At 65.5% G+C, this 57,671-nt stretch carries 45 protein-coding genes and 2 tRNA genes (1 of these 47 running past the window's edge); 36 read left to right on the forward strand and 11 right to left on the reverse strand.

The genetic code is table 11. The annotated features are described in order from the left end of the window. Positions 1–117: 117 nt before the first annotated feature. The 16 genes from AC1DN2_RS01265 to AC1DN2_RS01340 all read left to right on the forward strand — a co-directional run bounded on the left by AC1DN2_RS01265 (position 118) and on the right by AC1DN2_RS01340 (position 21,019). Positions 118–1,056, forward strand: coding sequence for a LysR family transcriptional regulator (locus tag AC1DN2_RS01265; RefSeq protein ID WP_476848903.1), 939 nt, complete (start codon positions 118–120; stop codon positions 1,054–1,056). 129 nt (positions 1,057–1,185) lie between these two features. Continuing rightward, complete coding sequence (gene ilvD / locus AC1DN2_RS01270) at positions 1,186–2,907, forward strand: dihydroxy-acid dehydratase (protein ID WP_476848904.1); 1,722 nt, start codon at positions 1,186–1,188, stop codon at positions 2,905–2,907. 488 nt (positions 2,908–3,395) lie between these two features. Further along, a complete protein-coding gene (locus tag AC1DN2_RS01275; protein WP_028277928.1) occupies positions 3,396–5,294 on the forward strand; it encodes an acetolactate synthase large subunit in 1,899 nt (632 codons plus the stop codon). Positions 5,295–5,296: 2 nt separating this feature from the next. Continuing rightward, positions 5,297–5,809 carry an acetolactate synthase small subunit gene (gene ilvN, locus AC1DN2_RS01280; RefSeq protein WP_018773531.1) on the forward strand — a complete coding sequence of 171 codons (513 nt, stop codon included), beginning with the start codon at positions 5,297–5,299 and terminating at the stop codon, positions 5,807–5,809. A gap of 78 nt (positions 5,810–5,887) precedes the next feature. Next, positions 5,888–6,913, forward strand: a complete 1,026-nt coding sequence (ilvC, locus tag AC1DN2_RS01285; RefSeq protein ID WP_026538933.1) for a ketol-acid reductoisomerase — start codon at positions 5,888–5,890, stop codon at positions 6,911–6,913. Between the two features lie 127 nt (positions 6,914–7,040). Beyond that, the gene (gene serA / locus AC1DN2_RS01290) at positions 7,041–8,636 is read left to right on the forward strand and encodes a phosphoglycerate dehydrogenase (RefSeq protein WP_028277927.1); all 1,596 of its coding nucleotides are present in this window, start codon (positions 7,041–7,043) and stop codon (positions 8,634–8,636) included. A gap of 205 nt (positions 8,637–8,841) precedes the next feature. Then, positions 8,842–11,628, forward strand: coding sequence for an ABC transporter permease (locus tag AC1DN2_RS01295; protein WP_476848905.1), 2,787 nt, complete (start codon positions 8,842–8,844; stop codon positions 11,626–11,628). Further along, entirely contained in the window at positions 11,625–12,392 is a 768-nt protein-coding gene (locus tag AC1DN2_RS01300; protein WP_018773527.1) for an ABC transporter ATP-binding protein, read from the forward strand. Before AC1DN2_RS01295 ends, AC1DN2_RS01300 begins: the two co-directional genes overlap by 4 nt. Before the next feature lie 9 nt (positions 12,393–12,401). Continuing rightward, positions 12,402–13,961: a methionine--tRNA ligase gene (metG, locus tag AC1DN2_RS01305; RefSeq protein ID WP_476848906.1), complete on the forward strand. Its 1,560-nt coding sequence runs from the start codon at positions 12,402–12,404 to the stop codon at positions 13,959–13,961. Between the two features lie 213 nt (positions 13,962–14,174). Then, entirely contained in the window at positions 14,175–15,227 is a 1,053-nt protein-coding gene (locus tag AC1DN2_RS01310; RefSeq protein WP_476848907.1) for a 3-isopropylmalate dehydrogenase, read from the forward strand. A 151-nt stretch (positions 15,228–15,378) separates the two neighbouring features. Beyond that, positions 15,379–16,491: a branched-chain amino acid aminotransferase gene (locus AC1DN2_RS01315; RefSeq protein ID WP_230009430.1), complete on the forward strand. Its 1,113-nt coding sequence runs from the start codon at positions 15,379–15,381 to the stop codon at positions 16,489–16,491. A 126-nt stretch (positions 16,492–16,617) separates the two neighbouring features. Next, a complete protein-coding gene (locus AC1DN2_RS01320) occupies positions 16,618–16,989 on the forward strand; it encodes a DUF1304 family protein (RefSeq protein ID WP_476848908.1) in 372 nt (123 codons plus the stop codon). A gap of 88 nt (positions 16,990–17,077) precedes the next feature. Continuing rightward, the gene (locus tag AC1DN2_RS01325) at positions 17,078–17,875 is read left to right on the forward strand and encodes an MBL fold metallo-hydrolase (protein ID WP_476848909.1); all 798 of its coding nucleotides are present in this window, start codon (positions 17,078–17,080) and stop codon (positions 17,873–17,875) included. A 5-nt stretch (positions 17,876–17,880) separates the two neighbouring features. Then, positions 17,881–18,657, forward strand: a complete 777-nt coding sequence (locus AC1DN2_RS01330) for a fumarylacetoacetate hydrolase family protein (protein WP_026538927.1) — start codon at positions 17,881–17,883, stop codon at positions 18,655–18,657. Positions 18,658–18,774: 117 nt separating this feature from the next. After that, entirely contained in the window at positions 18,775–20,292 is a 1,518-nt protein-coding gene (gltX, locus tag AC1DN2_RS01335) for a glutamate--tRNA ligase (protein ID WP_476848910.1), read from the forward strand. Position 20,293: 1 nt separating this feature from the next. Next, on the forward strand, positions 20,294–21,019 hold the full coding sequence (locus AC1DN2_RS01340; RefSeq protein ID WP_223916412.1) for an HAD family hydrolase: 726 nt from the start codon (positions 20,294–20,296) through the stop codon (positions 21,017–21,019). Between the two features lie 37 nt (positions 21,020–21,056). Here AC1DN2_RS01340 and AC1DN2_RS01345 read toward each other — a convergent pair whose 3' ends face one another. Beyond that, on the reverse strand, positions 21,057–22,463 hold the full coding sequence (locus tag AC1DN2_RS01345) for a hypothetical protein (protein WP_476848911.1): 1,407 nt from the start codon (positions 22,461–22,463) through the stop codon (positions 21,057–21,059). 346 nt (positions 22,464–22,809) lie between these two features. Here AC1DN2_RS01345 and AC1DN2_RS01350 point away from each other — a divergent pair. The 4 genes from AC1DN2_RS01350 (at position 22,810) to AC1DN2_RS01365 (ending at position 26,675) form a co-directional block, all read left to right on the forward strand. Continuing rightward, positions 22,810–22,881: transfer RNA gene (locus AC1DN2_RS01350), tRNA-Gln, on the forward strand. A 129-nt stretch (positions 22,882–23,010) separates the two neighbouring features. Further along, positions 23,011–23,083, forward strand: a tRNA-Glu gene (locus tag AC1DN2_RS01355). A gap of 170 nt (positions 23,084–23,253) precedes the next feature. Beyond that, positions 23,254–25,026: a dynamin family protein gene (locus AC1DN2_RS01360; protein WP_476849015.1), complete on the forward strand. Its 1,773-nt coding sequence runs from the start codon at positions 23,254–23,256 to the stop codon at positions 25,024–25,026. Further along, positions 25,023–26,675 carry a GTPase gene (locus tag AC1DN2_RS01365; RefSeq protein ID WP_476848912.1) on the forward strand — a complete coding sequence of 551 codons (1,653 nt, stop codon included), beginning with the start codon at positions 25,023–25,025 and terminating at the stop codon, positions 26,673–26,675. Before AC1DN2_RS01360 ends, AC1DN2_RS01365 begins: the two co-directional genes overlap by 4 nt. A gap of 34 nt (positions 26,676–26,709) precedes the next feature. On the opposite strand, the gene AC1DN2_RS01370 is transcribed toward AC1DN2_RS01365, so the two are convergent. Both AC1DN2_RS01370 and AC1DN2_RS01375 read right to left on the reverse strand, forming a co-directional pair. Next, positions 26,710–27,246, reverse strand: coding sequence for a DUF1697 domain-containing protein (locus AC1DN2_RS01370; RefSeq protein WP_230008516.1), 537 nt, complete (start codon positions 27,244–27,246; stop codon positions 26,710–26,712). Positions 27,247–27,259: 13 nt separating this feature from the next. Further along, positions 27,260–27,979, reverse strand: a complete 720-nt coding sequence (locus AC1DN2_RS01375; protein WP_026266447.1) for an IclR family transcriptional regulator — start codon at positions 27,977–27,979, stop codon at positions 27,260–27,262. A 130-nt stretch (positions 27,980–28,109) separates the two neighbouring features. Between AC1DN2_RS01375 and leuC the strand changes: the two genes are divergently transcribed. Continuing rightward, positions 28,110–29,564, forward strand: a complete 1,455-nt coding sequence (gene leuC / locus AC1DN2_RS01380) for a 3-isopropylmalate dehydratase large subunit (protein WP_223916419.1) — start codon at positions 28,110–28,112, stop codon at positions 29,562–29,564. A gap of 89 nt (positions 29,565–29,653) precedes the next feature. Next, on the forward strand, positions 29,654–30,256 hold the full coding sequence (gene leuD, locus AC1DN2_RS01385) for a 3-isopropylmalate dehydratase small subunit (RefSeq protein WP_018773513.1): 603 nt from the start codon (positions 29,654–29,656) through the stop codon (positions 30,254–30,256). A 176-nt stretch (positions 30,257–30,432) separates the two neighbouring features. Here the strand turns inward: leuD and AC1DN2_RS01390 are convergent, their stop codons facing one another. The 3 genes from AC1DN2_RS01390 to AC1DN2_RS01400 all read right to left on the reverse strand — a co-directional run bounded on the left by AC1DN2_RS01390 (position 30,433) and on the right by AC1DN2_RS01400 (position 33,984). Beyond that, a complete protein-coding gene (locus AC1DN2_RS01390; protein ID WP_476848913.1) occupies positions 30,433–31,923 on the reverse strand; it encodes an HNH endonuclease in 1,491 nt (496 codons plus the stop codon). A gap of 129 nt (positions 31,924–32,052) precedes the next feature. Then, the gene (locus AC1DN2_RS01395; protein WP_476848914.1) at positions 32,053–33,018 is read right to left on the reverse strand and encodes an amidohydrolase family protein; all 966 of its coding nucleotides are present in this window, start codon (positions 33,016–33,018) and stop codon (positions 32,053–32,055) included. A gap of 447 nt (positions 33,019–33,465) precedes the next feature. Then, positions 33,466–33,984: a GNAT family N-acetyltransferase gene (locus tag AC1DN2_RS01400; protein WP_476848915.1), complete on the reverse strand. Its 519-nt coding sequence runs from the start codon at positions 33,982–33,984 to the stop codon at positions 33,466–33,468. Between the two features lie 248 nt (positions 33,985–34,232). Between AC1DN2_RS01400 and murA the strand changes: the two genes are divergently transcribed. From murA to AC1DN2_RS01420, 4 genes are read left to right on the forward strand one after another with little or no spacing between them, the layout of a single operon-like run. After that, positions 34,233–35,558, forward strand: coding sequence for a UDP-N-acetylglucosamine 1-carboxyvinyltransferase (gene murA / locus AC1DN2_RS01405; protein ID WP_028278332.1), 1,326 nt, complete (start codon positions 34,233–34,235; stop codon positions 35,556–35,558). Positions 35,559–35,568: 10 nt separating this feature from the next. Then, the gene (locus AC1DN2_RS01410; RefSeq protein ID WP_476848916.1) at positions 35,569–36,375 is read left to right on the forward strand and encodes a lysophospholipid acyltransferase family protein; all 807 of its coding nucleotides are present in this window, start codon (positions 35,569–35,571) and stop codon (positions 36,373–36,375) included. Continuing rightward, complete coding sequence (locus AC1DN2_RS01415) at positions 36,372–37,424, forward strand: NAD(P)H-dependent glycerol-3-phosphate dehydrogenase (protein ID WP_476848917.1); 1,053 nt, start codon at positions 36,372–36,374, stop codon at positions 37,422–37,424. Before AC1DN2_RS01410 ends, AC1DN2_RS01415 begins: the two co-directional genes overlap by 4 nt. Before the next feature lie 14 nt (positions 37,425–37,438). Further along, a complete protein-coding gene (locus AC1DN2_RS01420) occupies positions 37,439–38,569 on the forward strand; it encodes a D-alanine--D-alanine ligase family protein (RefSeq protein ID WP_476848918.1) in 1,131 nt (376 codons plus the stop codon). Between the two features lie 48 nt (positions 38,570–38,617). Here the strand turns inward: AC1DN2_RS01420 and AC1DN2_RS01425 are convergent, their stop codons facing one another. After that, a complete protein-coding gene (locus AC1DN2_RS01425) occupies positions 38,618–39,118 on the reverse strand; it encodes a DUF3515 family protein (protein WP_476848919.1) in 501 nt (166 codons plus the stop codon). Positions 39,119–39,664: 546 nt separating this feature from the next. Here AC1DN2_RS01425 and AC1DN2_RS01430 point away from each other — a divergent pair. The 9 genes from AC1DN2_RS01430 (at position 39,665) to AC1DN2_RS01470 (ending at position 51,436) form a co-directional block, all read left to right on the forward strand. Further along, positions 39,665–40,039: a hypothetical protein gene (locus AC1DN2_RS01430; protein WP_476848920.1), complete on the forward strand. Its 375-nt coding sequence runs from the start codon at positions 39,665–39,667 to the stop codon at positions 40,037–40,039. A gap of 2 nt (positions 40,040–40,041) precedes the next feature. Beyond that, positions 40,042–41,295 (forward strand): glycosyltransferase family 4 protein, encoded by a 1,254-nt coding sequence (locus AC1DN2_RS01435; protein WP_476848921.1) that lies wholly within the window; start codon positions 40,042–40,044, stop codon positions 41,293–41,295. Further along, positions 41,292–43,040: a glycosyltransferase family 4 protein gene (locus AC1DN2_RS01440; RefSeq protein ID WP_476848922.1), complete on the forward strand. Its 1,749-nt coding sequence runs from the start codon at positions 41,292–41,294 to the stop codon at positions 43,038–43,040. Before AC1DN2_RS01435 ends, AC1DN2_RS01440 begins: the two co-directional genes overlap by 4 nt. Continuing rightward, positions 43,040–43,927: an ABC transporter permease gene (locus AC1DN2_RS01445; RefSeq protein WP_476848923.1), complete on the forward strand. Its 888-nt coding sequence runs from the start codon at positions 43,040–43,042 to the stop codon at positions 43,925–43,927. Before AC1DN2_RS01440 ends, AC1DN2_RS01445 begins: the two co-directional genes overlap by 1 nt. After that, on the forward strand, positions 43,914–44,801 hold the full coding sequence (locus AC1DN2_RS01450; protein WP_230010917.1) for an ABC transporter ATP-binding protein: 888 nt from the start codon (positions 43,914–43,916) through the stop codon (positions 44,799–44,801). Before AC1DN2_RS01445 ends, AC1DN2_RS01450 begins: the two co-directional genes overlap by 14 nt. Then, positions 44,801–46,708: a glycosyltransferase family protein gene (locus AC1DN2_RS01455; RefSeq protein ID WP_476848924.1), complete on the forward strand. Its 1,908-nt coding sequence runs from the start codon at positions 44,801–44,803 to the stop codon at positions 46,706–46,708. The genes AC1DN2_RS01450 and AC1DN2_RS01455 overlap by 1 nt, the downstream gene beginning before the upstream one ends. Then, positions 46,689–47,969, forward strand: coding sequence for a UDP-N-acetyl-D-mannosamine dehydrogenase (gene wecC, locus AC1DN2_RS01460; protein WP_476848925.1), 1,281 nt, complete (start codon positions 46,689–46,691; stop codon positions 47,967–47,969). The genes AC1DN2_RS01455 and wecC overlap by 20 nt, the downstream gene beginning before the upstream one ends. 70 nt (positions 47,970–48,039) lie before the next feature. Then, positions 48,040–49,908 (forward strand): glycosyltransferase, encoded by a 1,869-nt coding sequence (locus AC1DN2_RS01465; RefSeq protein ID WP_476848926.1) that lies wholly within the window; start codon positions 48,040–48,042, stop codon positions 49,906–49,908. Between the two features lie 181 nt (positions 49,909–50,089). Continuing rightward, a complete protein-coding gene (locus AC1DN2_RS01470) occupies positions 50,090–51,436 on the forward strand; it encodes a glycosyltransferase (RefSeq protein ID WP_476848927.1) in 1,347 nt (448 codons plus the stop codon). A gap of 108 nt (positions 51,437–51,544) precedes the next feature. On the opposite strand, the gene AC1DN2_RS01475 is transcribed toward AC1DN2_RS01470, so the two are convergent. Next, positions 51,545–52,894, reverse strand: a complete 1,350-nt coding sequence (locus AC1DN2_RS01475; protein ID WP_476848928.1) for an endonuclease/exonuclease/phosphatase family protein — start codon at positions 52,892–52,894, stop codon at positions 51,545–51,547. Between the two features lie 346 nt (positions 52,895–53,240). On the opposite strand from AC1DN2_RS01475, the gene AC1DN2_RS01480 reads away from it, so the two are divergent. Continuing rightward, on the forward strand, positions 53,241–53,921 hold the full coding sequence (locus AC1DN2_RS01480; protein WP_476848929.1) for an acyltransferase: 681 nt from the start codon (positions 53,241–53,243) through the stop codon (positions 53,919–53,921). Here the strand turns inward: AC1DN2_RS01480 and AC1DN2_RS01485 are convergent. The 3 genes from AC1DN2_RS01485 to AC1DN2_RS01495 all read right to left on the reverse strand — a co-directional run. Then, positions 53,907–55,478: a hypothetical protein gene (locus tag AC1DN2_RS01485; RefSeq protein ID WP_476848930.1), complete on the reverse strand. Its 1,572-nt coding sequence runs from the start codon at positions 55,476–55,478 to the stop codon at positions 53,907–53,909. The genes AC1DN2_RS01480 and AC1DN2_RS01485 overlap by 15 nt on opposite strands. 127 nt (positions 55,479–55,605) lie before the next feature. Beyond that, entirely contained in the window at positions 55,606–56,454 is an 849-nt protein-coding gene (locus AC1DN2_RS01490) for a hypothetical protein (protein ID WP_476848931.1), read from the reverse strand. A gap of 67 nt (positions 56,455–56,521) precedes the next feature. Then, positions 56,522–57,671: the 3' portion of a CDP-glycerol glycerophosphotransferase family protein gene (locus AC1DN2_RS01495; RefSeq protein WP_476848932.1), read on the reverse strand. 2,687 nt of this gene lie beyond the right edge of the window; the window shows 1,150 of its 3,837 coding nt (coding positions 2,688–3,837); the start codon falls outside the window, past its right edge; it ends in the stop codon at positions 56,522–56,524.

Raw genomic sequence — 57,671 nt, forward strand, 5'->3', positions numbered from 1 at the left:
AAAGCCGGCTGTCCACCCTCCCGGCGGCCAAATGCCGGGCATTCCTGGAGCGGATCCCCGGCCCGGTGAGCAACCCGGAACCGGAATCAAACCCGGCCCGGCGTGTAGCCTCGCCTCATGGATTTCAAGCGACTGCAGATACTGCGTGAACTCGCCGGCCGCGGGACCGTAGGCGCCACGGCCGAGGCCATGAAGGTCACGCCATCTGCAGTGTCGCAGCAACTGAAGACCCTGCAGGAGGAACTGGGCGTCGTCCTGGTGGAGAAGTCCGGCAGGGGAGTGCGCCTTACCGAGGCAGGGCTGGCCATGGCCGGCGCCGCCGCGGACGTGTCGACGGCCATGGCGCGGGCGGAAGCAACCATCGACACGTACCGGCGCGGCTGGCAGACGCGGGTGGTGGCAGCCTTCTTTCCCAGCGCCGCGGAGATGTTCCTGCCGGGCATGCTGCACCGGGTCAAGGCCGTCGAGGGGCTGCGGTTCGAGGCGCATTTCGAGGACCCGGGCGTTGCCGGTTTTGCCGGGCTGACTGCGGACTACGACATCGTCCTGGCGCACAGTGTCGACGGTCCGGAAGTCTTCGGCGGCCAGGGCCTGACGGTGGTGCCGCTGCTGGACGAACCCCTGGACGTGGCCTTGCCGGCCGGGCACGCTCTGGCCGGCAAAGCCACACTGTGCGCCGAGGACGTCGTCGGCTTTCCGTGGATGGGAGTCCCGGAGGGTTTTCCCTTCGACACCGTGCTGCGCCAGATCGAGGTGCGGGCCGACTCGCAGGCGGTCCGGGCCCAGCAGTTCCCGGATCTGCGGGTCCTGGAAGCCCTGGTCAGTGCCGGGCACGGGCTGAGCCTGCTGCCGCGGTACACGGCGGTCAGCAACCAGGGCCGGGGGTTCGTCCTGCGCCCGCTCGAGGGCGTGAAGGCCAGCCGGAGCATCGTGGCGCTGGCCCGTCCGGACGTCGCGGCCCGGACCACCATCCAGCAGGTCCTGGCGATGCTCAAGGCCGAGGCCCAAGGTGTCGCCGAGGCCCCGGAACTGCGTGACGCGGCTCACCGGGCCTAGGTCAAATCGGGTCCCGGTTTCATGATGTGAGACGAGAGTCCACTATTTGATCGAAATATTCCCGGTTTTCCGCTTAACGCTCCGTTCTTGGGTCGTTGGCGCCTGTAGCAGAGCCCTAGACTTTGAGCCATGAGTCAGGACACCCACACAGCAGCAGACACCAAGCCGGACATCAAGCCCCGCAGCCGGGTCGTTACCGATGGAATCCACGCCGCCCCCGCGCGCGGCATGTTCCGGGCGGTCGGCATGGGCGACGACGACTTCGCCAAGCCGCAGATCGGCGTGGCGAGCTCGTGGAACGAGATCACCCCCTGCAACCTTTCGTTGAACCGGCTCGCCCAGGGCGCCAAGGAAGGCGTCCACGCCGGCGGCGGGTTCCCCATGCAGTTCGGCACCATCTCCGTCTCGGACGGCATCTCCATGGGCCACGAGGGCATGCACTTCTCCCTGGTGTCCCGCGAAGTCATCGCCGACTCCGTCGAGACGGTCATGCAGGCCGAGCGGATCGACGGCTCTGTGCTCCTGGCCGGCTGCGACAAGTCGCTGCCGGGCATGCTGATGGCCGCGGCCCGCCTGGACCTGGCCGCCGTGTTCCTCTACGCCGGCTCCATCATGCCCGGCTGGGTCAAGCTCGAGGACGGCTCCGAAAAGGAAGTCACCCTCATCGACGCGTTCGAGGCCGTCGGCGCGTGCGCCGCCGGCAAGATGAGCCGCGAGGACCTGGACCGCATCGAAAAGGCCATCTGCCCGGGCGAGGGCGCCTGCGGCGGCATGTACACCGCCAACACCATGGCCTGCATCGGCGAGGCCCTGGGCATGTCCCTGCCCGGCTCCGCCGCACCGCCCTCCGCGGACCGCCGCCGCGACGCCTTTGCGCACAAGTCCGGCGAAGCCGTGGTCAACCTCCTGCGCCTGGGCATCACCGCCCGCGACATCATGACGCGCAAGGCGTTCGAGAACGCCATCGCCGTCACGATGGCCTTTGGCGGTTCCACCAACGCCGTGCTGCACCTGCTCGCGATCGCCCGCGAAGCCGAGGTGGAGCTGACGCTGGAGGACTTCAACCGGATTGGCGACAAGATCCCGCACCTGGGCGACCTCAAGCCCTTCGGCCGCTACGTCATGACCGACGTCGACAAGATCGGCGGCGTGCCGGTGATCATGAAGGCACTGCTCGACGCCGGCCTGCTGCACGGTGACTGCCTCACCGTCACCGGCAAGACCGTGGCCGAGAACCTCGCCGCGATCAACCCGCCGGACCTGGACGGCAAGATCCTGCGCGCACTGGACAACCCGATCCACAAGACCGGCGGCATCACCATCCTGCACGGCTCGATGGCCCCGGAAGGCGCCGTCGTCAAGAGCGCCGGCTTCGACGCCGACGTCTTCGAGGGCACGGCCCGCGTGTTCGAACGCGAACAGGGCGCGCTCGATGCCCTGGACAAGGGTGAGATCCACAAGGGCGACGTCGTCGTGATCCGCTACGAAGGCCCCAAGGGCGGCCCCGGCATGCGCGAGATGCTCGCCATCACCGGCGCCATCAAGGGCGCGGGCCTGGGCAAGGACGTCCTGCTGCTGACCGACGGACGGTTCTCCGGCGGAACCACCGGCCTGTGCATCGGCCACGTCGCGCCGGAAGCCGTCGACGGCGGCCCCATCGCGTTCGTCAAGGACGGTGACCGGATCCGCGTGGACATCGCGGCGCGCACCTTCGACCTCCTGGTCGACGCCGCCGAGCTCGAGGCCCGCAAGGTCGGCTGGGAGCCGCTCCCGGCCAAGTTCACGAAGGGCGTGCTCGCCAAGTACGCCAAGCTCGTCCACAGCGCCTCCACGGGCGCGTATTGCGGCTGATCCTCCGGGCCTGGGTGACCAGGCTTAATAAGGGAAGCTCCGAGGGGCCCCGAACGCACGGCGTCCGCGCCGGGTGTTCGGGGTAGGAGATTCCCGCCTGCCGCCAATGTGGGCGGCTCGCCGTTCGGTGGCGGGGGCAAGGGGAGACCGGGAGGACCAGCTAGTGGACACCGTTGTCCAAATAGTGAGACACGGGCCGGGCTCGTTGACACCCGTCTCACTCAGAGGGAAAACTGAACGCATGATCGAGATCGTTACAGCCGGAGTCACTGAATTTGAGTGCACTGCAGTCGAGAGCCCTGCAGGTGTTTCCGTCGTACTTACCAAGCGCGTGGCTCATTAGCCTTCACTGGTAACGAACCGTCACGCGCAACCCCTCGAAGAGCCCGCCGGCTGAGGGGTTTTTTTATTTCCCGCAGCACCAGCCGCACCACCAGAACAAAAACAGTAGTTCCACGATCACCGAAGATCCACAAAGGAAGAGTCCGATGAGCAAAGGATCGCCGATCAGCCCCTCGCTGATGGCCACCAAGTCCACTGGAGCCCACAAGGCTCCGGAACGCGTCGAACGTCCGGCTGACGCCGGCGTCGACTCTGCTGCCGTCTCTCCTGTCCTCGGACCGAACAACGTCGTACCCCCGACGGTCATGACCGGTTCGCAAGCAATTGTCCGCTCGCTCGAAGAACTCGGCGTCCAGGACATTTTCGGTTTGCCCGGTGGCGCGATCCTGCCCACCTACGACCCCTTGATGGCCTCCAAAATGAACCACGTTCTGGTCCGTCACGAACAGGGAGCCGGCCACGCCGCGCAAGGCTACGCCATGGTTACCGGACGGGTTGGCGTCTGCATCGCCACCTCGGGCCCGGGTGCCACCAACCTCGTTACCGCCATCATGGACGCCCACATGGACTCCGTGCCGATAGTGGCCATTACCGGCCAGGTCTCCAGCGGGGTGATCGGCACCGACGCCTTCCAGGAAGCGGACATCGTCGGGATCACCATGCCGATCACGAAGCACTCCTTCCTGGTCACGGACCCCAACGACATCCCGCACGTGATGGCCGAGGCGTTCCACCTGGCGTCCACCGGACGCCCGGGCCCGGTCCTCGTGGACGTCGCCAAGGACGCCCAGCAGGGCCAGATGACGTTCTCCTGGCCACCCAAGATCGATCTCCCGGGATACCGGCCGGTGGTGCGCGGCCACAGCAAGCAGGTCCGCGAGGCCGCCCGGCTCATTTCCGGTGCCAGCAAGCCCGTGCTCTACGTCGGCGGCGGAGTGGTCAAGGCCCACGCCTCGGCCGAGCTGCGCGAACTGGCCGAGCTGACCGGCGCCCCCGTGGTGACCACCCTGATGGCGCGGGGCGTGTTCCCAGACTCCCACCCGCAGCACGTGGGCATGCCGGGCATGCACGGCACGGTTTCCGCCGTGACAGCCCTGCAGCAGTCGGACCTGCTGATCACCCTGGGCGCCCGGTTCGATGACCGCGTGACCGGCATCCTGAAGTCCTTCGCCCCGAACGCCAAGGTCATCCACGCCGACATCGATCCGGCGGAAATCTCCAAGAACCGCACGGCCGACGTCCCGATTGTCGGCTCGGTCAAGGAGATCATCCCGGAGCTGACCGAGGCCCTGCGCCTGCAGTTCGAAGCCTTCGGCACCCCGGACCTGACCACCTGGTGGGCCTTCCTTAACAACCTCAAGGAAACCTACCCGCTCGGCTGGACCGAACCCGAGGACGGCCTCAGCGCCCCGCAGCGCGTCATCGAACGCATCGGCGCCCTGACCGGTCCCGAGGGCGTCTATGTCGCCGGCGTCGGACAGCATCAGATGTGGGCCTCGCAGTTCATCAAGTACGAACGCCCGCACGCCTGGCTCAACTCCGGCGGCGCCGGCACCATGGGCTACGCCGTGCCGGCGGCCATGGGCGCCAAGGTGGGCGAACCGGACCGCGTGGTCTGGGCGATCGACGGCGACGGCTGCTTCCAGATGACCAACCAGGAACTGGCTACCTGCGCGATCAACAAGATCCCCATCAAAGTCGCCATCATCAACAACTCCTCCCTGGGCATGGTCCGGCAGTGGCAGACCCTCTTCTACGAGGGCCGCTACTCCAACACCGACCTGAACACGGGACATGACACGGTCCGCATCCCGGACTTCGTCAAGCTGGCGGACGCCTACGGCTGCGCTGCCTTCCGGTGCGAACGCGACGAGGACATCGACGCCACCATCCAGAAGGCACTGGAGATCAATGACCGCCCGGTGGTCATCGACTTCGTCGTGAGCCCCAACTCGATGGTGTGGCCGATGGTCCCCGCGGGGGTCAGCAACGACCAGATCCAGGTTGCCCGCAACATGACCCCGGAATGGGAAGAGGAGGACTGAACATGACCCGCCACACATTGTCCGTTCTGGTCGAAGACAAGCCCGGTGTGCTGACCCGCGTCGCCAGCCTCTTCGCCCGCCGGGCCTTCAACATCAATTCCCTGGCCGTCGGCCCCACCGAGGTCCCGGGCATGTCCCGGATGACCGTGGTGGTCGACGCCGATGGCGAGCTGATCGAACAGGTCACGAAGCAGCTGAACAAGCTGGTCAACGTGATCAAGATCGTCGAGCTCACCTCCGAATCTTCCGTACAGCGTGACCACATCCTGGTCAAGGTACGTGCGGATGCCGCAACACGCCTGCAGGTCACCCAGGCTGCAGACCTGTTCCGCGCTTCAGTGGTCGACGTCTCCACAGAGTCGGTGGTCATTGAGGCAACGGGCCACCCCGAGAAGCTCACGGCACTCTTGTCAGTGCTGGAGCCTTTCGGCATCCGCGAAATCGTGCAGTCCGGCACCTTGGCCGTTGGGCGGGGATCCCGCTCCATGAGTGACAGGGCCCTCCGCAGCGCGTAACACCGCCGGAGCCGCCCCGTTGTACCGCAGCACCACAGACAATATCTACGAAGAATCCACTCAAAAGGAGACACCCCAGTGACTGAAATGTTTTACGACGACGACGCCGACCTGTCGATCATCCAGGGCCGCACCGTCGCCGTCATCGGTTACGGCTCCCAGGGCCACGCCCACGCCCTCAGCCTCCGCGATTCCGGCGTTGACGTCCGCGTCGGCCTGAAGGAAGGCTCGAAGTCCCGCGCCAAGGCCGAGGCCGAGGGCCTGCGGGTCCTGAACGTTGCCGACGCCGTCGCCGAGGCCGACCTCATCATGGTCCTGACCCCGGACCAGGTCCAGCGCCATGTGTACGCCGAGGACATCGCCCCGAACCTGCAGCCGGGCGACGCCCTGTTCTTCGGCCACGGCTTCAACATCCGCTACGGCTACATCCAGCCCCCGGCCGACGTCGACGTCGCCCTCGTCGCCCCCAAGGGCCCGGGCCACATCGTGCGCCGCGAGTTCGAAGCCGGCCGCGGCGTGCCGGACCTGATCGCCGTCGAGCAGAACCCGTCCGGCAAGGCCAAGGAACTGGCCCTGTCCTACGCCAAGGCGATCGGCGGCACCCGTGCGGGCGTCATCGAGACCACCTTCACCGAAGAGACCGAAACCGACCTCTTCGGCGAGCAGGCTGTCCTCTGCGGCGGCGCCTCGCAGCTGATCCAGTACGGCTTCGAAACCCTCACCGAGGCCGGCTACAAGCCCGAGGTCGCCTACTTCGAGGTGCTGCACGAGCTCAAGCTGATCGTCGACCTCATGGTCGAGGGCGGCATCGCCAAGCAGCGCTGGAGCGTCTCGGACACCGCGGAATACGGCGACTACGTCTCCGGCCCCCGCGTCATCACCCCGCAGGTGAAGGAAAACATGAAGGCTGTCCTCGCGGACATCCAGGACGGCACTTTCGCCAAGCGCTTCATCGACGACCAGGACGCCGGTGCGCCGGAGTTCAAGGCGCTGCGCAAGAAGGGTGAGGACCACCCGATCGAGGCCACCGGCCGCGAACTGCGCAAGCTGTTCTCCTGGATCAAGAACGAAGACGACTACACCGAAGGTTCAGTCGCGCGCTAGGCATTGCCCGGCAGGGGAGCCGGACACCACATCCTGGGGTCCGGCTTCCCTGCTGTCCAGCACCACCCGCACCACCCGATTCACCAAAATCCCCACCAGATACACAAGAGAGCTAAAGAGGTCACCGGTGACAAGCACCAAACCTGTCGTACTCCTCGCTGAGGAACTTTCGCCCGCCACAGTCGAGGCCCTCGGCCCGGACTTTGAAATCCGCCAGACTGACGGCTCCGACCGTTCCCAGCTGCTCTCCGCGATCGCCGACGTCGACGCGATCCTGGTCCGCTCCGCCACCCAGCTGGACGCAGAGGCCATCGCCGCCGCCAAGAACCTCAAGGTCATCGCCCGCGCCGGCGTCGGCCTGGACAACGTGGACATCAAGGCGGCCACCCAGGCCGGGGTCATGGTGGTCAACGCGCCGACCTCCAACATCGTCTCCGCCGCCGAACTGACCGTCGGGCACATCCTGAGCCTCGCCCGCCACATCCCGCAGGCCAGCTCCGCCCTCAAGGACGGGGAGTGGAAGCGCTCCAAGTACACCGGCATCGAGCTCTTCGAGAAGAAGATCGGCATCATCGGCCTGGGCCGGATCGGCGCCCTGGTCGCGGCCCGCCTGAAGGGCTTCGACACCAAGATCCTCGCGTACGACCCCTACATCACCTCCGCCCGGGCCGCCCAGCTCGGCGTGCAGCTGGTGACGCTCGACGAGCTCCTGGCCCAGTCGGACTTCATCACCATCCACATGCCCAAGACCCCGGAAACCGTCGGCATGCTCGGCGCCGAGGCGTTCAAGAAGATGAAGAGCACGGCGTACGTCGTCAACGTCGCCCGCGGCGGCCTGGTGGACGAGGAAGCCCTCTACACCGCGCTGCAGGCCGGTGACATCGCCGGCGCCGGCGTCGACGTCTTCTCCAAGGAACCCAGCACCGACCTGCCGTTCTTCAAACTCGACAACGTCGTGGTGACCCCGCACCTGGGCGCCTCCACCGACGAGGCCCAGGAGAAGGCCGGCGTCTCCGTCGCCAAGTCCGTCCGCCTGGCCCTGGCCGGCGAACTGGTCCCCGACGCCGTCAACGTCGCCGGCGGTGTCATCGCACCGGACGTCCGCCCCGGCATCCCGCTGATGGAAAAGCTGGGCCGCATCTTCACCGCGCTGACCCATGCCTCCCTCACCCAGTTCGACGTCGAGGTGGCCGGCGAGATCTCCTCGCTCGATGTCAAGGTCCTGGAACTCGCGGCGCTCAAGGGCATCTTCGCCGACGTCGTGACCGAGCAGGTCTCCTACGTCAACGCACCCGTCATCGCCGAGCAGCGCGGCATCAACGTCCGCCTCATCACGACGCCGGACACCGAGTCGTACCGCAACGTCCTGACCCTGCGCGGCGCCCTCAGCGACGGCAGCCAGATCTCTGTCGCCGGAACCCTGACGGGCCCGAAGCAGATCCAGAAACTGGTCGGCGTCAACGGCTACGAGGTGGAAATCCCGATCAGCGAACACCTCGTGGTGGTTGCCTACTCGGACCGCCCCGGCGTGATCGGCACGATCGGCCACATCCTGGGCATGAACAACATCAACATCGCCGGCATGCAGGTGGCACGCCAGACGGAAGGTGGCCAGGTGCTGGCCCTGCTGACCATCGACAGCTCCGTTCCCCAGCAGGTCCTTGACGCGATCAAGGCCGGGATCGGCGCTGACATGGTCCGCGAGGTTGACCTCGAGGACTGAAATCCTCCCCGCGTGGCCCCGGCGGCGGCATGACCGCCGCCGGCGGCCACGAGTGGCCGGCCGGTCTGCGTACAATGGCTAGGACCGAATTTCGGGTCTTGGCCGGCAGACCGGCCTTTACTTTTGCACGCCCGGCACGGGACGCCTTCACTTCCTCAGGAAATGAACTGCGGCGTGCGCACGCAATCCAGCTTTCAGGAGCCCAATGAACGCCGTCCAGAGGTTCATCAGAAGCAGAGTGCTTTTGCTGACCGCGTCCATTTTGATCGTGGCCATGTGCCTGTCCGTGCTCGTCCAGGGTCAGTCCCAGGCGGCGCTGAGCAGGACCGTGGACCAAAACTCCCGGGGGCTCTATGACGTCCTGGTGCAGGCCAAGGCGAAGGATAACGGCGGCCTGATGCAGCCGGACATCGCCACCGGCCAGGGCGGCATCAGCTTCGAGCAGCTGGATTCGATCCGCAAGCTCTCCGGCACCTCTGTGGCCGCCCCCATCAGCCTGGTCTCGCGTGTGACGCAGAACCTGGAGTCGCCGCGGCTGGACGCCACCGACTACCTGGGCTTCAACGCGGGCCTCGCGGGCACCTCCGGCGACCCGACCGCCACGGATCCGAGCAAGTGGCCGGCCGCGGAATCGGTACTGAGCGACACGCCAAAGAAATACCGCCTCACGGCCAGCGCCGTCAGCTCCGACGGCCACTCCGACCAGACCCTGTTCAAGACCACGGCCGAGGGCTCCCTCGGCAAGGCGAAGCTGGTCGAGGAACAGGTCGAGGGCGGCAAGAACGTCCGCATCCAGGGCCCGGAGGGCGAGACCGGCATCAAGTTCCCCACCCCGGCCGGCGGCTCCGAGCACAACCTCTTCAACCTCTCCGTTTCCCTGCCGATGGCCCCGCAGGTGACCGAGTCCGTCGTCGCCGTCGACCCCGTCTCCGAACGGGCGCTGCTCGGCACGGCCGGTGACTTCCTGTCCCCGCTGGAGAAGGCCCCGCCCGCGGACGCCCGCAACGCCGGCGCGATCGGCCGGCACTTCGAGAGCCTCTTCACCAACGGCATCAGCATGGACGAACTCAAGGAAGGCCCGGACTTCCTCGGCGTCAAGCTCAAGTACTGGGCACCGCTGATGACCCAGTACCAGCAGGCCAAGCGCGACGGCCAGCTCACCGACGATTCCCAGGCCATCCCGCTGATCGTGCGCTCGGGCACCGCCCTGGACCTGAAATACTCGGTCAAAATCGAGGAAATCGACGACTCCGGCAACGTCACCAAGGACGTCGGCACCGTGACCCGCTCGCTGGACAAGGACTACCTGCCGTTCGTTTCCAAGTCCCCGTTCGCCCTCGCCTGGCCGGGGTCCAAGGACCTCTCCCAGCTCATGGGCGACACCGGATCCTTCAGCCAGGGCCTCTACAACCCGGCCACCTGGACCACCAACTTCGCCGCCGCCCCGACATACAAGGACGGCGAAACCGCCGCCAACGGCGCCGTTGACAAGAGCGCCACGCCCGGTGACTGGGTCACCGTGAACCGGCTGCCGGACAAGGCCGCCAACGGCGAGGCCGTCGACCAGACCCAGCGCGAGCCGGTAGACGAGCGCTCCTACCGCCAGAACCTCGAAACCGGCAAGAAGCTGGCCACGCCGCTGGCCATGGTCTACGGCACCTTCGACGCCGCGAACGTCAAGGAAGCTGCCGGCGACGTCAACCGGCTGCCCCTGGGCGGCTATGACCCCGCGCCGTTCACCCTGACCAAAGACGCGTCGGGCAAGGACGTCAACACCGAACTCAAGCCGTCGCTGAGCGCCACGGGCCTGGTCAGCCAGTCCGCCGGAGCCATCACCGACTACTACGGCCTCGCCGCCGCCCGCGGCTACGATGCAAACGCCAACGTGATCGACGCCGTCCGGGTCCGCGCCAAGGTCCCGGGCAGCTGGAAGCAGGCGCAGCCCGAGGTGGAGAAGCTCGCCAACGAGATCCGCGACATGGGCCTGCAGGCCACCGTGGTGGCCGGTTCGGCCCGCGAAGACGCCAGCATCGCCGTTCCCGGCTACTCCAAGGACGACGCCGGCAAGGAATCGCCGCTGGGCACCGTGCAGCAGTCGTGGGTCCGCCAGGACGCCGCGGACGCCGTGTCCGGCTCGCTGACCGCCACGAACCTGACCCTGCTGTTCCTGACCCTCTGCGGTGCTGCCCTCCTGACCGGCGCCTCCACCGTCAGCTACATCCGCAAACGGCGCAGCGAGGCCGGTACCTTGCGCGCCATGGGCTGGACCCAGCGCAAGATCCGTTCCTGGGTGCTGGCCGAATTCGGCGTCGGCGCCGCGCTGCTGGCCGTCGTCGGAATCGTCCTGAGCCTGATCAGCTGGAGCACCGCCACCGCGGTGGTCTCGGCGTCGGTCCTGGTGCTGTACGCCGGTGCCGCGTTCATCGCGGCGCAGCAGCTGCGCCACCGCGACGTCGTGGACCAGGAGCCGCAACACGATGAACGGCTCATCGCGGTCGATTCCCCGCTGACCTTCGCGAACCGGCAGCTGAGCACCAACAAGTTCAACACCATCTCCCTGGCCGTTGCCGTCGGTGTCTTCGCCGCGGCCGTCGGCGGACTCGTCGCCCTGCTGATCGACATTCCGCGGGCCGCCGGCGCCAGCGCCCTCAGCGGGCTGGCCGCGGCCAGCATCGCCCTGCCCAGCATCATCCTGGGCGTGTCCGGTGTTGCCGTCGGGCTGCTGCTGACCATGGTCACCGGCCGCTTCGAGCTGCAGGCCAAGCGCCAGTACCTGGGCACGCTGCGGGCCATGGGCTGGAACCCGGACATGCTGGGCCAGGTCCGCTTCTTTGAAAACGCCATGGTGGGAACCGTCGCGCTGCCGCTGGGTGTTGTGGGCGCCCTCGGCATCGGCCTCCTCCTGGCCCCCTACGCCGCGCTGTGGGCCGCAATTGCCGGTCTCGTAGCTGTACTTTGCTGGATTCCGATTGCAACGAAAGTGGTCCAATGACTAACGAGCTGAACCTTGACCGGGAGGCACACGACCGGATGACCGCCAGCACCCGTCGCGGTGCGCACAAGACCCGCGCCAACACAATCGTGAAGGCCACGGACCACGCCACCCCGCTGGAACTGAGCAACATCACCATCCACTACGGCGGCGGCAAGGGCGGTGCCGAGGCCGTCAACGTCGTGGACGACTTCAACATGACCCTGCACGCCGGCGAAATGCACTGCGTCGCGGGCCGCTCCGGCTCGGGCAAGACCAGCATCCTGACCGTCGGCGCGGGACTGACCCTGCCGACGTCGGGCCGGGTGTTCTGGGAAGGCGACTCGCTCGAGACCATGGGCGACGACGAGATCGCCGACCGCCGCCGGGCCCTGATCGGCTACGTCGACCAGGGCGGTGCGCTGATCGACGGGATGAGCGCGCTCGAGAACGTCCTGCTGCCGGCCGTGCCGGACGGCGAGGTCGAGAAGCGCCGCGACATGGCCAAGGACCTCCTGGACCTCGTGGGCCTGGGCCGGCGCATGCGCCACCGTCCGGCGCAGCTTTCCGGCGGTGAACGCCAGCGCGTCGCGATCGCCCGGGCGCTCATCCTCGGCACCCGCGTCCTGGTGGTCGACGAGCCCACGGCCAGCCTGGACCGGGCCGCGGCCAACCGCATCATCAGCATCCTCAAGGACACCACCTCGGACGGCATTGCCGTGCTGGTGGCTTCACATGACCACGAACTGGTCCGCCAGAGCGATACCCTCACAGAACTGATCTAGATTTAGACCGTGACTTCAACTGACAAGACCCCGTTCTACATCACCACGGCCATCACGTACCCCAACGGGGTGCCGCACATCGGCCATGCGTACGAGTACATCGCCACCGATGCGATGGCCCGGTTCAAGCGCCTGGACGGGTACGACGTCTTCTTCCTGACCGGCACTGACGAGCACGGCATGAAGATCGCCCAGACCGCCGAGAAGGAAGGGCTGGCGCCCAAGGATCTGGTGGACCGGAACGCCGAGATCTACAAGGCGGCGCACGCGGCCCTGGGGGTCTCCTACGACCGTTTCATCCGCACCACGGACGCCGACCACTACGCGGCGTCGCAGGCCATCTGGAAGAAGATGGAAGCCAACGGGGACATCTACCTGTCCAAGTACGAAGGCTGGTACTCGGTCCGCGACGAGGCGTTCTACGTCGAGGACGAGACCGTGGTCAAGGACGACGGGATCCGCTACTCACGCGAATCCGACACCGAGGTCACCTGGACGGCCGAGGAGAGCTACTTCTTCCGGCTCTCCGCCTATCAGGACAAACTGCTGGCGCTCTACGAGGCCCACCCGGAATTCGGTGCCCCGCAGTCCCGGTTCAACGAGGTCATCAGCTTCGTCCGGCGCGGTCTGGAGGACCTGTCCATCAGCCGCACCACGTTCGACTGGGGCGTACCCGTGCCCGGCAACGACAAGCACGTCATGTACGTGTGGGTCGATGCGCTGACCAACTACCTGACCGGCGTCGGCTACCCGGACGTCGACTCGGACTCCTTCAAGAAGTTCTGGCCGGCCGACGTCCACGTGATCGGCAAGGACATCTCCCGCTTCCACGCCATCTACTGGCCGGCGTTCCTCATGAGCGCCGGACTGGAGCTGCCGAAGCGGATCATGATCCACGGCTTCCTGCAGAACAACGGCGTCAAGATGTCCAAGTCGCTGGGCAACGTGGTGGCCCCCGCGGACTTCGTGGCCCAGTACGGCCTGGACCAGGTGCGCTACTTCTTCCTGCGCGAGGTCCCCTTCGGCGCGGACGGCAACTACAACCACGAGGCAATCGTGGGCCGGATGAATTCGGACCTCGCCAACAACTTCGGCAACCTGGCCCAGCGGTCGCTGTCCATGGTGGCCAAGAACTGCGAGGGCCGCGTGCCCGCGCCCGGCGCATTTTCCGCCGAGGACACCGCGATTCTGGCCCAGGCCAACGGACTGCTTGACGGCGCCCGGGCCGCCTTCGAGAAGCAGGAGTTCAGCCGCGCACTGGAGGCCATCTGGGCTGTCCTGGGGGACACCAACGCCTACTTCGCCGAGCAAGCCCCGTGGGTGCTCCGCAAGACCGACGTCGAACGCATGAACACGGTGCTCTACGTGACGCTCGAAGTGCTGCGGATCGTCGCGATCCTGGCCCAGCCGGTCATGCCGGTGGCGACGGCGGCGATCCTGCACACGCTCGGCCAGCCCGAGGGCGGGGCGCGCCAGTTCTCGGCCCTGGGCACACCGATCGCCGCCGGCACGGAACTGCCCGCCCCGGCCCCGGTGTTCCCGAAGTACGAGGAACCCGCCGACGCCTGAGCCTGCACATCCGGACGCTCCCGCAGATCCGGCGATGGTTGCGGTGACGCTCCCGCACTTCCGTTACGGAAGTGCGGGAGCGTTTCGCTTTTTGCCGCAGGAAGTGGGGGAGCGTTTCGTCTTTTCCTACCGAAAGTGAGGGAGCGTCCGTAGGGGTGATCGAATAGTGAGACAACTTGACCAGAATGTGGATCACTTGGCTACGCTGAAAATATGAGCGCATCCACGATTGATCTGGCAGTCATCCCGGGCGACGGCATCGGCCCGGAGGTCACCGCCGAAGCCCTGAAGGTCCTTGAAAAGGCCGCGGCCGCAGAAGGGATCGTGCTCCAGCAGACCCACTACAAGTTGGGGGCGGAGCACTGGCTCGCGACGGGGGAGACCCTCCCCGCGGCCACCCTCGCCGACCTCCGCACCCGCGACGCCATCTTGTTCGGCGCCGTCGGCGCGGCCCCCGGCGACACCCGGATCCCCTCCGGCATCATCGAGCGCGAGCTCCTGCTGAAGCTGCGCTTCAGCCTGGACCACTTCGTCAACCTGCGGCCCTCCCGCCTGTACGCCGGCGTCGGCAGCCCGCTCGCGAACCCCGGCGAGATCGACTTCATCGTGGTCCGCGAAGGCACCGAGGGCCCCTACGTGGGCAACGGCGGCACACTGCGCGCCGGCACCCCCCACGAGGTGGCCACCGAGGTGTCCCTGAACACCGCCCACGGCGTGGAGCGCGTGGTCCGCGACGCGTTCCGCCGGGCCAACGACCGCCCCCGCAAGAAGCTCACCCTCGTGCACAAGCACAACGTCCTGGTCTTCGCCGGCCAGCTCTGGAAGCGCACGGTCGAGGCCGTGGCCCAGGAGTTCCCCGACGTCACGCACGACTACCTCCACGTCGACGCCGCCACGATTTTCATGGTCACCGATCCGGCCCGCTTCGACGTGATCGTCACCGACAACCTGTTCGGCGACATCATCACCGACCTCGCGGCGGCCGTGACCGGCGGGATCGGCCTCGCCGCCTCCGGCAACCTCAACATGGACCGCACCGCGCCGTCCATGTTCGAACCGGTCCACGGGTCCGCCCCGGACATCGCCGGTCAGCAGAAGGCCGACCCCACCGCCGCCATCCTCTCCGCGGCGCTCCTGCTCGACCACCTCGGCTTCGCCGCCGCCGCCCGGAAGATCGAGGCGGCCGTCACGGCCGACGTCGAAGCCCGCGACGGCGCCGTCCGCACCACCAGCGCGATCGGCGACGCCATCGCGGCGGCGCTGTAGGCCCCGCCTGCATTTCCTGCACGGCAGGCGACTGCAGACACCGCAAAACCGTGCTGCCAACGGGCGTAAGCTTGTTTCGAATCACCAATATGCTGCCGTGGTCCGAGGGTGAACCACGTTCCCACACCAGGCAGCCGATCGTGGAGGAACCATGACTCAGACTGCCCATGGCGTCGAATTCACCCAGCACCTGTCGGAGACCCCGAAGTCTGCTGAAGAGCGTGCCGCCATCCTGGCAAACCCGGGATTCGGCGACTATTTCACCGACCACACCGCGATTGTGGACTACAGCGTCGACGCCGCCGGCAACGGCGGCTGGCACGACGCGCGCGTTGAGCCCTACGGCCCGATTTCCCTCGACCCGTCCGCCGCCGTGCTGCACTATGGCCAGGAGATCTTCGAGGGCCTCAAGGCCTACCGCCACGCCGACGGCTCGGTCTGGACGTTCCGGCCCGAGGCCAACGCCGCACGGCTGAACAAGTCCGCCCGGCGCCTGGCCCTGCCCGAACTCCCGGAAGAGTACTTCCTCGGCGCCATCCGCGAGCTCGTCGCGGCAGACAAGGACTGGGTCCCCGCCGGCGACGGCGAAGCCCTGTACCTGCGGCCCTTCATGATCGCCACCGAGGCGTTCCTGGGCGTGCGGGCAGCGCGCGAGGTCTCCTTCCGCGTGATCGCCTCCCCGGCCGGCAACTACTTCGGCGGCGAACTCAAGCCCGTCTCCATCTGGATCTCGCGCGAATACGCCCGCGCCGGCCGCGGCGGAACAGGCGCCGCCAAGTGCGGCGGCAACTACGCTGCCTCGCTGATCGCCCAGCAGGAGGCCGAGGCCAACGGCTGCAAGCAGGTCCTCTTCCTGGACCAGTTCAACGACAACGCTGTCGAGGAACTCGGCGGCATGAACGTTTTCTTCGTCATGAAGGACGGTTCGCTCGTCACCCCGGCGCTCTCCGGCACCATCCTGGAGGGGATCACCCGGATGTCCGTGATCCAGGTGGCCCGGGACATGGGCCGGGAAGTCACCGAACGCAAGATCACCCTGGATGAGTGGCGCGACGGTGTTGCCTCGGGAGACATTGCCGAGGTCTTCGCCTGCGGCACCGCCGCAGTCATCACCCCCATCGGCGTGCTCAAGGACGCCACCGAGTTTATCGGTTCCGAGGACGCCACGGCGGGGGAGACCACCCTGGCCATCCGCGCCCAGCTGCTCGGGATCCAGACCGGCACCGTGGAGGACACCCACGGCTGGCTGACCCGGCTGGCCTAGCCACAGAACGTCTTAGTGCACGACGGCGGTCCCCACCTTCGGGTGAGGGCCGCCGTCGGCGTCTGTCGCACCACGCAGGACTTCTGGGAGCTTTTCACGTGTTCGCGCCGGGTGGAGAATGGGCCCATGACGGGCCTGATCCAAGTTCTGGGTGTGGTCTTTGGCGTCTTATTGATCACTGTCGGCATCGTGGAGTCCTTTGTCATGCGCTCCCAGCGCCGGGAACGCCTGTTCCTGATCGATTCGGAGGCGGAGAGGGCCCGGCTGTGGACCTTCAACCTCGGCTTCTACAACGTCATCTGGGGTATCGGAGCCGTCGCTGGCGCCCTCATGCTTGGAGGACCCGACGCCGTGGCCGGTCAAGCGGTGCTGCTGATAGCCTGCGTGGGCCACATGGGCCTGGGCCTCGTCATGTTCTTGTCCGAACGGCGCCTCTGGGGACTCGCCGTCGCAGAGGGCTTCCTGCCGCTCACCATCACCATCCTGCTGCTGACCTGAGCTTGCTGGGCTTGCTGGCCGGACGGCCCGGCCAGCCGGGGGACAGTTCAGCGGGCAACGGCGCCCGATTCAATGCAAGGATGGGTCCGTGACCTCCGAGACATCCCGCGGCATTGTCCGCAGCAGTGAGCTGACCCGGTTCCGCCTCGCCCCGAATCCGGGCCCCATGAGCCTGGACGGAACCAACTCCTATCTCATTGCCGCCCCGGGGGCGGCGGCCAGGGTCGCCGTCGACCCCGGGCCCCTCGACGGGCCGCACCTTCAGGCGCTGGCCGGCGAGGGACCGGTCGAACTCATCCTGATCACGCACCGGCACGCAGACCACACCGCGGCCGCCGAGAGGTTTTCGGCCTTGACGGGCGCACCGGTCCGGGCCGCGGACCCCGCCCACTGCCACGGCGCACCCCCGCTGCAGGACGGCGAAACCATCCGGGCGGCCGGAACTGACATCCGGGTTCTGGCGACGCCGGGCCACACCTCGGATTCGCTGTGCTTCCACCTCCCGCAGGACGGCCCGCACGGCTCGGTGCTGACCGGGGACACGATTCTGGGCTCCGGAACCACGGTGCTGGACTACCCCGACGGCACCCTCCGGGACTACCTCGACTCGCTGGACCGGCTCGAACGCCTCGGGCCCGCCACGGTGCTGCCGGCCCACGGCCCGGTGCTGCCGGCCCTGGACGCCGTCGCCCGCGCCTACCGGGACCACCGGCGGGGCCGGCTCGAACAGGTCCGGGCAGCCCTCGCGGCACTGGGCGCCGACGCCGATGTCCGAGCCGTCACGGACGCCGTGTACGCCGACGTCGACCCCTCCGTCCGCCGCGCCGCGGAGCTCTCCGTCGCGGCGCAGCTGGACTACCTGCGCACCGAGGGGACGGTAGGCTAGGAACCATGCGTATCGCCCGGTTTGTAGTCGATTCTGATCCCCTCTACGGCATCGTGGAAGGTGAGCCCGGCAGTGAGGAAGTCACTGTCATCAAGGGCGACCCCTTCTTCCACGGCGTGGAACGAACCCCCATGAAGCACAAGCTGGAGGACGTCCGCCTGCTGGCGCCGATCATCCCGCGCAGCAAGGTGATCGGGGTTGGCCGCAACTTCGCGGAGCACGCCCGGGAACTCGGCAACGAGGTCCCGGCACAGCCCCTGCTGTTCCTCAAGCCCAACACGTCCGTGATCGGGCCCAACGATCCCATTGTCCTGCCGGAGTTCTCCGAGGACGTCTCCTTCGAGGCCGAACTGTGCGTCGTCATTGGCCGGATCTGCAAGGACGTGCCCGAGGACCGGGTGGATGACGTGATCTTCGGCTACACCTGCGGCAACGACCTCACCGCCCGCGACGTCCAGAAGACGGACCTGCAGTGGGCCCGGGCCAAGGGCTTCGACACCTCGGCCCCGCTCGGGCCGTGGATCGAGACCGAGCTCGACACCGAGGACCTGCAGATCCAGGGCCGGCTCAATGGCGAACTGCGCCAGGACGGCAGCACCAACCAGATGATCCGCGGCGTCCGGGAGCTCGTCTCCATCGTCTCGCAGGCCTTCACCCTGCTGCCCGGCGACGTCATCATGACCGGTACCCCGGCCGGCGTCGGCGCCGTGCAGGCAGGCGACCGCTACGAGGTCGAGATCGAGGGCATCGGAAGGCTCTCCAACCCGGTGGTCCGCCGCTAACGGTTCTTCGCGCCGATTTCAGACAGCCGCCCCGTGGATCCACGGGGCGGCTGTCCGTTTCCGCAGCGGAAATCCGGACAAGTGGCGGTTGTAGAGATTGGTAATGTTGGTACCACTATGACTACTGTTCCCAGCTCCGCCCTTGCTGCCTCCACCGGTGAAGTCACCGCTGACACCCCGGTCCGTGTCCGGTTCTGCCCGTCACCCACGGGGACCCCGCACGTCGGCCTGATCCGCACCGCCCTGTTCAACTGGGCCCACGCCCGGCACACGAAGGGCACCTTTGTGTTCCGGATCGAGGACACGGACGCGGCCCGCGACTCGGAGGAGAGCTACCAGCAGCTGCTCGAGGCCCTCAAATGGCTCGGCATCACCTGGGAAGAGGGCGTGGAAGTCGGCGGCCCGCACGAGCCCTACCGCCAGTCGCAGCGCCTGGACCTCTACAAGGACGTCGTGGCCAAGCTGATCGACGCCGGTTACGCCTACGAGTGCTACTCCTCGCCGGAAGAAGTTGAAGCCCGCCACCGCGCCGCCGGCCGCGACCCGAAGCTCGGCTACGACAACTTCGACCGCGAACTCTCCGAGGACCAGCTCGCCGCGTTCAAGGCCGAGGGCCGCCAGCCTGTGCTGCGCGTGCGGATGCCCGACGAGGACGTCACGTTCACGGACATGGTCCGCGGCGAGATCACCTTCAAGGCCGGAAGCATCCCGGACTACGTCATTGTCCGCGCCGACGGCTCCCCGCTCTACACCCTGGTCAACCCCGTGGACGACGCCCTCATGGGCATCACCCACGTGCTCCGCGGCGAGGACCTGCTCTCCTCCACGCCCCGTCAGGTGGTGCTGATCCAGGCGCTGATGGACATCGGCGTCGCCAGCTACATGCCGGTCTTCGGCCACCTGCCGTACGTCATGGGCGAGGGCAACAAGAAGCTCTCCAAGCGCGACCCCCAGTCCAACCTGTTCCTGCTCCGGGACCGCGGCTTCATCCCCGAGGGCCTGCTGAACTACCTGTCCCTGCTCGGCTGGAGCCTCTCCGCCGACGAGGACATCTTCACCGTCGACCAGCTGATCGAGCACTTCGACGTCAACGACGTGCTGGCCAACCCGGCACGCTTCGACATCAAGAAGGCCGAAGCCATCAACGGCACCCACATCCGCATGCTCGGCGCCGAGGACTTCCGCGGCCGCCTGGTGCCCTACCTGCAGGCCGCCGGCTTCGTGGGGGAGAGCCTCACGGACCGCGATGAGGAGATCCTGGCCGAGGCCGCACCGCTGATCCAGGAGCGCATCTCGCTGCTGGGCGAGGCCCCCGAAATGGTCGCGTTCCTGTTCAAAGCCGACGACGCCATCGACGTCGCCGATGACGCCCGCAAGGGCCTGCCGGAGAACCTCACCGAGGTGCTCGACGCTGCCCTGGCCGCCCTGGAGCCCGTTGTCGACTGGACGGCCGAGAACATCCAGGCCGCCCTGAAGGAAGCCCTCGTGGAAGGCCTCGGCGTCAAGCCGCGCCTGGCGTTCGGCCCGGTCCGCACGGCTGTCTCGGGCCGGCGGATCTCCCCGCCGCTGTTCGAGTCCATGGTCATCCTGGGCAAGGATTCCTCCCTGGCCCGCCTGCGCGCTTTCCGCGGCTGACATGCTGGCAGCGGGCCTGGGCGGCGGCGCTGTCCAGGGGGTTCTGTTCGACATCGATGACACCCTCGTGGACCTCGAATTCGCCATGACGGCGGCCCTCCGCGACGTCAGCGAGCACCTCCTGCCCGGCCTGGACGAGGCCGGGTGGGAGAGGTTCGGGCGGATCTTCACCCGCGAGACCACCCATTTCTACGACCGCTACCTGGCCGGCGAGATCACGTTCAATGAACAGCGCCTGCTCCGCGGCCGGGCGGCGCTGGGGTACTTCGGCGTCGAACTTGCCGACGGCGAACAGGCCCACCACTGGGTGAGTTCCTACGCGAGCCGCCAGCACGGCTACATCCGGGCGTTCGACGACGTCGGGCCCCTGCTGGACGCCCTGGACGCGGCCGGCATTCCCTACGGCGCCGTGAGCAACAACGTCCACGACTATCAGCGCGTGAAGCTGGATGCGGCCGGGCTGGAACGGATTACCGTTCTGGTTGGCACCGACACCGTTGGCGCCGCAAAGCCGGACCCGGCGATCTACCTGGAGGGTGTCCGGCGGATCGGTACGGGTCCCGGCCAAACGCTGTACGTCGGTGACAACCGGCTGCTCGATGCGGAAGGTTCGACGGCGGCCGGCCTCCTCGGCGTCTGGCTGAACCGCGGCGGGGAACCGGCCCCGGGCTTCTTGGGCCGCGAGGTCGGCTCCCTGCTGGACCTGCTGGCGCAACCCCCGCTGTAACGGGCGCCGCAACCGGCGCTGCAACCGGCACCGGAAGTTACCGTGGTCCGGCCTGCCTCTTCCGCAGCGCCAGGAAGGCGCCAACGGCGCCAAGGGCCAGCACCGCGACGAGTCCCAGTGCCGTGGCGGCGTCGGACTGCCGGAGCAAGCTGGTGGGCGACACCGCGGCAGCTCCGGAATACAGCGTGCCGGTGCCATCGGCAATCCGGGCGTTGCCGTCCGCGAGCTTATCCGCCCCCGTGGCCAGCTTCGAGGAGCCGGACGCCAGCTTGGTGCTGCCGGCCGAGAGTTCTGAGGCCCCGGAAGCCAGGGCCTGGGAGCCGCCCAGCAGGCCGGGGTTGGCAGGATCGGCCGGATTGCCCTTGATCCCGGCGTTCAGGGCCACGGTTCCGTCGGCCAGGCGAGAGCTGCCCTCGGTCATCCGGGCGGCGGCCTTGAGCAGGCCCGGGTGCTCGGGGTCGCCGGGGACCCCGTCCATCCCGACCCGGATCTTGGACGTGCCGTCGGCCAGAAGCCGGGTGCCAAGCACCACGCCCGGGCTGCCGGGGTCCTGGCTGTTGAGCTTCCCGGCCAGCGTCGCGAATCCGGCCTTGAGCTTGCCCGTTCCTGCGTTCAGCTGGCCCGCGCCGTCCTGCAGCCGCTGCGCGCCGGCCTGCAGCTGGCTGGCACCGACGTCGAGCTTGCGCGCGCCCGCGGTGATCTTGGCGATCTTGTCCTTCACCACCGAAAGCGGAACGAGCCCCTTGACCGGGTCATCCGCCGCCGCCTCCAGCAGTTCCAGCGCCTGAGCCAGGGCCGCGGTCCCGGTTCCGACCTCCGGATTGCCGTTGGCGCCGCGGTAGCCCTTGAGCTGGTCCGTGCCGCCTGCCAGCGCTGCGGTGCCGCCGGCCAGCCGGGCAGCGCCGCCGGCCAGCCGGGCAGCGCCGCCGTCGAGCCGGGTGGCCCCGTCGGCGAGGTTGTTCTCTGCGTTGCCCGCCGGCGTCGGCGTCAGCGCGGCCGAAAGCTGCACGGCCCCCGCCGCGAGCTTCTGCGCACCGTCGTCGACTTTGTAGACGCCGGGGGCCAGCTTGCTGGTGACGTCGGCTTCGATCTTGACGGCACCTTCGGCCAACTGGCCGGCACCGGCCTGGAGCTTGTCCGCCCCGGGTGCCAGCTGGGTGCTGATGCCCGAGGAGATCTTTTCCGCCCCCGCGGAAAGTTTTCCGGCCCCGGTATCGGCCAGGCTGGCGCCGTTGGCGAGTTTCCCGGCGCCGTCGTCCAGCTGGCCGGCTCCGGCGGACGCCTGCGCGGCCCCGTCCTTGAGCTTGGCCGAACCGTCCGTGATGCGGCCCGTGACGAGGGTATAGAACCCCAGCAGGGCCATGAGCAGCAATGCCAGGGTGGCGATGGCGATTTGCTGCGCACGGGTCCGGGTCTTGCTGATAGCGGCACGACTCTGTGGCACATGATTCCTCTCGACGTTCCCGCCGGCAGCGGCTCTGCTGTCGGCCACCCCAGCAGCTGTGACGCAGCTAACACCGGAAAATGAGCGCAAAGCTGCCCGCAACGGAGTGGGGGGGGGGGTGGTTACTCGTTGGTAACTTACCGAGCGTAAACGTGTTTCCGTCGGATTGGCAAGGGCTGGCGCGGGTATTGCGGCCATCGACGCCGCGCGCGGCCCGCCCCGGCGGCCCGATCCCGCCGCCGTACGCCCGATTTGTGGAAGTGAAAACTCTCGGGTAAAGTAATTACTCGTGCTGAGGCGCCGGGAGCGAGGGTTTAGGCCCAAACATCCGGAGCGATAGTGCCCTTGGGATATGGTGTAATTGGCAACACTACGGTTTCTGGTACCGTCATTCTAGGTTCGAGTCCTGGTATCCCAGCTCTGAAGTTCCGCGGGTTTCCGCTGAAATTCGGAAGTTTTGAATCGGCTGGTCCGATTTGAAACGGCGGCCAAATGTATGAAACAATCATTTGGCTTGAATGGCAGAAATGCTGTTCAGGAAGTACGCGGCCCCATCGTATAGCGGCCTAGTACGCTGCCCTCTCACGGCGGTAACGCGGGTTCGAATCCCGCTGGGGTCACAATGAAAACGGTCCCGGGCATCAGCCCGGGGCCGTTTTTCGTTTCCCCCGATGGCTGGGCTTCCAGGCGAGACTCGTCCGCCGGCGTATTGCCGGGCGCTCCGAGTCCCGCTAGGCGCTGCGCATGGCGCTTTGGTTCCGCGCAGCGGCGCCCCCGCAGGAACCACGTTCTGAACTGGCATGATGATGCAGTGAGCTCCCATGAAACCGGCCCCGGGGCCGCAACCGGCGTGGCCCTCCTGGAGTCAGTGCGGCAGGACCTCGCGGCCCTCCGGCTGCCGCTCGCCCTGCCCGGGACGGACCAAACCCGCCTGGACCTTCGAAGGGCCGTGGCTCAACTCGATGACTACATCCTGCCCCGGTACCGCAGCCTCGACGCGCCCCTGCTGGCCGTGGTGGGCGGTTCCACCGGGGCCGGAAAATCCACCCTGGTCAACGCCCTGGTGGGCCACCCCGTCACGCGGGCCGGTGCGATCCGCCCCACCACCCGCCAGCCCATCCTGCTGCACCATCCCGCCGACGCCGCCTGGTTTGAGGGCCAGCGGGTGCTGCCGGCCCTGGGCCGCATCCGGGGTGCCCTCGTGGACGGCCGGGCGCCGGCCCCGGCTGATGCGGCGTTGGATCCCGGCCCGGTGACCTCCCTGCTCCTGGTCTCCGACTCCGCCGTCCCGCCCGGAATCGCCCTGGTCGACGCGCCCGACGTCGACTCCATTTCCGAGAACAACCGGCAGCTGGCCGGGCAGTTGCTTGCCGCCGCAGACCTCTGGGTGTTTGTCACCACAGCCAACCGGTATGCCGACGCCGTGCCCTGGCGCCTGCTCCTGGATGCGGCCTCCCGCGACATCATGGTGGCCGTGGTCCTGGACCGGGTGCCGCCGGCGGCGGAAGCGGAGGTTAGCGCCCATCTGCAGGCCATGCTCAGCCGGGAAGGGCTGGGGGCCGCCAAACTGTTTGTGGTTCCGGAGCTGCGGCTGGATGCCGCGGGGATGCTTCCGGCAGAGGCCGTCGAGCCGCTGCGCGTTTGGCTCGGAAAGCTGGCCGGGGACGCCGCGGGACGGGCCGGAATCGCCCGGCGCACCCTCAACGGCACCCTCCTCGCCCTCGCCCACCGCGCCGACGTGGCGGAGCGGGCGCTGTCCGAACAGCAGCACGCAGCCGATGTTCTCGCAGCCGACGCCCGCAACGCCTATGACGACGCCGTAGCCAGGATCCTCGAGGCCACCCGCGACGGCGCACTGCTGCGCGGCGAAGTGCTGGCGCGCTGGCAGGACTTCGTCGGGACCGGGGAGTTCTTCCGCGCCATGGAACAGAACATCGGACGCTTCCGTGACCGCGTGGGCGCGTTCGTCCGGGGTGAACCGGCGCCTGCGGTCAGGGTGGAAACCGCGATCGAAACGGGACTGCAGGCGGTCATTGTCGATCAAGCCGCCAAGGCCGCCGAGCACACCGACCAGCGGTGGCGTTCAGACCCCGCCGGAAGGCAGGTGCTGGGCACCGACGATCTTTCCGGTGCCTCCGAGGGCTTCGCGGATGCTGTGGCGGCCGAAATCCGCGCTTGGCAGGGGAGCCTGATGGAACTCATCCGCACCGAAGGCCAGGGCAAGCGCACCCAGGCCCGCTGGTTGTCCTTCGGAATCAACGGCCTCGGCGCTGCCTTGATGATTGTGGTGTTCTCCATGACCGCGGGCCTGACCGGGCTTGAGATCGGAGTTGCCGGCGGCACCGCCGTCGTGGGTCAGCGCCTCCTGGAGGCAGTATTCGGGGAGGACGCCGTCCGCCGGCTGGCCCGGACCGCGCGCGAAGACCTGCATCTGCGGTGCCAGGGCCTGCTGGCTGCGGAGTGCCGGCGGTTCTTGACCCGGCTGGAGGTCGACGGCGGCGTGCCGCCCTCAGCCATTGCCGGGCATGCGGCGGCACTGCGCCGGCTGGCGGCCACGTCATGAGCCGTCATGCGGCCGCCCGCGAGACGTCCCAGCTCGATCGCAGGCTGGAAGCGCTCAACAGCGCCACGGAGCTCGCATCCGGAGTCCTCCCGGAGGAGATCCTGGCCGGTGTCCTGCAGGTGCTCGACCGCGCGAGTTCGCGGCGGTCGCTGTCCGGAGACCACACGGTGGTCGGGTTTTTTGGAGCCACCGGCAGCGGCAAGTCCTCGCTTTTCAATGCCGTAAGCGGCGAGGAGATCGCGACGGCGGCCGTGCGCAGGCCGACCACCACCGAGCCGCTGGCGGGCATTTGGGGCGTCCAGGGCAGCGATGCGCTGCTGGATTGGCTGGAGGTCCGAAAGCGCCACGCTGCGGCACCGATCAAAGGGTTCGCCGACGACGACACCGGGCTGATCCTTCTGGACCTGCCGGACTTTGACTCGACCAGGGCCGCCAACCGTGAGATTGTGCAGCGGATGGTGGGCCTGGTGGACGTCCTCGTCTGGGTCCTCGATCCGCAGAAATATGCCGACGCCGCCGTGCACAACGATTTCCTGGCACCTCTGTCCTCGCACGGGGCCGTGACGATCGTGGTGCTCAACCAGATCGACAGGCTCCCGGAGCACGAGGTCCGGCCGGTCCTGGAATCCCTCACAGCTATCCTGGCGCGGGACGGGCTGGGCAAAGTTCAGGTCCTCGGGGCTTCCGCTGTGCTGGGGACGGGGGTGGACAAGGTGCGGGCCGCGATCCGGCAGGTGGCGATGCAGCGTAAAGCGATGTCACAGCGACTTGCGGCAGATGTCACGCTGGCCGCCGCCCGGCTGGCCGAGGCGTCCGGCCTGCCCATGGGTGGCACGACGGCCGCTGGTGGCGGGACGGCCGCCGGTGCGACGGCGGCGGCCAAGGCCCGGCTGGCGGGGGAGTTGGCTGTGGCCGCCAATGTGCCGTTGGTGGTCGACGCCGTCGCCCGGTCCTACCGGCTGGAGGCAACCCGGCGCACGGGCTGGCCGGTGACCCGCTGGCTGGCCAGATTCCGGCCGGATCCGCTGCGGCGTCTGAACTTGCGCCGCGAGGGCGCCAAGCCTGAGCTGAACCGGACCTCGCTGCCGCCTGCCGGGGCGCCGGAACAGGCGCGGACCGATGCCGCCGTCCGGGAATTCGCTGAGGCGGCGTCCGCCGGTGCCCCTGGCCCGTGGCGGGCGGCCATCCGCGGCGCCGCCCGGGAAGGAAACGACCGGCTGCCGGATGCACTGGACCAGGCAATTGCCTCCACAGAGTTGTCCGCTGGCAGGAAGTCCTGGTGGTGGGGTGGGTTCAACGCGGTTCAGTGGCTCGCCTTGGTGACGGCCCTGGCCGGGTTCGCGTGGCTGGGAGTCCTGGCTGCGCTCGGCTACCTGCAACTGCCGGTGCCAGAGGTCCCACGGGTCCAGGGCTGGCCGGTTCCTACGGTGATGATCGCCGGGGGAGTGCTGCTGGGCATCGTCCTGGCGATTGGGGCGCGGTTCATCTCCGGAGCCGCGGCAGCGTCACGCAGTGCCGTGGCACGGAAGCGACTGACAGCCGCCGTCGCCGCCGTCGCGGGGGAACTCGTCGTGGCGCCCGTGGAACGTGAGCTCAGCCGCCTGGCGAAGTTCACGGCCGCGCTGAAGGCCGCCGCGGGTCGGCAGTGAGCCGTCCGTGCGGGTCCGGCCGGATGCGGCCTGCCTAAATCCCGGCCGCGGCGTCGCGGACCTTGATCATGGTGCGGAGGTTGCGTGTGGTGGTGGCAGCCTTGTACTTCGCCTTCGAGGAGAGCTTGCTGAAAGGGCTGTCCAGAGTGCCGCCGGCGGGGGCGAGCCAGGCCAGGGCTTCCGGGCCCAGCCGGGTGAGCTCGGCCCCGTCCAAGGCCCTGCCTGCCTCGAGCAGCTCCGAGAGGACCTCTTCGTCAGAGGCGAGCGTCAGGTACGTATGGGTGGACGCGTCGTCGGCCGGGTAGGGGCAGGCCTCCACCAGGGCTGCCACACGGCCCGCGGTGAGCACCACCACCCAGGCGTCGTAGCCGAAGGTTTCCCGCAGGCACGCCTCGAATTCCTTTTTGACGCCGGCCGGATCCAGCTCGCTGGCCAGCACGACGTTGCCGCTGGCCAACAGGGTCACGACACCCGAAAATGGCCGGGACTTCAGGGCGTTCTTGAGATCGGCCATCTTGATATTGATGCCGCCCACGTTGATGCCCCGCAGGAAGACCGCATAGCTGTTCATGGGCACAGCATACTTAGTCGTTGGTCTTGCGCAGCGCTTCCGTCAGGACACGGCCGGCGTTGCAGACGACTTCGGCGTGCAGGCGCCCCGGTTGGCGGGTCAGGCGCTCGATCGGGCCGGAGATGGACACCGCGGCAATCACGCGGCCGGACGGCCCGCGGACGGGGGCCGAAACGGAGGCGACACCGGGCTCGCGTTCGCCGAGGCTCTGGCCCCAGCCCCGGCGTCGTACTCCGGCCAGGACGGTGGGGGTGAAGCGGGCGGACTGGAGGCCTTCCAAGAGGCGGTCGTGGTCCTCCCACGCCAGCAGCACCTGGGCGGCGGAGCCGGCCTTCATGGACAGCTGGGTGCCGACGGGGATGGTGTCGCGCAGCCCGATCGGGCGTTCGGCGGAGGCCACGCAGACGCGCCAGTCACCCTGGCGGCGGAAGATCTGGGCGCTTTCGCCGGTGGCGTCGCGCAGCTGCATGAGCACGGGGCCGGCGGAGGCGATGAGGCGGTCCTCGCCGGCGGCGGAGGCCAGTTCCACCAGACGGCTCCCGAGCACGAAGCGGCCCTGGATATCGCGGCTCACGAGCCTGTGGTGCACCAGCGCGAGAGCCAGCCGGTGCACGGTGGGCCGGGCCAGTCCCGTGGCCGCCACGAGCTGCGCCAGGGTGGTGGGGCCGGCCTCAAGTGCGTCAAGCACATGGGCCGCTTTATCGATGACACCGACTCCACTAGAATTGTCCATGTAATGATATTGACGTCTCATTATCTGAGATGCAAGTCAACGCGCTGGCGTATTACTTGGCTGTGCTGGTTCAGTGGAGGAGATAGTCCGTCGGAACGCACAATACTTACCGCAGTGAAGGGAGCAGGCCGTGGCAAAGACACTGGCCGAGAAGGTCTGGGACGCGCACGTTGTGCGCAAGGGGGACGGCGAAGGAGCCAACGCCCAGCCGGATCTCCTCTTCATTGACCTCCACCTGGTGCACGAGGTGACGTCGCCGCAGGCCTTTGAAGGTCTGCGGCTCGCCGGCCGCAAGCTGCGCCGCCCGGACCTCACCATCGCCACCGAGGACCACAACACTCCCACGCTGGATATCGACAAGCCAATTGCCGATCTCACCAGCCGGACCCAGATCCAGACCCTGCGCAACAACTGCCAGGAGTTTGGCGTCCGCCTGCACTCCCTCGGCGACGCCGAACAGGGAATCGTGCACGTGGTGGGCCCCCAGCTGGGCCTCACACAGCCCGGCATGACCGTGGTCTGCGGTGACTCGCACACCTCAACCCACGGCGCCTTCGGAGCGCTCGCCATGGGCATCGGCACCTCCGAGGTGGAGCACGTCATGGCCACCCAGACGCTGTCCCTGAAGCCGTTCAAGACCATGGCGATCAATGTTGAGGGCACGCTGCGCCCCGGCGTGAGCGCCAAGGACATCATCCTGGCCGTCATCGCCAAGATCGGCACCGGCGGCGGGCAGGGCTACGTGCTGGAATACCGCGGCTCCGCCATCCGTGCGCTGTCCATGGAAGCCCGGATGACCATCTGCAACATGTCCATCGAGGCCGGCGCCCGCGCCGGGCTGGTGGCTCCGGACCAGACCACGTACGACTACATGCACGGCCGCCCGCATGCGCCCGAGGGCGCCGACTGGGATGCCGCCGTCGAATACTGGAACACGCTGCACACCGACGACGACGCAGCGTTCGACGTCGAGGTGGACCTCGACGCCGACACCCTGGAACCGTTCGTGACGTGGGGAACCAACCCGGGCCAGGGCGTGTCGCTGTCCGCAAAGGTGCCGTCGCCCGATGACTTCGGCGATGAAAACGCCAAGGCCGCCGCCGAACGCGCCCTGCAGTACATGGGGCTCGAGGCCGGCACCCCGATGAAGGACATCCGGGTGGACACGGTGTTCCTGGGCTCCTGCACGAACTCCCGGATGGAGGACCTCCGGGCCGCCGCCGACATCATCCGGGGCCGGACCAAGGACCCGGCCGTGCGCATGCTGGTGGTGCCCGGCTCCGCCCGCGTCCGGCTCGAGGCTGAAGCCGAGGGCCTGGACAAGGTCTTCAAGGACTTCGGGGCCGAGTGGCGCTTCGCCGGCTGCTCCATGTGCCTGGGCATGAACCCGGACCAGCTGGAGGTGGGGGAGCGCTGCGCCTCCACATCCAACCGCAACTTCGAGGGGCGCCAGGGCAAGGGCGGCCGCACCCACCTCGTCTCGCCCGTGGTCGCTGCGGCAACGGCAGTCCGAGGCACCCTGAGTTCGCCGTCGGATCTGGACCCTGCTCCGGAGTCCGCGGCGGTCCGAGTCGGCGCCGCGTAGTCTCCGCCTTTCCCGCCCAGATCCGAAGCCTCGCTCCACACAGCCTCGATCCATACAGTTTCGATCCACATAGTCCCGAAGGATCCGCCATGGAAAAGTTCACCACTCACACCGGAATCGGTGTCCCGCTGCGCCAGAGCAACGTCGACACGGACCAGATCATCCCCGCCGTGTACCTCAAGCGCATCACGCGCACCGGCTTTGAGGACGCGCTCTTCGCCGCGTGGCGCAAGGACCCGTCCTTCATCCTGAACCAGGCGCCGTTCAATGCAGGATCCGTTCTGGTGGCCGGTCCCGACTTCGGCACCGGCTCCTCACGCGAGCACGCCGTCTGGGCGCTGAAGGACTTCGGCTTCAAGACGGTCCTGTCCTCCCGCTTTGCCGACATCTTCCGCGGCAACTCCGGCAAGCAGGGCCTGCTTGCTGCCGAAGTCGCCCAGGATGACATCGAGCTCATTTGGAAAGAACTTGAAAACGCCCCGGGTACCGAGGTGACGGTGGACCTCGTGTCCAAGACCGTGCAGTGCGGCAACATTGTGGCGCCGTTCGAGATTGATGACTACACGCGGTGGCGCCTCCTCGAGGGCCTGGACGACATCGGGCTGACCCTGAAGCACGAACCCGACATCACCGCGTACGAGGCCACCCGGCCTTCCTTCAAGCCAAAGACGCTGCCCGCCCGGTTGTCCTAAAGTTCCATACCTGAGGCTCCTGACCTTAGGCTCCTGGGCCGAGGGCCGGGGCCTAGTGATGCGCCTGGCAACGACGTGCCGCCGTCGAGTTGTAAGACTCGACGGCGGCACTCGTGTTTGTGCGGTGCTCGCGTTTTGTCCGGCCCTCATCGCGCTTTGTACGGCCCTCATAACACTTAGGCCGCCGCGACGGCAACGCGTTTGCGGCTCTTGAGGGCCTTCGCCCGAATCCGGATCAGGTGAAGCTGGCGGGAACCGGGCTCGGAGCCTGGCTGCTCTGCGGCTGATGGCCGGAGCGGTGTTCCCGGCAGGGGCGGCGAGGTGGAGTGGTAGGTGTGGCCGGTGGGGGTGGTGAGTTCGATGGTGTGCCTGCTGCTTCTGCGGTTGCCGGGTTCGGCTTCAGGGCTGGGGCGTGCTCTCCAGCCGGGGGATTCCTTGGTGTGGTTGCAGGCTTCGCAAAGTCCGGCGGCGTTGTCCGTGGTGGTCGGGCCGCCGGCGTGCCAGGGAATGATGTGGTCCAGGTGGCGGATGGGCGCGTCGCAGTAGGGGGTGCGGCAGGTGTCGTCGCGGGCCTGGATGAAGCGGCGGTGCCCGGGTGGGAAGAGCCGGGCGCGGGAGTCCATCCCCACGAGCTCGCCGGTGCCGGGGTGGGTGTAGACCCGGCGGAGCCAGGTGTTGAAGTTCCGGTCCTCGGCGTTCGTCCCGGCGCCGATGCGTTCCCGGGCCCAGGCGGCGGGGATGGTGCCGTAGCCGGGGAGCCGGGCGGGTTCGGCGCCGGCCTGGAAGAGGGCGCGGTCGGTGATGATGAGCTGGATTTCGACGCCGGTGATCCCGCCGGGGGTGCCGGTGATGCGTTCGACCAGGGCATCGGCCATGAGCTGCCCGCGGACCCTCGGGTCCCCGGCGGCGCGGAGGGTGTCGGCGTGCCCGGTGAGGACCTTGTAGACGGCGACGCCGGCGGTCACGGGCAGCAGGGCGGTCAGGCAGGTCATCGCATCGGGGGCCGGGCGGAGGCTGACACGCCGCTCACTGGCGGCGTGCGCGGCGCGTTCGGTGACGGAGCGGGGGTCACGCCGGTACGCGGCGGCCCGGGCCGCGGCGACCAGGGACCGGTCCCCGGCCCCGGCGAACGTCCCGGCGTCGGCGGCGAGGTCGGCGTCGACGGCGGCCCGGTCCGCGGCGCTCAGGCACGCGGTTTCACGCACCAGCAGGGTGGCGCGCCATTCGTTCAGCTGCCCGGTTTCCAGGGCGGTGAGGGTGTGCGGCATCTCGGTCACGAGGGCTTTGGCCAGGCCCAGGAGCCGGCCGCCCCTGGCGGGGGATTCGTGCCGGGCCAGGGCGATCTGCGCGCCGATCCCGGCGCCGAGCTTCTCGGGCGGGACCCCGAGCCGGGCTTGTTCGCGGCGTTGGAGCAGGTCGAAGGCCACGGCGAGCCGGGCCTGTTCCGCGGACGCGGCGGATTTCCAGTCTTCCAGTTCCCGGATCCGGTCAATGATCCCGGCACTGCCCGTGGGCGGACAGCCTAAGCCCATCGGTCCGGCGGCCAGCCGGCCCGCGACGGCCGCCTCTGCGGTGCCCGGAATGCCGGCGGCATCGCCCGCGGCGCGGCCGAAGCCGGCGTCGCCGTGTCCTGCCGGAGCCACTTCGGGCCCCTGATTGCCGTCCATGAATCCAGTGTTTCAGAGACCCCTGACAATCAGGTTCTTTCCTGCGGATCGTACGTGCCCGCTCCACCGGGGTCACCCGTCCTCCACCGGAACCCCTCCTGCCGGGGAGCGCAACGCGCACAATATGAACTAAGTCTGCTCAGGCCTCAGCCGGGGAAAAAGCGCCTCGGAATTGCCGCGGTCTATCGCCGCGCGCACCGATGGGTCCAGCGGATAATTCTCATACTCCATATTCAGGAAATCGATCGCCGCAGAGGGTGCGAACGGGAAGTCAGTTCCGTATGTGATGCGGCCCGGGTCAGCTACCTCGAGCAGGCTGGGCAGGGCCGCCGGGCTGGCGGATAGGGCCACGTCGTAATAAAACCGCCGCAAGATGGACTGCTTCTTATCTCCCAGCGCCGCCAGTGCGCTGAGGGCCAGGTCCTTATCGTTGAGCATCGTCAGCAGGATCCTGTAGGCGATGTAAGGCACGAAGCCGCCCGCGTGGGCCAGGATGAACCTGATTCCCGAGAACTTTTCCATCGCACCGGACAGGATCAGGCTGATAGCGGTGCGGGTCGTGTCGAGCATGAAATCTGCGGCAAAGGCGGGTATGCCCGGCACCGCCGGACCGGGCAGTTCAGCGGGGTGGATGAACACTACGGCCCGGCGGTGGTGCAGGAACTCCAGAAGAGGCTCAAAGCCAGGATCGCCCAGATAGCGGCCGGCGTTGTTGGCCAACAAAACGATCCCGTCCGCGAGCAGGGTGTCCAGGGCGTACTGGGCCTCCGCCAGGGCGCCTTGCACGTCCGGCAGCGTGAGCGTCGCGAAGAACCCGAACCGCTCAGGCCGGGCCGCGACCACCTCTGCACTGTATTCGTTGATCTCCCGCGCCCGCCGCCGTGCTTCCGCAGCGTCCCCGAAGTACACGCCGGGAGTGGACAGGGACAAGATGCCGGTCTGCACGTCGTGCCTGTCCATGAACTTCAACGCTGAGCGCTCGGACCACGACGGCAGGCCAATGCCGCCGGGGCGGATGCCCTTTTCAAGCATCCAGCGCGCATACCCAGGCGGAACGATGTGCTGATGAGTGTCAATGCGGTACGGCCGGCCCATCCGGATCCTTGTCCACGTCGTTTCGCTTATATGCGGGCCCTCAGCGGATGTGAACAATCTACTCGCAAATCCGACCCCTGAGCAGACCGCCGAACGGTGCCTGCGACTGAGCTAGACCGTCAATGGGTGCTCGTCGAACTCGTGTGTACCAACCGCCGCGGGCGCTGGGAGCCGTTCTCTTAGTCGCCCTGCTGGTTCTCCGTGGTCAGCGCGCGTCCGGGGGTCGAGGTGACAGGTGACGGCAGAGGCTAGAGCGCGTAAATGAACGTGCTGAAGGACACATGAACAGGTGCCGCCCCGCCCACGTGAAAGGAACAATCCATGAGCAACAGCAAAACGCGCAGACCCTATCCCGGAACTACGACCGCCAAGTGCCTCGGCCCCTAGCCATAGGCCTCAGGAATCCACTGACAACACCAGCGAGATTCCTTCTAATTGTGCTTCCGGTTAGGCGGGCACGACCCAGTAGCGGCGTTTGCCGTTGCGGCTGTCTTCGTAGACGCCACCGTTCTTTTCGATTGTGGCCCGGGAACCGGCGTTATCTTCATCGCAAGTGAGGAGAATTCGGGCGATGCCCAGCTCCCTGGCAATTGGCAGGGCGTTGGCCAAGGCGGCAGCTGCGTGGCCGCGGCGCCGTGCGGAGGGCCTCACGCTGTAGCCGATGTGCCCACCCTGATTGAGAAGGAAATCGTTCAGCTCGTGCCGGATGGCCAGTGAGCCAAGGAAAGTGTCACCGTCCACGATCCACAGGTATGTGCAGGGTACGTACCCTGTTTTCCTCGGGCTCTCCGGCCGGGCATCGTTGACGAGGGCATCGACGAAGCGGCGGAACGACTGGTCATCTTCGAGTTCTTCCAGTGGCCAGTCCTCCGCACCCGCGCCGTCCCGGTGGGCGCCGTCAAATTCGGCGGATCCTTCCAGCCAGGAGGAGTGATAGATGACGTCCGGAGCGATAAGGCGAGGCATTACACGATCGTATTCGAAGGGTTCTCCTTTTCTCAGGAGTCGGTCCGGTCCTCGGTGCACCGGGCAAACCCTCAGCGCCCACCTTGCGCAAAGCCCGCAGGCCCGAAAGCGCCGCCGCATCCGCGCCGAAAGGGCCAACACGGGGCCCCTGGAACCGCTCTGTATTTCAGATCGGTAACGGATGCTCCTATGCTTAGCTGGAGCCTTTGTAAGGATTTGGGGGCGAGTAGTCGTGAGGAAACCGGTATATGAGTAGTGTTCTGACAATCCGCGGAGGCGTCCCGCTAACTGGCCGCGTCACCGTTCGCGGGGCCAAGAATCTTGTCCCCAAGGCCATGGTTGCCGCCCTTTTGGGCAATGAGCCATCGGTGTTGCGCAACGTGCCTGAAATTAAGGACGTCGAGGTTGTCACGAGCCTGCTCCAGCTGCACGGCGTCAGGGTGGACAAGGATCCCGTGACCGGCGATCTGACGCTTGACCCGAAGGGCGCCAAGACGGCCTCCAGCACGGCCATCGACGCCCACGCCGGCGATTCGCGCATCCCGATCCTGCTGTGCGGGCCGCTGATCCATGCCATCGGCGAGGCCTTCATCCCGGACCTGGGTGGCTGCAAGATCGGCGACCGTCCGATCGATTACCACCTCAATGTCCTGCGCCAGTTCGGCGCCGTCGTGGAAAAGCGCCCCGGCGGCATCCACATCTCCGCTCCCAACGGGCTCAAGGGCGCCAAGATTGCGCTGCCCTACCCGTCCGTGGGCGCCACCGAGCAGGTCCTGCTGAGCGCCACGCGCGCCGAAGGCATCACCGAACTCTCCGGGGCGGCCACCGAGCCGGAAATCGTGGACCTCATCGCGGTGCTGCAGAAGATGGGCGCCATCATCAGCGTCCAGACTGACCGCACCATCCGCATCGAAGGCGTCCGGGACCTCGGCGGCTACAACCACCGCGCACTCTCGGACCGCAACGAGTCCGCCTCCTGGGCTTCCGCGGCCTTGGTCACCCGCGGCGACATCTTTGTCGAAGGCGCCACCCAGCGCGACATGATGACCTTCCTGAACACGTACCGCAAGGTCGGCGGCGGCATGGACATCGGCGACGACGGCATCCGCTTCTACCACCGCGGCGGCAAGCTCAACCCCCTGGTCCTCGAAACAGACGTGCACCCCGGATTCATGACGGACTGGCAGCAGCCGCTCATCGTCGCCCTGACCCAGGCTGAGGGCGTTTCGATTGTCCACGAGACCGTCTACGAGAACCGGTTCGGCTTCACCGATGCACTGATCCGCATGGGCGCCAATATCCAGGTCCACCGCGAGTGCCTCGGCAGCGTGCCGTGCCGCTTCGGCCAGCGTAACTTCCTGCACTCCGCCGTCATCTCCGGTCCGGCGCAGCTCAAGGGCACCGACATCGACGTCCCGGACCTGCGCGGCGGATTCAGCCACCTCATTGCCGCCCTGGCCGCCACCGGCACCTCCCGCGTCACGGGAATCGACATCATCAACCGCGGCTACGAGCGCTTTACCGAGAAGCTCGCGGGCCTCGGCGCCGATTTCGACATCACCTCGGCCAAGTAGCGGGGGACCCGTGAAGGAATCGGCCAAGAGCCACGTCACGTTCGTGACAGTCGCCGGGATCATCCGGCCCGTGATGAACCTCCTCATGGGAAAGAAGTGGGAAGGCCTCGAAAAGCTCCCCGCCGGGGGCTTCATCGCCGCGCCCAACCACTGCACGGAAATCGACCCGTTGGTGGTGGGGCACATGCTCTACAACCAGAAACGGATGCCGCATTTCCTCGCCAAGGCCGGCCTCTTCAAGGTGCCGGTCCTTGGCGCCGTCCTGCGCTCCACCAAGCAGATCCCGGTGGAACGTTCGACGACGGGGGCGAACCGTTCGCTGCAACTCGCCAAAGAGATCGTGAACGAAGGCGGGGCGATCATCATCTACCCAGAGGGAACCCTGACCCGGGACCCGGCACTCTGGCCGATGAAAGGGCACACCGGTGCCGCGCGGATGGCACTGGAGAGCGGTATTCCCGTGGTGCCCATCGCCCACTGGGGTGCCCAAGAGGTCTTCCCGCGGTATGCGAAACGTTTCTACATTTTCCCCCGCAAGACCTCCCGCCTGGTGGTCGGGGATCCCGTGGACCTGAGCGCGTTTGAGGGCCACCCGCTGGACAAGGCGACGCTCGACGCAGCCACGAATGCCATCATGGACGCCATCACCGGCCTCCTGGCGGGATTGCGTGGAGAACAACCGCCCGCGCAACGCTGGAACCCGGCGGCGCACAACCAGTCCACACAGGGCCGCTTCGTCGAACGGGGCGGCGCCGAAGGTCAAGCCATCCAAGAGGGTGGCGCATCGAACGAGAACATTGGGGACAGCTCCGGATGACGGTTAACTTTGAACGAGCAACATCCGCCACCACCGTGGCCGTTCTGGGGGCAGGTTCCTGGGGTACAACCTTCGCCAAGGTTGTTGCTGACGCCGCCACGGCCTCCGGGGTCGAACGAACCATCCGCCTCTGGGGCCGGCGCCCCGAAATCGTGGACCAGATCAACACCCTGCACCGCAATGAGCAGTATCTGAACGGCATCACGCTGCCGTCCAGCATCACTGCATCGAAAGACGTATCCGAGGTCCTCTCGGGCGCGGAGCTGGTCATCCTGGCCGTGCCGGCACAAACCCTGCGGCCGCAACTGCAGGCCTGGAAAGAACATCTTGCACCTGGCGCCGTCGTGGTGTCCCTCATGAAGGGCCTCGAGCTCCACACCGATGCCCGCATGAGCGAGGTCATCAGCGCGGAGCTGGACCTGCCCGCCGACCGGGTCGCCGTGGTTTCCGGCCCCAACCTGGCCATGGAGATCGCACGGGAGGAACCAACCGCATCGGTGGTGGCCTGCACGGACCCGATCACGGCAGGCTGGATCGCCCGCAGTTGCACTGCCCCCTACTTCCGCCCCTACACCACAAGCGACGTGATCGGCGTCGAAATCGGCGGGATCGTCAAGAACGTCATCGCCCTGGCCGTGGGAATCTGCGAAGGAAAGAAGATGGGGGACAACACCAAAGCCTCCGTCATCACGCGCGGCTTGGCCGAAACCTCACGGCTGACCCTCGCCCTGGGCGGCGAAGCCCGGACCATGGCCGGGCTCGCGGGCCTGGGCGATCTCGTGGCGACCTGCTCCTCCCCGCTGTCCCGAAACCACACCGCCGGCAGGCTGCTCGGCAAGGGGCTAACCCTTGACCAGGTCACTGCCGAAATGAAGCAGACGGCTGAAGGCATCAAGTCCAGCCAGGCTGTCAACGAACTCGCCGGAAAGCTCGGCGTCGACATGCCGATCACGGCCGCCGTCGTCGCAGTCCTTGCCGGAAAACTGTCCGTCGATGAACTGGGTCCGCTGCTGCTGTCCCGGGACCTGAAAGCCGAAGGCGACCACTGAGAGTGTCAGGGAACATGACCACAAAAGACCGTCCGGTCCAGTCCAAACCCCGCGTGGCGGTGCTGTTCGGCGGCCGCTCCAGCGAGCACGCCGTCAGCTGCGTGACAGCCGCCGGCGTCCTGGGAGCCATCGACAAGGACAAATACGACGTCATCCCGATCGGGATCGCCAAGACCGGCCAGTGGGTTTTGGCGTCCGACGGAACCGACGAGTGGTCGCTCTCCGCCTCTTCGCTGCCCGAGGTGGCCCCCTCGGCGCAGACCGTCACCCTGGCCGAGATCGGCGGCGAGCACCAGCTGATCGTCGCAGCCCCGAACACCGTCCCGCAGGAGCTTGGCGCCGTCGACGTCGTCTTCCCGCTGCTGCACGGGCCCTTCGGCGAAGACGGCACCATCCAGGGCCTCCTGGAACTGTCCGACACCCGCTACGTGGGCGCGGGCGTGCTTGCGTCCGCCGTCGGCATGGACAAGCACTTCATGAAGGTGGTCTTTGAATCGGCCGGGCTCCATGTGGGACCCTACATCGCCGTGACTGACCGCCAGTGGCGCAACGATCCCGAGACCGTCCGCAAGCGCGTGGACCAGCTCGGCTTCCCGGTATTCGTCAAGCCGGCCCGGGCAGGGTCTTCCATGGGAATCTCCAAGGTGGACTCCCTCGAGGGCCTCGACGCCGCCATAGAGATCGCCCGCGAGCACGACCCCAAGCTGGTCATCGAGGCCGGCATCACGGGCCGCGAGATCGAATGTGCCGTGCTGGAGGGCCGGGGGACCGATGCTCCCCGGACGTCGATGCCGGGCGAGATCTCCGTCGCGGGCGGCGGCCATGAATTCTATGACTTCAACGCCAAATATGTGGACGACGCCGCAGCCCTCAGTTGCCCGGCCGACCTCCCCGAAGAAGCCATCACCCGTGTCCGGGAACTGGCCGCGGTCGCCTTTGACGCCGTCGGAGGCGAGGGACTGAGCCGGGTTGACTTCTTCTACACCCCTGATGGCGAACTGATCATCAACGAGATCAACACCATGCCCGGGTTTACGCCCAAGAGCATGTACCCGCAGATGTGGAAGGCCTCAGGACTGGGCTACGCCGACCTGATTGACGAGCTGATCCACCTGGCCCTGCACCGCAAGACCGGCCTGCGCTAGAACCGCGCTGTGCTGGAACCGGGCGGGCGCGGACGCGCCTGCCCGGGCCTACTTGCTGGTGGGGAGGTTCTGCAGATCCTCTTGACCCACACATTTCCGGGTTGCCGGGATCTTCAGCGCGGCGGCGGAGAGGTCCGCCAGCACGGTGGCCGAACTGATCTTGTCCGGGTCCATCAGGATCTCCGTGGCCGGTTCGCGGCCGAACGTGGTCAGCGTCCACACGGGGTCGCCTTCCTTGATGACCCAGTCGACGTCGTTGACGCTGACACAGCGGTCGGTCGTGGGTCCGGGAACGTTGACGCCGCAGCGCAGAATCACTTGGGACGGATCGCCCCAGGCCGCAGTGGCCTGTGCGTTGGTCTTCCGCAGCTTGGCATCGCCGATCGCGTCCGGCAGGGCCAGCATCATCGGCGCGCAGGCCGCGTTCGCGGCATCCTTGGCAGGCGTGACGTCGACAACCGGGGAACACGAGGTCAAGGCCAGGCCGGCTGCGGCGGCCGCCACAGTGAAGGACAGGCGCGCGGAAACCAGACGGCTGAAAGGGAGCATTGATCCAGCTTATCCCGGTCCGCGTGGCGCTATGGTCACGGCCCGGACTGCCCTATATCATGGCCCGGTGGCACTGAGGTGAACAGCTTGTCTTGCCGTCAAGTAGACTGGGGGGACCGTGCACCGCTGGGGTTTTGCCGACAACGACGTTAGTGATGGCCACGACCGCACAAACTTGATTCAATCTCGCACCTGGGGGAGGGCCTGTCGATGACGTCGCGCAGCCAAAAACTGAAGTCAGCACGCGTCGGGCTGGGAGCACTGCTCCTGGCCCTCTCCATCGCGGGAACGGCCGTTCCTGCCCACGCTGATGATCTAGGTCTTCCGGTCCCACCAGTAGTAGCGCCGGCCGAGCCGCCTCCTGCTCCGGCTCCCGATCCTGCTCCTGAACCCGTCCCTGCCCCGGAGCAGCCTGCTGACCCCGCTCCCGAGCCCGCACCGGCACCGGCACCGCCACCGGCACCCGCGCCCGCGCCCGCTCCCGTCCCCGCGGCACCCGCCCCGGCACCCGCACCCGCGCCCGCGCCTGCTCCCGCCCCCGTAACCGTGCCCACCGCCGCAAATCCCGCGCCGGTTCCCGGAGTAACCGCACCCCCGGCGCTGGCACCGGCCCTCGCACCGCCCGCGGCCAACCCCGCGCCGGTGGAAGAGGCCACCGCCGAAGCGTCGGCAACACCGACGCCCACACCTTCGCCGACATCAGCGCCGTCGACGGCCCCTGCGGTGATCGCCACCCCCAGCGAGCCCCCCGTCATGGTGAAGTCCGAAGTCAAGGCCGCCGTTGCGGTAGCCACCGGCAGCCCGCTGGGGATTCAGCTGATCACAGTCCTGATCCTGCTCGGTGCGGGTTTGGCCTACTTCCGTTTCCTCGGCGGGAAGACCATGGTCCGTCCCCGCCAGGGCGGGAAAGTAACACCCTAGACATGCGCCACGAATTCGTTGACCGCACACCACAAGGGACGCAGGCCGAGAGCCTGCGGATAACCCTGCTGACCCACTCCTACTGGCCGGAACAGAGCCCTCCCCAGCGCCGCTGGACCGCCATGATCAAGGAGTTTTCGGCATCCGGCTGGGACGTCGACGTCGTGACACCCGTTGCGCACTATCCTTTCGGCCGGCGGGCGCTGCCCCGCAAGATGGCCGGGAGGCCTTTCCAGCCGCAAAAAGGGCAGTTTACCGAGAAGATACTCCGCGTCCCTTACCTCCGCCACGGCAACTCCCGTGCGGCACGTTTGCTGGATCAGTGCTTTTCCGCGGCCCTGTCGGTTCCGGCCGGTTTCATGGTCCGCAAGCCCGACGTCGTCATTGTCACGGCGCCGGGGCTGCCCTCCCTGGCAGCCGGCTACATCCTGGCCAAGGCCCGCGGCGTGCCCCTGATCGTGGAAATGCGGGATGCGTGGCCGGACCTGGCCCGCGACGCCCGGCTGGTCCAGGGCAGCGTGAAAGGCGTCGTTGAACGCGTCGTGGATTTTGTCCAGCACCGCGCCGACCTCGTGGTCACCGTGACCGAGGGATTCGCCGCGACGCTTCGGGCGCGCGGCATCCGCAACGTAGCAACCGTCAGCAACGGCGTGCACCTGGACTCCATCCCCGTCATGGGACCGCCGGAACTCGACCGCGACGTCTTCGAAGCTTTGTACCTGGGGAACCACGGCGAGAGCCAGCGGCTGGACGTGGCCATCAGGGCAAGCGCCCTCGTGGGGGACTCCATGCACCTGCACTTGGTGGGCCACGGGACTCAGCGGCCGGCGCTGGAGAAACTGGCGCGGGAGCTGAAGGCCCCGGTCACGTTTCACGCACCCCTGACCGGGGACGCCATGCTTGAGCGCTATGCGTCGGCCGACACCTGCCTGGTGTCCCTTCGAGACGACTGGAAGTCCTTCGACACCACCGTTCCGTCCAAGACCTACGAAGTTCTGGCCATCGGCCGCCACATCACTGCTGTGGTGCGCGGCGAAGCGGCCCGCATTGTCATGGACGCGGAAGCCGGGGACATTGTTGCCAGTTCTCCGGAAGCTGTGGCGGATCTGTGGCGCGAGCTCGCAGCCGACCGAAGCAGACTGGTCCGCAACGGCGACAGCCGTCAGTGGGTTAAATCCAACGCAGAATATGGCCACCTCGCCAGCCGCTACATGCAACTCATCTCCGAGCTTCTGGCGGACGTTCCCAGCAAATGATCCAGCTCCTCAAGAATGCGCGGCTCGCCGCGAGTGTCATCAGCCAACACCTGGTTGATGACCCGGTTCTCCTGTACCTGCAAGCTGCCCGCCGTCTGCCCGCCGTCGTGCGCCCCTTCGGCCGGGTTGTCACCACCATCTTTCCGAGGACCTCGGTGGCGGCTCCCGTCATCCTCGCCGCGCTCAGCAACGGAAACGACGCCGACGCCAAGCGCCGCCTCGAACTGGCCGCGGATGGCCCCACCCAGGGGGAACCGGCCCGGCGCCTTGCGGACATAGCCCTGTCCGCCGGCCTGCTGGAGATATCGGACGACTTATTGGCCAAGGCAGGGAATGCTCGCGGCCTGAAGTCTGCGCGGGCCCGCAGATTGTGGCATGACGGGGACCTCAGCGGCGCCGTCAAGGCCCTCAATGGCTCCGGCGCTGCAGGACGGCGGCAGCAGGCACGCCTCGCCGGTGAGGCGGCGGTCTACGCCGGCGCAGCCCCGGTGCTCCGTCGGCAGGATTTCGAACCGGTTCCCGGCCGGGTCCTGCATTTGCTCACCAATTCACTGCCCCACACCGCCAGCGGCTACGCCCAGAGATCCCACTCCATCATGGTGGCCCAGCGGGAAGCGGGCTGGGGCGTCCTGGCGGTCACGCGGCTCGGGTACCCCGTTCAGGTCGGCAAATTCCTGGCGCGGGCCACCGACGTGGTGGATGGCGTCCGTTACCGGCGCCTCCTCCCGTCGCGGCTGGCCCGCACCATGGACGCGCGTCTGCAGCAACAGGCTGAGGAATTACTGCGGGTGGCCCTGCAATTCAGGCCGAGCGTTCTGCACACCACCACACACTTCGTCAATGGATTGGTGGTCCGGGCCGTGGCCGATGCCCTGGGCATCCCGTGGGTGTACGAGGTCCGCGGCCAGCTGGCAGACACGTGGGCCGCCACGCGGGGACCTGCGGCACGGGACAGCGAAAAGTACGCGCAATTCCAGGCCCGGGAAACCGAAGTCATGCGCGACGCCGATTTGGTGGTGACGCTGGGCCATGCGATGAAAGCCAATATTGTGGCCGCGGGCATTCCGGGCGGGAAGATCGTCATCGCTCCCAATGCCGTGGGCGGGGCATTCCTCGACCAGCCCGGGGACGCCGCCGACGCGCGCCGCGAACTCGGCCTGCCCGGGGACGGACTCTACATCGGCACGGTCAGCAGCCTGGTGGCGTATGAAGGCCTGGATGACCTGGTCAGCGCGTTCGCGCTCCTGGCGCCGGAATTTCCGCAGCTGCGCCTGCTGATTGTTGGGGACGGCGTGGCCGGTCCCGCCCTGCGGGAGCAGGTCCGGGGCCTCGGCCTGGCCGGGCGGGCGATCTTCACGGGCAGGGTGCCCCGGGATCAGACCCCGCTTTATCATCAGGCCCTGGACCTGTTCGTGGTGCCGCGCAAGGACCTGGACGTGACCCGTGCCGTGACCCCGCTCAAGCCGGTCGAGGCGCTGGCGAGTGCACGGCCGGTGGTTGGAAGCGACCTGCCCGCACTTCGGGAGATAATAGACGACGGCGGCAACGGGCTTCTGGTCCCTGCCGCGTCACCGGTCGAGCTTGCGCGCACGATCTCGGCGCTGTTGCTCGACGCGAGCCGACGGGCGTCGATGGGGCGCGCGGGCCGGGCCGCAGTCCTGGCCGAGAGGACCTGGGCGGCCAACGCCGAGGCGCTGGCCGCGCGTTACGCTGGGCTGCACCATGAACATGAGGAGATCGAGTAGTGTCCGCAGATAGTGCAATAGACCCGGAGCCGGTGGCTGTTCAGCCCCTCTCCGTGGACATGCGGCGGCTGACCCGTGTCGGTTCGCGGCCCAACTTCCTGGACTATCTTGTTCAGCTCTGGGACTTCCGACAGTTCATTTTTTACGATGCCCGCGCCCGGGTGCAAAGCGGAACGCGGCGAGATCGACTGGGCAGCGCATGGCTGCTCCTGAACCCCATTTTCAACGGCCTGACCTACTTTCTGATTTTCGGGTTGTTGCTCAAGACCAGCCGCGGTGTTGAGAACTACGTGGGCTACCTGGTGGTGGGAATCTTCGTGTTCCAGTTCAGTGCCGGTGCCATCACCTCCGGCGCACGCTCGATCCGGAGCAACAAGTCGATTGTTCAGGCATTTAACTTCCCGCGCGCCGCGCTCCCCATCGGCGCCAACGTGCGCGAACTGCTCTCGGCTGTGCCCCTCATGCTCGCCATGCTCCTGATCGTGGTGGTGCTGCCTCCAGCCGAGAACATCACCTGGCTGTGGGTACTGGTGGTACCGGCCATACTCCTGCAGTCGCTATTCAACCTCGGGGTGGGGCTCATCCTTGCCCGGGTTATCTCCCGCGTTCACGACGTCACGCACCTGCTGCCCTTCGCCCTGCGGGCGTGGATGTACGGATCCGCGATCTTCTACACCTACGAGCGTTTTGTCACGCATCCCCAAATGCTCGCCGCCATCAAGCTCAATCCCTTGTTCAACGTCATTGACATAATCCGGGATTGCGTCCTCTATGCCCGGGTTCCCCAGTGGCAGTCGTGGGCAATCCTTGCGGCCTGGGCCCTGGGAGCGCTGGCTGTTGGGCTTGTCTACTTCTGGAAGGGGGAGGAATCCTATGGACGCGGGTGAGAAGGAAATCTTCATCGAGGGACATCCATGCGTGGTCGTGGACAGCGTGCGGATGCGCTATCGCGTCGCCTCAACCGCTGCTTCGGACACGGACGCCGACACCGCCAAGCCCCGGTTCCTGCGCCGCGCCGTCAATAAGCCGCACATGGTGACCGTGCAGGCCCTGAACGAGCTCTCCCTGGTGGTGGAGCGCGGCGAATCCGTCGGCATCATTGGCCGCAACGGGTCCGGGAAAAGCACTCTGATGAAGATCATCAGCGGCCAATCCAAGCCGACGTCGGGGGCCGTGTATGCCTCCAGCACGCCGATCATGCTCGGCGTCAACGCAGCCTTGGTCCAAGACCTGTCGGGGGACCAGAACGTCATCCTGGGGTGCCTTGCCATGGGCATGAGCCGGGCCGAAGTGGACGAAAAGTTCAACAGTATTGTCGAACTGTCCGGACTCGAGAAGTCCATTCACTTACCGATGAAGTCCTATTCTTCGGGCATGGCGTCCCGCCTCCGGTTTGCCATCGCCGCGAGCGTCGATCCCGAGATTCTCCTGGTGGATGAGGCGCTCAATACCGGTGATGCCCAGTTTGGTGACCGCAGTAAATTGCGGATGGACGAGCTCCGCGAGCAGGCCGGCTGCGTCTTCCTGGTCAGCCACAGCCTGGACACGATCAAGGCAATGTGCACACGGGTGATCTGGCTCGACAAGGGCGATCTCATCATGGACGATGAGCCGGAAATCGCCATCAAGGCCTATCAGGACTTCACCCGTCACCTGTCCAAAGGCAACAACATCTCAGCCGCCAAGATTCTCGACGACGCCAAAGCGAATCTTGTGGCAACCGAGGTCCGTGGGCGGTCCTCACGCCGGAGCCGAGGCTGATGCCGGGTCTCCGGGAGGTCCGGAAAGGCCTGTGGCATCTGCGCAGGGGCGGTGTGGCGCAGTTCAAGACCTGGCGGTCCCGCGAGCGGACCGAACAGGGCTTCGCCGCGCCCCGCAACGTGCAGGGCGTGGAAGCGGCCTGGACGGGGCGGGGGCGCAAACGCCGGCTCTCGCTGATTCCGGCCTCCCTTCCACAGCACCAACCGTCCCGGCCCGACGTCCGGGCCGCGGTGATCCTGGACGACTTTTCCGCCCTGGCCTTCGGCTATGAGTGGACCACCAGCGCCGTGCACCCCCACACCTGGCGCAGCGATCTTGCATCCGACGCCGTCGACCTCCTGTTCGTCGAGTCGGCCTGGGCGGGAAACGGCGGCCTGTGGCGCGGAAAGCTGACCGGCCCCAGCGGGCCCAGCAGCGAGTTCCGCGAGCTGGTCCAGTGGTGCCGGGACCAGGGGATTCCCACCGTTTTCTGGAACAAGGAGGACCCGCCGCACTATGACGACTTCCTGCCCGCTGCCCGGCTGTTTGACCACGTCTTCACCTCTGATTCCGGCCGCATAGCCCAGTACACCGAGGATCTCGGGCATGACCGCGTCGCCGTGCTCCCGTTCGCGGCACAGCCGGCCATCCACAACCCCGTGCGGCCCGGACACGGCCGGCACCAGCGGGACGTTGCCTTTGCCGGGATGTACTTTGCCCACAAATATCCCGAACGCCGTGCCCAGATGGACCTCCTGCTCGGCGGGGCGCTGGACGCGTCCACCCGGATGAAGACGGGGCTGGAAATCTTCTCCCGCCAGCTCGGCGGCAACGCCGAGTACCAGTTCCCGGCACCGCTGGACTCGCACGTGGTCGGTTCGCTGACGTACGCGCAGACGCTGTCCGCCTACAAGGCCTACAAGGTCTTCCTCAACGTCAATTCCGTTGTGGACTCGCCCAGCATGTGCGCCCGGCGCATCTTTGAAATCTCGGCGTCCGGGACACCGGTGATCACCGCGCCCAGCCAGGCCATGGGACAGTTTTTCACCCCCGCGGCCGTGCCCGTGGCCGCCACCCGCAAGGAAGCGGAGCACCTCACCCGGGCGCTGGTTTCCAACCCGGAGCTGAACGACCGCACGGCCCACCTGGCCCAACGCACCATCTGGTCGCATCACACGTACGCCCATCGGGCGGCCACTGTCTTGCACTATGCCGTGCCAGCAATCGCGGCGGGCGCGTCGCGGCCGTCAGTGTCCGTTCTGTTGCCGACCATCCGGCCTCAAAACCTGGAACATGTCTTCCGGACCCTGGCCGGCCAGCGCGGCGTGGAGCCGGAGCTGGTGCTGCTCACCCACGGCTTCCAGCTCTCCGCCGAACGCCTGGCGGAGCTGTCAGAAGAGTCCGGGCTCCGCAACGTCGTGCTTCTCGAAGCACCGCGGGACGTGTCACTGGGGGAGTGCCTGAACATGTGCGTCGCCGCGGCCAGTGGGAAGGTCCTCACCAAGATGGACGACGACGACCACTACGGCCCGCACTATCTGAGTGACCAGCTCCATGCCCTGTCCTACTCCGCCGCCGATGTTGTGGGGAAACAGGCCCACTACATGCATCTTGAGACGACGAACGCCGCGATCCTGCGGTTCGCGGCCCGGGAACACCGGTACACCGACTTCGTGATGGGGCCAACCATCATGGCCCACAGGGAAGTTTTCACGGACCACCCCTTCCTTCATGTCAGCATCGGCGAGGACACAGGATTTCTCCGTGCCGCCCATGCCGCCGGTAGGATCATTTACTCGGCGGACCGCTTCAACTACTTCCAGGTCCGCACCGGTGACGGACACACCTGGCAGGTGGAGGACGCAGAGCTGCTCGCGTCCGGAGACTTGAAATTCTATGGAAAGTTAAATGAACATGTTGACATCTAAGGCTGCCGAGACCGAGGCACCCATCAGGACAGTCGCCGTCGTCGGACTTGGTTACATCGGGCTGCCCACAGCGGCCATCCTGGCCACCAACGGTCTCGAGGTGATCGGCGTCGACGTCAATCCGGGCACCGTGACCGCCATCAACAACGGCGACGTGCCCTTCGTGGAACCTGACTTGGGCGTCCACGTCGCGGGCGCGGTCAGCCAGGGGCGGCTCCGGGCCCAGCTCGAAACGCCCGCCGCGGATGCCTACATTGTGGCCGTGCCGACCCCGTTCAAGGCGGACAAGTCGGCCGACATGTCCTACATTGCTGCCGCCGCCCGCGCTATCGCCCCGCAGCTGAGCGGCGGGGAACTGGTGATCCTGGAGTCGACGTCGCCTCCCGGCAGCACGCGCCGGCTCGCCGAGCTGATCCTTGGGCTGCGCCCGGACCTCAGCCTGGACGGCCACGACGGGAAGCCGAAGCTTTTGGTGGCGCACTGCCCCGAAAGGGTGCTGCCGGGCCGGATCATGATCGAGCTGGTGACCAACGACCGGGTGGTGGGCGGTCTTACATCTGAGGCTGCGGAAGCCGCCGCCGCCCTGTACGCAGTGTTCTGCCAGGGCGAAATCCATCTCACGGACGCCGCAACGGCGGAGATGTCCAAGCTCGTCGAGAACGCCTACCGCGACGTCAACATTGCCTTCGCGAACGAGTTGTCCGTCATCAGCGACAACCTGGACATCGATGTGTGGGAACTCATCCGCTTGGCCAACCACCATCCCCGGGTCAACATCCTCCAGCCCGGCCCCGGCGTTGGCGGCCACTGCATCGCCGTGGACCCCTGGTTCATCGTGGCCGCCGACCCCGGGAATTCGAGGCTGATCCGGACCGCCCGCGAGGTCAACGACGGCAAGCCTGGCTACATTGTGGAACAGGTCCGGACGGCGGTCGGCGACGACAGCCGTCCGACTATTGCCTGCCTGGGCCTGGCGTTCAAAGCAAATATCGACGACGTCCGGGAATCTCCGGCCGTGGAGATCGTCCGGCGTGTGGCCATACAGCATCCGGATGCCGAGATTCTGGTCGCAGCACCGCACAAGGATCACCTGCCGCAGGAACTCGCAGTGATTGAGAACATCCGGCTGGTGGAAACGGACAAAGCCATTGAGGCTGCCCAGGTAGTGGTGCTGCTGGTGGACCACGACAAATTCCGCGACATCGAGCCCGGCACCCTCGAAGGCAAGCGGCTCATCGATACCCGCGGTTTCTGGCGCTGACGGAACAGGCGAAACTGACACTCGATGTTCAGGTAGAGGTTTCGCGTGCAATAAAGAAAATGGGGACAAATTGAATTCTGATCCAACTGCCAGGCTGCTTCCCGCCGGCAGGCATTTCGCGGTGACGTGGAGCCTGCCGTCGGAATTTGCGGGACGAACGAACGCCATGTTGCATCGTTCACGATCCTTCGCGTCCGAGGGTGGGGCTCCTGTCGACATCCTGACTTTCGACGACTTCCGGGACTATTCTGTTCTCCGCGAAGTGTTGACAGACAGGGGTTTCCTGTCGGAAGGCACACGCATCCTGAATCTCTGGGAAGACCTCCCAGCCATGGCTGAATTCATCGGCTCCCAGCCGGCGCTTGACTCGGAATCCGAAGAGGGCACATTTGCTTCGTATTCTCCGTTGGCTATCCAGCCTTCCGCGAAGCTTGTCGAGTTGGAGGGCCCTCATAAGCGTCTGGCCCGCTACGCGGACGACGGGAAGACGCTGTTGCAGGTCGATCATTTTCGCCCGGACGGCTCGCTCCTCTTATCGGATCGGCACGATGCGAAGCTGCTGGGGGTGCACGGGGGCCGGTCGCTAACACTTTGTGACGCTGCAGGCCTTCCGCTTCAGGAGTGGGGATCGGCCTGGGGTTTGTATCGATCGTGGCTCGACTACGTGCTGGCGGGGGAGCAAGCGTACTTTGTGGTCGACAACAAGAACACGGCGCGCTTCATGGCGAGTTACCAGCGTGAACACGCCGTGGTGCTCTATCAAGTCCATGAGAACCACTTGGAAGACCCCTCCGCAGGCTTCGCCTCGGAGCTTACCGCCTCCGCTGAGGAAGTGTTCCCTCGCTTGGAAGGCTTCGACGGTGTTATATTCCTCACCGAGCAACAGGCCGTTGATGTGCGCCGGAGGTATGCACAGGCCGGTAACTGGTATGTGATCCCGAACGGACGGTCCCTTGCCGCTGCGCCGGAGGCTGACAGCGCGCGCAGCGAACGAACTGGAATGCACGCCGCGACCCTCAGCCACCGGAAACGCGTTGACCATTCCGTCAGGGCCATCCACTTGGCGAACACCACGTTGTCGGCCCCCGTCGGGTTAAAGATCTTCGGCGATGGGTCCCAGCGGTCCCGGTTGGAAGAACTGATCACCGATCTCAGCGAAACCGAAAATGTTCAGCTGATGGGCCATGTCACGAACGCCCAAACTCATTTCAAAGACGCGTCCTTTTCGCTGCTGACCAGCACCTCCGAGGCATTTGGCCTGGTAATTGTGGAGAGCATGGCCGCCGGGTGCATCCCTATTGCTTATGACCTGCCGTACGGACCCGCCTCTATCATCACCAATGGCGTCAATGGTTTTCTTGTGGAGTATGGCAACGTCGAGGAACTTGCACGCTGCATAGCCGAGTTCGTCGACATGTCTCCGTTGCAAGTCCAGGAGATGCGCCAGGCTGCGCGAACCAGGGCCGACGACTTCTCCGATGCGAATGTCGTGCGGCAATGGGTGGAGGCCATGAATCATGCAGCTGAGGGCAAGCGAACCAAAGGGAACGACCACACGGTAGAGATAGAAGACTCAGCGTGTTTGTACAGCGCGGGTGGTGGCCTGGAGGTGCGCGCCACCCTAAGACTGCACCTGCAACAGCCGATTTGGCAGGCACGCGTCCCGGCCTTCTACTGCAGGCTCCGTCTCCGGCCTGGTGAAGCATTCTTCCGCGTTGCATCAACAGGCTTTAGCAAAGACGCATCCGGCAGGTATGCCGTCAGATTCCCGTTCGAGTCGGACGTTCTTAATGCCATGGGCGGCAGCACGGCCGACGTCTTTCTTGAGACGAGAATCGGCGAGGCTACTAGGGTGACACGGATGCCGTTGGCGGAAGTCAAAGCAGCTCCCCGTGTGTATGCAACAGTGCACGGCAACATGAGTATCAGCTTCGCCTGACCTCATACTTGAAAACCACAGATACGAGTCACAAATGTCTTCAACAAATAACCAGCTGCGTTCGCCGATAGAACTACCGTCGGGGTATCACTGTGCTGTCACGTGGGGGATACCCGCGGACTTCGGCGGGATGACCAGCGCTCTTCTGCGACGCTCGAGGGCCTTTGTCCGTGAAGCCGGAGTGCCGGTCGACGTCCTCACCTTCGAATACGACAACGGGCTCGACGACTTGCGCTGCGAGATGCAGGTTGCGGGCGAACTGGTTCCGGGCATGCGTCTGCGGAATCTCTGGGAAGAACTGGCAGCCCTGCCGGACCTGGACGTGTCTGCGGCTCGCGGAGACAAGAACCTTGTGGGAACTTTCGCGCCAATCTCTGACGAGGAACCCCATACTGCGGAAATTTCCCGGGGATCCCTCGGACGGAGAATACGCCTCGATGCCGCGGCGGAAAAAACGCTTCAAATTGATTATTTCCGTGCGGACGGGAGTCTTTTCGTCTCGGATCAGCGCGACATCAACGACCGGGGTGTGGAGGGCGGCCGGCTTATTACCCTTTGTGACCACAACGGGGAGCCAGTAGCAGGCTGGAACAAGATGTGGCCTCTGTACCTTCTCTGGCTGGACATGGTTGTGGGCACCCAGGAGACCTTCATGATCGTGGACAGTAAGACCACCGCGAATTTCATCACGCGTTTCCGCCGCGACAATGTGGTGACCCTGCACCTTATCCACAATTCGCACATGGCATCCGGCCAGGTACCCCCGAACGGCGAGTTGAGCTCCGTACGCCGTTATGTCTTTGAGCGGTTGGATACCTATGACGGGATCGTGCTGCTGACTGAGCGCCAGAAGGATGATGTGGATGCGGCGTTCGGGCCCGGCAACACATTCGTGGTGCCCAACAGCACCGAACTACCGGAACAACTGCCGTCTTCGGTCGGACGCTCCCAGGACCACGGGGTGATGCTGGCGGGCCTTACGCACCGTAAGCGGATAGACCACGCCATACGAGGAATTGGGAAGGCAAATGCCCTGGCCGGAGCGCCGTTCGACCTGACCATCTATGGCCAAGGACCGGTCCGGAAACAGCTGGAGACACTCATCTCCAAGCTTGGCCTGAGCCAGAGTGTCCACCTTGGCGGCTTTGACAGCGAGCCCAGGAAGCGGCTATCGCAGGCTTCGTTCATGCTTCTGACCAGCCGCATGGAAGGCCTCCCGCTGGTGCTCCTGGAAGCGATGAGCGTTGGCTGCATTCCGATCGCGTACGACATGCCCTACGGACCGGCCGACATCATTGTTGATGGTGTCAATGGATATTTGGTCGAGGCTGGGGATATCGAGGGGCTGGCCGAGCGGATCGCCCGGCAGGGATCACTTTCGAGCGTGGAAATGGAAGCCATGCGGCAGGCCGCCAGGGAGACCGCTGAGCGCTTTGATGACCGCTCCGTGACACTCCAATGGGGCCGTGTGATGTCGCAGGCCGTTGACCGCAAACTGCACCAGACGGCGGGATCGCTCTCCTCGTAGCGTCAAGAGCAAAAGGCAGAGGACCCGTGGTTCTGTTCGGCTGGATGTAGGTGAAATCCAGCCGGACAGAACTACGGGTCCTCAATTTACGTGCGCGGGAACTGTCTCCTAGGGGAGCTGTACTGTCGCTTTGACCATGTTGTGATCAGAGGGAATGGTTCCTATGAAGTTCCCACTCGAATCGACATTGACCACGGTGCGCCACTCGACCACGCGCATCTTAGACGTGAAGATGTAGTCCAGGTAGGTGCCGTTGCCCCATGAGTTGCGCGCGTTCGCGAGACGGTTGAAAGCGTTGAAGCTGTCGTAGTTCGCAGCCACCGTCTTCTCAGCTGTCGCCGTTCCGCTGGGCAGATCGGAGGCATATGTGTTGCCGAGCGGATCAATATATCCGGCTGCAGTCAGGACGTCGTAAGGGGCATTTGTCGGTGCTGTCCATTTGTGCGAGTTCAAGTCGCCGGTCAAGAGCACGGGGAAGTTGCTGGGATTCCGTTTCTTGACTTCCGCTGTGATGGCTTGTGTCTGCCTCTTACGCAGGTCCTGGAGATCAGTTCCGCCGCCGGGCTCCAGGTGCGTGTCGCCGACAAAGAATTTCTTGTTTGTCGACTTTTGGGTGAAGATGCCCCAGGCCAAGTAGCGGGGGTTGTCTGTTGCCCGGATTACCGGAAGTGCCAGGGAACCCTGGCTGATCAGGGACACCTTGGAAGCATTGTAGAAAAGCTTCGTGCCCTGCGAGGCGCCCTTATCGGCGTACACGCAGGCAGTGGGCGTAGTGTCCTTCACGCAGTTATTGCGCTTGTTATTGGCCAGCTGGTAGTTGGCGCCGGCCGCTTGGAGCCGCTCTTGGAGATCCTCAAATTGGGAGACCCCACCGGGCCTTGAGTCATCCTTGAGCCACCCCTGGGAAGCTTCCTGTACACCCATCACGTCTGGCATCTGCGCCTTGATATTAGCGACGACGGCGGCCCGGCGGCCGGCCCACGTCAGTTCATTGGCGGCTCCCGCGAAGCAGTTGGCACACTTCACGTTGTAGCTTGCAACCGTTAGTGGATTGACCGCGGGGGCTATCACGAGTGCAGCCTTTGTTTTGGCGGTTATGGGGGCAGAATACGAACTTAGATTCGTAGTGCCGTCCGCAGAGATGACCCTGACCCGAAAGTAATAGGTGGTGTTGCTTTTAAGTCCGCGCATCTCGGTGGAAGTGGTTGTGTACCGGTTATAGGTCGAGTCCGAAAAGTCGGCTTTGGCGGAGTACTGGACACGATATCTCGGCGCGCCGCTAACAGCGTTCCAGGAAAGGAAGACGGACGTGTTTGTTTGAGCGGGCGACTTGAGACCAGACGGGGCCGGAGTGGCGGCATTTGCACCGGGGGCGCCGAAAGGAAGGAGGAGTATTGCCATGATCAGAATAGAGAGCGGACGAAGACGAAACGTTGAGCCGCGACTGTTTGTTGGCATGCGAGACCTTATCAATGGGACGTTGGCACCAGAAAGGCACGAGACGGTGCGAATAAATGCTGTGTTTAGGCGATGCAAGGTGCTGTGGGACACCATAGTCTGGCATGCGCTAATCCATCAGCACAACGCGCAAGGCCATACTGTGATTTAGCCCTCAATTACTCACACCCTGCTCTTGGATGATAAGTGCTCTCTGGCCCCTCGCGGGCCATATTGCGGAAAAACTGCGATTCACCTGCGGTTGGCCGACTCCTATTCTCCTTCGGCCTGCACATGCCTGGGACCGCACTACGGTAAGGTTGCTGATGGTCCAGACGGCGGGCATTAGGGACACTGAGGGACAGCAATGACGGTAATACTGAAGGGCCAGGACGTCCGGGAGTACTCGGACGCAAAAGGGAACAGAATTGTGGGGTCGCCCGCTTGCTCCCCTGGCGCCTCGATAGAGTTCAAGGGCTCCAATTGCCTGGTCGTCTTTGGAAAGGGATCCAAGTTCGGCGGATCGATTGTTTTTCACCGGGACAACTCATCGGTGACGATGGGGGAGTGGGCTTGGTACCGGGGCCGGATCACCTTGGGCCTGGACTGCACTGTTTCAATGGGCGACAAGTTTTACAGCGGGTTTGACCTGCAGATAACGACGGCGGAAGGCGCAAACATTACGTTCGGCGATGATGTGCTGATCGCCAACCAGTGCCGCATCCGCGCCGACGATTCCCACCCGATCTATGACGGCGTCACGGGTGAGCGCATCAACCATTCCGAGTCCATCACGGTCGGTGACCATGTGTGGATAGGCCAGGAAGTTTTCGTGATGCCTGGCTCTACGATCGGTAGCGGGTGCGTGATCGGGGCACGAAGTGTTGTCACACGGTCGCGCCCAGTCCCGCCGTTCACTCTCGCCCTGGGGTCGCCGGCCACGGTTCATCGCGAAAAAATTAATTGGGTCCGCAAGCATCTCCAAATGAACGAGATTCCGGACTCCGTCCCTTCGATCTTTTCTGCTGATGAGCTAGTTGGAGGCTAGTCCCTCAGTCACGAGTCCGACGGCGGGATTGTCGTCCGGCTCCTGACCCCTCACATAAAGATTATTGATAATCCGGAGAAGCGCCGAAGCAGTCGCGCTCGGAACCGCCTCAAGTCGAACTCGCGCGACTATATATTTCCCCGACCTAAAAACGCAGCCGGTTTGGGAAACCACTCTCTCCAGTAGCTTCTGGCCGTCGGCATCCCTGGCATGCAACTTGACAACAATGTCATCGTCGGTCAGTACCATATCGATCGCGACTCGCCGGCGGCTCCATTCCATGTCCAGGACCAGGCAGCGAGTGGAATAGAACCATAGCTTTGCGGGACGCAAACTGAGCGTCTTGTCCTGTTCCAGTATCGTCTGAAGTGCAACCAGGGTTTTGTGGGGGACCACCAGCATGGGACTATCCGCAGCGACTGGTCTGTCAACCTCAGCCGCATCCAGGTCAAAGGCATGCCTCACCGCATCTACGAGGGCTTCATCGGTCCGTTGATTACTTGGCGTGAACTTTCGCGTGCCCGTTCGAGACCGCTTCCAGTCAGAACTAATGGCCATGAAGTGTCGGTGCATCACGTCTGTGGTCTCTGTGGTGTCGGCGCCCGGGACGCCATGTGTTTTCCACTGTGCTACTTCGGGGATATCGGCAGGCCTTGCTGCCCACTTGGCAGTAGCGTTCCCCCTCGAAACGTCATAGGTTGAAAAGTCCGAATGCCGAGGGACGCGTCCGGGCACGGCCGACGTCTTTTCGATCCATCGGCCGGGGTACCGGAGCACCGGAGCCGAAGAGGAGTCCAGAACGTCGAAAACGGATTTCCTGTCGTTGGCCAGGACTAGCTCGTCGACGTCTGCGTTGATGACTGCTTTGGCCGCGGGGAGAAATCTCCACCGTGCGTGTTCCATAATCCCGTATTCACAGAAATCCGAGTCCCAAGGGGCATCGTTCAATCCGTCCCAACTGCCGCCCTGGGGGCCGAACTTGAAAGGCCAGCGCACGACTACTACTGACGTGAGCCCGTCAACGGATCCGACAGTCTGCAGGACTTCCTCAGGTGAGTAGGCAGTCGAGCCGTTATCGTAAATCAGTAGGCCGGTGATGCCATGGTGCTTGACGTGGAATTCCGCCCAATCGCGGATCCAGATCAAGTGGTTGTCTTTAGACTTCGTGAACAGGACATTCAACCCGGCGAAAACCTCTCGCAGGTCAGAGCCTACGGAAGTAGAAATCGAGAATTCATCCGACAAGATCGAAATGAACGTGGGTCCCTGCGGCGACTGAAGAAATGACCGTTGCGTGCGGTCCATATCTTCAAGATGCGCCGGAAGAACCCGGCCACTGTCGTCAAAGAATTCAGCGCGATCAAGCGCCGCCTTCAAATTGAGGAGCGGTGGTCCAGAAAGCACGATTCTATCATCGGATTGAAAGACGTCGTAAAAGAGGGTCGTAGAATCGAATTCCTCACTGTAGCTGTGTTGTCTCTGATTGAGGGGCCTGGGCGCGGATCGCACCAGAGGAATCGCCCCGGCCATCGTGATTGAGGATGGCTCTACAACCATCCGAACATTTTGTTTGCGCGCCATGGACAGCGTTCATTCTCTCTCTGCATGTGAAAATTCATCAAATGGACCAGGCGGATCTTCACCCCTGGTTTCCAGCTCCGCGAATAAACTTTTTTGATTATATTTATCCGGGGCCCGCCAAGAGGCCTCCGTGTTTTGGACCGAGCTTGAAGTGTCTGTCCCTGTGGCCGCTTCCGTCAAAGCCAAACCCGTTGGAATCCTCTCCAAACCGTGGTGCAAGTCCCTCGGCAAGTATTGTTAGGAGGGAAACGACGAACGGTACATTGTAGTGGAGCGTCTGAAGATGATTTCGGGTCAGATCTGACGCTGTCGAGATGAGGCTAAAATTCGAGTAACGACGGAAATAAGGCAGAACCTCATCGAGATAATCTATGCAATGGGGATCGTAGGGAGAAGTGATCAGGTATATGTTTCGATCTCTGTTGGAGTCGGACCGGACAACTTCTGGAACTAACGAATTTAGCCACTCGATGTCCGTCGCGAGCGTATTGCCGCTCATGTACTCGATGATCGCCGATCTTTTTCGATTCAACAGGTAGGAACCTATGGCGAGCTGGGGCGTTAGCGCCAATATATTTTTGGCATTGCACCTAATTCCAAGACGCAGGGCGGCCGAACCACCCTTGGACATCCCCACCATCGTGCAGTCGCTGCTGCTCAGGCCTAGTTGATCTATTACTTCAGAGATGAGCTGCGAAACCGCCACCTCGATTTCGAAGTTACGATTCTCCGTCAGGTAATAGGAATACTCCGCGCCAAAGTCGTCGTAGATCCAAAGGAGATTCGCCCGGTTATGGGCCAGCAGTGGACCGTCGTGGTCGAAGTCCAGCCAACTCCTATCGGCCCGGATGGAAGTAAATATCACAATGAGGTGCTTAGCCCCCTTCCGCGCGGCTCGAAACTTGAAGTTTACGGGACGCGCGGATGACGTATATGGACTAACCAACTTCATATGGACTTCTCATTCCTTCCGGGATTCGCTACTGACAGTATCGTGGTCGAGGCCTGCCGCAATCCAATTAGACCCTGGCGGGGTCCCCTTCAGTGAGATTGTGGGTCAAGAACTGGTTCAGCGCGCTCGCAACGTAGGTCGAAGGATCAAAATGTTCATGGGGAAGCTCGCCACGCTCGGCTGCTGCCAGCCCCGCAAGCAGACCGTCCTCCGAGTTCTCCACAATCAGGCCATAGCGGTCCTGCAGGACATCCCGCGGTCCAGGCATCTCAGTGCAGACAATCGAAACGCCCAAAATCATGGCCTCAAAGAGGACCATAGGTTGGCCCTCGTGGAGAGATGACAGGACGAAGCAATGGGCGTGCTTCAGCGCCGGGTACGGATTCGCCCGCTGGCCGGCCAGCCAAATGTAGTCGGAAGCCTTCTGGCCGACGATCAGTTTCTCGAGTTCATAGCGGAGGGGCCCGTCACCGACGATCATGAGCCTGGCTCCGGGATGGGAGTCGTGGAAACGCACGAAGGCCCTGATCAGTTTTCGATGGTCCTTTTCCGGGGACAACCGACCAATTGCGATGAAGTTGTAGAGTCCGCCGTCGAACCACTCGGCGATGTCGCTGTCGAGGGGTTCCGCGGCTCCCTTGTTAACCCGGCCCGGATCGATCTGGTTATCGCAGTGCGTGAACGCTGTGCTCTCGAGGGCGTAGGGTCCGGCCAATTCGCGGCGGTTCCTGTCGGAAACGCTGGACGCCACAGAGATGAGCGCGTCGAAATCTCGGTACAGCCGGAAGATGATTTCCAGCACGGGGAACTTCATCAGCTTTTCGTTCGCCATGTCGTTGTGCATGTAAATCGATTTATGCGCATGGTCTGGACCATAGGCCACCAAACTTGACCAGTACGGCGCATACCCGTCGAACTCGATGACCGAATCAAACTGGCTGTCACTGAAGATTCGACGGAATTCACGGGCAAAGGACGAGCGATAGATCTGCCACTGTGCCGCTGAAGGCAGGTCCAGATTCGCCGTCAACTTCCGCGCGATCCAGCGTTCCTCCGGTGTGTGGGACTGGACACCGACCTTGCCGATGATCTGGACGTGGTCAGGCAATTCCCTGAACTTTTCCAGCCTCGCGGGGTTGGCTGCCAGGACTGCAGGTTCAACTACCAGGACGGCGCGGAAGCGCGAGGTGTCCAGGCTGGAGACCAAGTTCCGAAAG

It is taken from the genome of Arthrobacter sp. 01L42 (assembly GCF_056400005.1).

Coding starts and splice junctions, on each gene's coding strand:
- AC1DN2_RS01310 (WP_476848907.1), top strand. CDS start 14,175: ATGAGCGCATCCACGATTGATCTGGCAGTCATCCCGGGCGACGGCATC.
- AC1DN2_RS01435 (WP_476848921.1), top strand. CDS start 40,042: ATGCGCCACGAATTCGTTGACCGCACACCACAAGGGACGCAGGCCGAG.
- AC1DN2_RS01395 (WP_476848914.1), bottom strand. CDS start 33,018: ATGGGCCGGCCGTACCGCATTGACACTCATCAGCACATCGTTCCGCCT.
- ilvD (WP_476848904.1), top strand. CDS start 1,186: ATGAGTCAGGACACCCACACAGCAGCAGACACCAAGCCGGACATCAAG.
- AC1DN2_RS01415 (WP_476848917.1), top strand. CDS start 36,372: ATGACGGTTAACTTTGAACGAGCAACATCCGCCACCACCGTGGCCGTT.
- AC1DN2_RS01370 (WP_230008516.1), bottom strand. CDS start 27,246: ATGAACAGCTATGCGGTCTTCCTGCGGGGCATCAACGTGGGCGGCATC.
- AC1DN2_RS01485 (WP_476848930.1), bottom strand. CDS start 55,478: ATGGTTGTAGAGCCATCCTCAATCACGATGGCCGGGGCGATTCCTCTG.
- murA (WP_028278332.1), top strand. CDS start 34,233: ATGAGTAGTGTTCTGACAATCCGCGGAGGCGTCCCGCTAACTGGCCGC.
- AC1DN2_RS01265 (WP_476848903.1), top strand. CDS start 118: ATGGATTTCAAGCGACTGCAGATACTGCGTGAACTCGCCGGCCGCGGG.
- AC1DN2_RS01300 (WP_018773527.1), top strand. CDS start 11,625: ATGACTAACGAGCTGAACCTTGACCGGGAGGCACACGACCGGATGACC.
- AC1DN2_RS01375 (WP_026266447.1), bottom strand. CDS start 27,979: ATGGACAATTCTAGTGGAGTCGGTGTCATCGATAAAGCGGCCCATGTG.
- AC1DN2_RS01390 (WP_476848913.1), bottom strand. CDS start 31,923: ATGGACGGCAATCAGGGGCCCGAAGTGGCTCCGGCAGGACACGGCGAC.
- AC1DN2_RS01455 (WP_476848924.1), top strand. CDS start 44,801: ATGCCGGGTCTCCGGGAGGTCCGGAAAGGCCTGTGGCATCTGCGCAGG.
- AC1DN2_RS01420 (WP_476848918.1), top strand. CDS start 37,439: ATGACCACAAAAGACCGTCCGGTCCAGTCCAAACCCCGCGTGGCGGTG.
- leuD (WP_018773513.1), top strand. CDS start 29,654: ATGGAAAAGTTCACCACTCACACCGGAATCGGTGTCCCGCTGCGCCAG.
- AC1DN2_RS01490 (WP_476848931.1), bottom strand. CDS start 56,454: ATGAAGTTGGTTAGTCCATATACGTCATCCGCGCGTCCCGTAAACTTC.
- ilvN (WP_018773531.1), top strand. CDS start 5,297: ATGACCCGCCACACATTGTCCGTTCTGGTCGAAGACAAGCCCGGTGTG.
- AC1DN2_RS01295 (WP_476848905.1), top strand. CDS start 8,842: ATGAACGCCGTCCAGAGGTTCATCAGAAGCAGAGTGCTTTTGCTGACC.
- AC1DN2_RS01450 (WP_230010917.1), top strand. CDS start 43,914: ATGGACGCGGGTGAGAAGGAAATCTTCATCGAGGGACATCCATGCGTG.
- AC1DN2_RS01480 (WP_476848929.1), top strand. CDS start 53,241: ATGACGGTAATACTGAAGGGCCAGGACGTCCGGGAGTACTCGGACGCA.
- AC1DN2_RS01315 (WP_230009430.1), top strand. CDS start 15,379: ATGACTCAGACTGCCCATGGCGTCGAATTCACCCAGCACCTGTCGGAG.
- AC1DN2_RS01320 (WP_476848908.1), top strand. CDS start 16,618: ATGACGGGCCTGATCCAAGTTCTGGGTGTGGTCTTTGGCGTCTTATTG.
- AC1DN2_RS01440 (WP_476848922.1), top strand. CDS start 41,292: ATGATCCAGCTCCTCAAGAATGCGCGGCTCGCCGCGAGTGTCATCAGC.
- AC1DN2_RS01330 (WP_026538927.1), top strand. CDS start 17,881: ATGCGTATCGCCCGGTTTGTAGTCGATTCTGATCCCCTCTACGGCATC.
- gltX (WP_476848910.1), top strand. CDS start 18,775: ATGACTACTGTTCCCAGCTCCGCCCTTGCTGCCTCCACCGGTGAAGTC.
- AC1DN2_RS01475 (WP_476848928.1), bottom strand. CDS start 52,894: ATGCCAACAAACAGTCGCGGCTCAACGTTTCGTCTTCGTCCGCTCTCT.
- wecC (WP_476848925.1), top strand. CDS start 46,689: ATGAACATGTTGACATCTAAGGCTGCCGAGACCGAGGCACCCATCAGG.
- AC1DN2_RS01365 (WP_476848912.1), top strand. CDS start 25,023: ATGAGCCGTCATGCGGCCGCCCGCGAGACGTCCCAGCTCGATCGCAGG.
- AC1DN2_RS01275 (WP_028277928.1), top strand. CDS start 3,396: ATGAGCAAAGGATCGCCGATCAGCCCCTCGCTGATGGCCACCAAGTCC.
- AC1DN2_RS01340 (WP_223916412.1), top strand. CDS start 20,294: ATGCTGGCAGCGGGCCTGGGCGGCGGCGCTGTCCAGGGGGTTCTGTTC.
- AC1DN2_RS01425 (WP_476848919.1), bottom strand. CDS start 39,118: ATGCTCCCTTTCAGCCGTCTGGTTTCCGCGCGCCTGTCCTTCACTGTG.
- AC1DN2_RS01400 (WP_476848915.1), bottom strand. CDS start 33,984: ATGCCTCGCCTTATCGCTCCGGACGTCATCTATCACTCCTCCTGGCTG.